33 protein-coding genes and 4 tRNA genes (1 of these 37 cut by a window edge) are annotated in these 42,833 nt (G+C 57.4%); 23 read left to right on the top strand and 14 right to left on the bottom strand.

Going from position 1 to position 42,833, the window contains the following annotated elements; genetic code table 11:
- Positions 1-291: 291 nt before the first annotated feature.
- Both MKI83_RS01005 and MKI83_RS01000 read right to left on the bottom strand, forming a co-directional pair.
- Positions 292-367: transfer RNA gene (locus MKI83_RS01005), tRNA-Asn, on the bottom strand.
- 56 nt (positions 368-423) lie between these two features.
- Complete coding sequence (locus MKI83_RS01000) at positions 424-1,623, bottom strand: amino acid aminotransferase (RefSeq protein WP_241582799.1); 1,200 nt, start codon at positions 1,621-1,623, stop codon at positions 424-426.
- A 177-nt stretch (positions 1,624-1,800) separates the two neighbouring features.
- Between MKI83_RS01000 and uvrB the strand changes: the two genes are divergently transcribed.
- The 6 genes from uvrB (at position 1,801) to MKI83_RS00970 (ending at position 6,146) form a co-directional block, all read left to right on the top strand.
- Positions 1,801-3,813 (top strand): excinuclease ABC subunit UvrB, encoded by a 2,013-nt coding sequence (uvrB, locus tag MKI83_RS00995; RefSeq protein ID WP_241582798.1) that lies wholly within the window; start codon positions 1,801-1,803, stop codon positions 3,811-3,813.
- Between the two features lie 79 nt (positions 3,814-3,892).
- Entirely contained in the window at positions 3,893-4,093 is a 201-nt protein-coding gene (locus tag MKI83_RS00990; protein WP_241582797.1) for a DUF3079 domain-containing protein, read from the top strand.
- A gap of 98 nt (positions 4,094-4,191) precedes the next feature.
- Positions 4,192-5,673, top strand: a complete 1,482-nt coding sequence (gltX, locus tag MKI83_RS00985; protein WP_241582796.1) for a glutamate--tRNA ligase — start codon at positions 4,192-4,194, stop codon at positions 5,671-5,673.
- A gap of 156 nt (positions 5,674-5,829) precedes the next feature.
- Positions 5,830-5,905: transfer RNA gene (locus MKI83_RS00980), tRNA-Ala, on the top strand.
- A 47-nt stretch (positions 5,906-5,952) separates the two neighbouring features.
- A tRNA-Glu gene (locus MKI83_RS00975) sits at positions 5,953-6,028 on the top strand.
- A 42-nt stretch (positions 6,029-6,070) separates the two neighbouring features.
- A tRNA-Ala gene (locus MKI83_RS00970) sits at positions 6,071-6,146 on the top strand.
- Between the two features lie 69 nt (positions 6,147-6,215).
- On the opposite strand, the gene MKI83_RS00965 is transcribed toward MKI83_RS00970, so the two are convergent.
- Genes MKI83_RS00965 through MKI83_RS00940 form a run of 6 tightly spaced genes read right to left on the bottom strand, consistent with a single transcriptional unit; the run spans position 6,216 to position 13,093 of the window.
- On the bottom strand, positions 6,216-7,883 hold the full coding sequence (locus MKI83_RS00965; protein WP_241582795.1) for a BatD family protein: 1,668 nt from the start codon (positions 7,881-7,883) through the stop codon (positions 6,216-6,218).
- Complete coding sequence (locus MKI83_RS00960; protein ID WP_442320096.1) at positions 7,880-9,694, bottom strand: VWA domain-containing protein; 1,815 nt, start codon at positions 9,692-9,694, stop codon at positions 7,880-7,882. The genes MKI83_RS00965 and MKI83_RS00960 overlap by 4 nt, the downstream gene beginning before the upstream one ends.
- Positions 9,694-10,695 (bottom strand): vWA domain-containing protein, encoded by a 1,002-nt coding sequence (locus MKI83_RS00955; protein ID WP_241582792.1) that lies wholly within the window; start codon positions 10,693-10,695, stop codon positions 9,694-9,696. The genes MKI83_RS00960 and MKI83_RS00955 overlap by 1 nt, the downstream gene beginning before the upstream one ends.
- Complete coding sequence (locus MKI83_RS00950; protein ID WP_241582791.1) at positions 10,688-11,188, bottom strand: DUF4381 domain-containing protein; 501 nt, start codon at positions 11,186-11,188, stop codon at positions 10,688-10,690. Before MKI83_RS00950 ends, MKI83_RS00955 begins: the two co-directional genes overlap by 8 nt.
- Positions 11,185-12,126, bottom strand: coding sequence for a DUF58 domain-containing protein (locus tag MKI83_RS00945; RefSeq protein ID WP_241582790.1), 942 nt, complete (start codon positions 12,124-12,126; stop codon positions 11,185-11,187). Before MKI83_RS00945 ends, MKI83_RS00950 begins: the two co-directional genes overlap by 4 nt.
- A gap of 7 nt (positions 12,127-12,133) precedes the next feature.
- Positions 12,134-13,093 carry an AAA family ATPase gene (locus MKI83_RS00940; protein WP_241582789.1) on the bottom strand — a complete coding sequence of 320 codons (960 nt, stop codon included), beginning with the start codon at positions 13,091-13,093 and terminating at the stop codon, positions 12,134-12,136.
- Positions 13,094-13,256: 163 nt separating this feature from the next.
- On the opposite strand from MKI83_RS00940, the gene MKI83_RS00935 reads away from it, so the two are divergent.
- The 3 genes from MKI83_RS00935 to MKI83_RS00925 all read left to right on the top strand — a co-directional run bounded on the left by MKI83_RS00935 (position 13,257) and on the right by MKI83_RS00925 (position 19,597).
- The gene (locus MKI83_RS00935; RefSeq protein ID WP_241583140.1) at positions 13,257-18,122 is read left to right on the top strand and encodes an NAD-glutamate dehydrogenase; all 4,866 of its coding nucleotides are present in this window, start codon (positions 13,257-13,259) and stop codon (positions 18,120-18,122) included.
- 101 nt (positions 18,123-18,223) lie between these two features.
- Positions 18,224-18,448, top strand: a complete 225-nt coding sequence (locus MKI83_RS00930) for a DUF2835 domain-containing protein (protein WP_241582788.1) — start codon at positions 18,224-18,226, stop codon at positions 18,446-18,448.
- 129 nt (positions 18,449-18,577) lie between these two features.
- On the top strand, positions 18,578-19,597 hold the full coding sequence (locus tag MKI83_RS00925) for a quinone-dependent dihydroorotate dehydrogenase (protein WP_241582786.1): 1,020 nt from the start codon (positions 18,578-18,580) through the stop codon (positions 19,595-19,597).
- A gap of 87 nt (positions 19,598-19,684) precedes the next feature.
- On the opposite strand, the gene rmf is transcribed toward MKI83_RS00925, so the two are convergent.
- Positions 19,685-19,903 carry a ribosome modulation factor gene (gene rmf / locus MKI83_RS00920; protein ID WP_241582785.1) on the bottom strand — a complete coding sequence of 73 codons (219 nt, stop codon included), beginning with the start codon at positions 19,901-19,903 and terminating at the stop codon, positions 19,685-19,687.
- Positions 19,904-20,217: 314 nt separating this feature from the next.
- Between rmf and rlmKL the strand changes: the two genes are divergently transcribed.
- Positions 20,218-22,386 carry a bifunctional 23S rRNA (guanine(2069)-N(7))-methyltransferase RlmK/23S rRNA (guanine(2445)-N(2))-methyltransferase RlmL gene (gene rlmKL, locus MKI83_RS00915; protein ID WP_241582784.1) on the top strand — a complete coding sequence of 723 codons (2,169 nt, stop codon included), beginning with the start codon at positions 20,218-20,220 and terminating at the stop codon, positions 22,384-22,386.
- 46 nt (positions 22,387-22,432) lie between these two features.
- Here the strand turns inward: rlmKL and dacB are convergent, their stop codons facing one another.
- A complete protein-coding gene (gene dacB, locus MKI83_RS00910) occupies positions 22,433-23,881 on the bottom strand; it encodes a D-alanyl-D-alanine carboxypeptidase/D-alanyl-D-alanine endopeptidase (RefSeq protein WP_370867319.1) in 1,449 nt (482 codons plus the stop codon).
- A 151-nt stretch (positions 23,882-24,032) separates the two neighbouring features.
- On the opposite strand from dacB, the gene MKI83_RS00905 reads away from it, so the two are divergent.
- Positions 24,033-26,330 carry a PAS domain S-box protein gene (locus tag MKI83_RS00905; RefSeq protein ID WP_241582782.1) on the top strand — a complete coding sequence of 766 codons (2,298 nt, stop codon included), beginning with the start codon at positions 24,033-24,035 and terminating at the stop codon, positions 26,328-26,330.
- Between the two features lie 2 nt (positions 26,331-26,332).
- The gene (locus MKI83_RS00900; RefSeq protein ID WP_241582780.1) at positions 26,333-26,803 is read left to right on the top strand and encodes a GGDEF domain-containing protein; all 471 of its coding nucleotides are present in this window, start codon (positions 26,333-26,335) and stop codon (positions 26,801-26,803) included.
- Between the two features lie 48 nt (positions 26,804-26,851).
- Here the strand turns inward: MKI83_RS00900 and MKI83_RS00895 are convergent, their stop codons facing one another.
- The 3 genes from MKI83_RS00895 to rloA are packed head-to-tail and all read right to left on the bottom strand — an operon-like array spanning position 26,852 to position 29,912.
- The gene (locus tag MKI83_RS00895) at positions 26,852-27,835 is read right to left on the bottom strand and encodes an alpha-L-glutamate ligase-like protein (protein ID WP_272492992.1); all 984 of its coding nucleotides are present in this window, start codon (positions 27,833-27,835) and stop codon (positions 26,852-26,854) included.
- Between the two features lie 3 nt (positions 27,836-27,838).
- Positions 27,839-29,368: an osmotic stress tolerance membrane protein RloB gene (rloB, locus tag MKI83_RS00890; RefSeq protein ID WP_241582777.1), complete on the bottom strand. Its 1,530-nt coding sequence runs from the start codon at positions 29,366-29,368 to the stop codon at positions 27,839-27,841.
- Positions 29,369-29,390: 22 nt separating this feature from the next.
- Entirely contained in the window at positions 29,391-29,912 is a 522-nt protein-coding gene (gene rloA / locus MKI83_RS00885; RefSeq protein WP_241582776.1) for a retropepsin-like aspartic peptidase RloA, read from the bottom strand.
- Between the two features lie 260 nt (positions 29,913-30,172).
- On the opposite strand from rloA, the gene MKI83_RS00880 reads away from it, so the two are divergent.
- The 6 genes from MKI83_RS00880 to prpF all read left to right on the top strand — a co-directional run bounded on the left by MKI83_RS00880 (position 30,173) and on the right by prpF (position 37,351).
- A complete protein-coding gene (locus tag MKI83_RS00880) occupies positions 30,173-30,883 on the top strand; it encodes a GntR family transcriptional regulator (protein WP_241582775.1) in 711 nt (236 codons plus the stop codon).
- Positions 30,880-31,770, top strand: coding sequence for a methylisocitrate lyase (gene prpB / locus MKI83_RS00875; protein ID WP_241582774.1), 891 nt, complete (start codon positions 30,880-30,882; stop codon positions 31,768-31,770). The genes MKI83_RS00880 and prpB overlap by 4 nt, the downstream gene beginning before the upstream one ends.
- Before the next feature lie 58 nt (positions 31,771-31,828).
- The gene (gene prpC, locus MKI83_RS00870; protein ID WP_241582773.1) at positions 31,829-32,956 is read left to right on the top strand and encodes a bifunctional 2-methylcitrate synthase/citrate synthase; all 1,128 of its coding nucleotides are present in this window, start codon (positions 31,829-31,831) and stop codon (positions 32,954-32,956) included.
- Positions 32,957-33,046: 90 nt separating this feature from the next.
- A complete protein-coding gene (gene acnD, locus MKI83_RS00865) occupies positions 33,047-35,647 on the top strand; it encodes a Fe/S-dependent 2-methylisocitrate dehydratase AcnD (RefSeq protein WP_241582772.1) in 2,601 nt (866 codons plus the stop codon).
- Positions 35,648-35,810: 163 nt separating this feature from the next.
- Entirely contained in the window at positions 35,811-36,155 is a 345-nt protein-coding gene (locus MKI83_RS00860; RefSeq protein ID WP_241582771.1) for an endonuclease domain-containing protein, read from the top strand.
- Positions 36,156-36,157: 2 nt separating this feature from the next.
- Positions 36,158-37,351: a 2-methylaconitate cis-trans isomerase PrpF gene (gene prpF / locus MKI83_RS00855; protein ID WP_241582770.1), complete on the top strand. Its 1,194-nt coding sequence runs from the start codon at positions 36,158-36,160 to the stop codon at positions 37,349-37,351.
- 63 nt (positions 37,352-37,414) lie between these two features.
- Here prpF and ppsR read toward each other — a convergent pair whose 3' ends face one another.
- Positions 37,415-38,233, bottom strand: coding sequence for a posphoenolpyruvate synthetase regulatory kinase/phosphorylase PpsR (gene ppsR / locus MKI83_RS00850; protein WP_241582769.1), 819 nt, complete (start codon positions 38,231-38,233; stop codon positions 37,415-37,417).
- Positions 38,234-38,401: 168 nt separating this feature from the next.
- Between ppsR and ppsA the strand changes: the two genes are divergently transcribed.
- The 5 genes from ppsA to MKI83_RS00825 form a co-directional block, all read left to right on the top strand.
- The gene (gene ppsA, locus MKI83_RS00845; RefSeq protein ID WP_241583137.1) at positions 38,402-40,771 is read left to right on the top strand and encodes a phosphoenolpyruvate synthase; all 2,370 of its coding nucleotides are present in this window, start codon (positions 38,402-38,404) and stop codon (positions 40,769-40,771) included.
- Between the two features lie 72 nt (positions 40,772-40,843).
- On the top strand, positions 40,844-41,812 hold the full coding sequence (locus tag MKI83_RS00840) for an alpha/beta fold hydrolase (RefSeq protein WP_241582768.1): 969 nt from the start codon (positions 40,844-40,846) through the stop codon (positions 41,810-41,812).
- A 2-nt stretch (positions 41,813-41,814) separates the two neighbouring features.
- The gene (locus tag MKI83_RS00835; protein WP_241582766.1) at positions 41,815-42,114 is read left to right on the top strand and encodes a Rieske (2Fe-2S) protein; all 300 of its coding nucleotides are present in this window, start codon (positions 41,815-41,817) and stop codon (positions 42,112-42,114) included.
- Between the two features lie 24 nt (positions 42,115-42,138).
- Positions 42,139-42,624: a ribonuclease E activity regulator RraA gene (gene rraA / locus MKI83_RS00830; protein ID WP_241582764.1), complete on the top strand. Its 486-nt coding sequence runs from the start codon at positions 42,139-42,141 to the stop codon at positions 42,622-42,624.
- Positions 42,625-42,631: 7 nt separating this feature from the next.
- Positions 42,632-42,833 carry the beginning of a zinc transporter ZntB gene (locus MKI83_RS00825; protein ID WP_241582762.1) on the top strand. 791 nt of this gene lie beyond the right edge of the window, so 202 of the gene's 993 nt are visible here — the first part of the coding sequence; the start codon lies at positions 42,632-42,634; its stop codon lies beyond the right edge, outside the window.

Below are 42,833 nucleotides of genomic sequence, written 5' to 3'. Positions count from 1 at the left end.
AGCCGAACGCACGTTAGTGCGGCCCCGCAGGGGTGAGGCCCGTTAGGGTCGAATCACCGGGGACCTTGGTCCCTGGGGCGAGTCCGGCACAAACTAAAAAGCCCCAGACTGGCGTCTGAGGCTTTCGAATTTGGCTCCGCGATCTGCGGCTCGACGGCGTTAGCCGAACGCACGTTAGTGCGGCCCCGCAGGGGTGAGGCCCGTTAGGGTCGAATCACCGGGGACCTTGGTCCCTGGGTCGAGTCCGGCACAAACTAAAAAGCCCCAGACTGACGCCTGAGGCTTTGAGTTTGGCTCCGCGACCTGGACTCGAACCAGGGACCCAATGATTAACAGTCATTTGCTCTACCGACTGAGCTATCGCGGAACAACGAAGCGCATCCTAATGATTTCTTTAACGAAGTCAACAGGTTGCGCGCGTTTTTAACTGATCACGTTGGCGATGGCTTTAACCACCGCGCCGATGTTGTTTTGGTTCAGCGCCGCCACACAAATGCGCCCAGTGCCGACGGCATAAATGCCGAATTCGTCTTTTAAGCGGTCGACTTGCGCGCTGCTTAGGCCCGAGTACGAGAACATGCCGTTCTGCCGGGCGACAAAGCTGAAGTCATGCTGCGGCGCGCTGGTGGCTAATTGCTGCACCATGGCTTCACGCATGCTGCGAATGCGCTGACGCATTTCGCCAAGTTCGCTTTCCCACAGGCTGCGTAGTTCAGGGCTTTGCAGTACCGTCGCAACGACGCTGGCGCCGTGAGTCGGCGGGTTGGAGTAGCTGGTGCGGATCACGCGCTTGAGTTGCGACAACACGCGGCCGGCTTCTTCCCCACTGCCGGTGACGATCGACAAAGCGCCGACACGCTCGCCGTACAGTGAGAACGACTTGGAGAATGAGCTGGCAATCAAAAACGGGAGGCCAGAGTCGGCGAATAAACGCACGGCATGCGCGTCTTCGTCAATGCCGGCACCAAAACCTTGATAGGCAATGTCGAGGAAGGGCAGGTGATTGCGCTCGCGAATCACCTCCAGCACTTGTTGCCATTGCTCAGCGTCTAAATCAACCCCGGTTGGGTTGTGACAGCAGGCGTGCAGCAGGACTACGGAGCCCGCCGGCAGCGCGCGCAGATCAGCCAGCATGCCGGGCAGGTCCACACCGTGCGAAGCGGCATCGTAATAACGGTAGCTTTGCACATCAAAGCCGGCGTTTTGGAAAATAGCCTGATGGTTCTCCCAGCTGGGGTTGCTGATGGCGACCACTTTGCCATTGAGCAGACGCTGGATGAATAACGCGCCAATGTTCAGTGCGCCAGTGCCGCCCAGCGCTTGTGCTGTCACCACGCGGCCTTCGGCCAGCAGGGCAGAGTCCGCCCCGAACAATAGTTCTTGCACGCTGCGGTCGTAAGCGGCGATGCCTTCAATGGGCAAATAGCCGCGTGGGCTCTTGGCCTCTAGGCGAGCTTTCTCTGCTTCGGCCACGGCTTTAAGCAGCGGAATTCGACCTTCCTCGGTGTAATACACGCCGACGCCCAAGTTAACCTTGGTGCTGCGTGGATCTGCGTTAAAGGCTTCGTTAAGGCCTAGGATGGGGTCGCGCGGTGCCATTTCGATGGCAGAGAACAGGCTCATGTTCGGACTCTATGCATCAGCAGGTGAGGAGTTGGCCGGCAGAAGCCGGAGTACAGGCGGGGCGTTATTATACCGGCACGAATACAGGCTGCCAGCGCCTCAATGCGGAAAACTACGCCTTTAGGCAGCTTTTTGTCGGCGTAGTAAGCTGTCTGAGATTTTTACACGGAATAACGTATGAGCAGTTTTACCCTGAAAACCCGTTTTGCCCCCGCTGGCGACCAGCCCAGTGCCATTGCCGGCTTAGTGGCGGGTCTCGAGTCGGGCTTATCACACCAAACCCTGCTGGGGGTGACTGGCTCGGGTAAAACCTACACCGTGGCCAATGTGATTGCGCAGATGCAGCGCCCGACGCTGGTGCTGGCGCACAACAAGACCTTGGCAGCGCAGCTATACGGCGAATTCAAAGAGTTCTTCCCGCACAACGCGGTGGAGTATTTCGTTTCGTATTACGACTACTACCAGCCCGAAGCCTACGTACCGTCATCCGATACCTTTATCGAAAAAGACGCCTCGATTAACGACCACATTGAGCAAATGCGCCTGTCGGCGACCAAGGCGCTGTTAGAGCGCCCCGATGCCATCATCGTGGCCACGGTGTCGTGTATTTATGGCTTGGGTGATCCGTCTTCTTATTTGCGGATGGTCCTGCACTTGGATCGGGGCGATAAGTTGGATCAGCGCGAGTTGCTGCGGCGTTTGGCGGAGCTGCAATACACGCGCAATGAGATGGAGTTTGCCCGCGCGACCTTCCGCGTGCGCGGCGATGTGATCGACGTATACCCAGCGGAGTCGGATTACGAAGCCATTCGCATCGAGTTATTTGACGACGAAATCGAGCAGCTCTCGGCCTTTGACCCGCTTACGGGCGAAGTGCTGCGCAAAATGCCGCGTTATACCTTGTACCCGAAAAGCCACTACGTGACCCCGCGCGAAAAGCTGCTGGAGGCCGTGGAAAAGATCAAAGTAGAGCTGGCCGAACGGCTAACGTGGCTGCGCGAACATGACAAGTTAGTCGAGGCGCAGCGCTTGGAGCAGCGCACGCGTTTTGATCTGGAAATGATCCTTGAGCTGGGCTACTGCAACGGGATCGAAAACTACTCGCGTTACCTTTCGGGGCGTGAGCCTGGCGATGCGCCGCCGACGTTGTACGACTATTTGCCGAGCAATGCGTTGTTGGTGATCGACGAGTCGCACGTCACCGTGCCGCAAATTGGTGCCATGTATAAAGGCGACCGTTCACGTAAAGAAACCTTGATCGAGTACGGCTTCCGCCTGCCGTCAGCGCTGGATAACCGGCCCATGCGTTTTGAAGAGTGGGAAAGCATCAGTCCGCAGGCGATTTTTGTCTCCGCCACACCAGGCCCGTATGAGGCGCAACACGCCGGCCAAGTGGTCGAGCAGGTGGTGCGTCCCACCGGTTTGGTTGATCCGCCGATTGAGGTGCGCCCCGCTAGCACGCAAGTGGATGACTTACTGTCAGAAATCCACAAAGCAGTGGCGGCAGGCGATCGTGTGCTGGTTACCACGCTGACCAAGCGCATGGCCGAGGATTTGACCGACTACCTGCTCGACCACTCCGTGAAGGTGCGCTACCTGCACTCAGACATCGATACGGTGGAGCGGGTTGAGATTATTCGCGATCTGCGTGCTGGCGTGTTTGATGTGTTGGTCGGCATCAACTTGCTGCGCGAAGGTTTAGACATGCCAGAAGTGGCCTTGGTGGCGATTCTGGACGCCGATAAAGAAGGCTTCTTGCGTAGTGAGCGCTCGTTGATCCAGACCATTGGTCGCGCGGCACGTAACCTCAACGGTCGCGCCATTTTGTACGGCGACAAGGTGACCGGCTCGATGCAGCGAGCCATCGATGAGACGCAGCGTCGCCGTGACAAGCAGCTGGCGTTTAATGCCGAGCACAACATCACCCCGCGCGGGGTGACGAAAGCGGTGGCGGATATTCTTGAAGGCGCCACGGTGCCAGGCTCGAAGAGCAAGCGCCGCGAGCGTAATAAAGCCGCGGAAAGCGCTGCGCAATACGCCGCCATGCCAAGAACTGTGGATGAGCTGGCCAAGCGCATTCATGAGCTGGAAGAGCAGATGTTCAAACTCGCCCGTGATCTGGAGTTTGAAAAAGCGGCGGCGCTGCGTGATGAAATACAGAAACTGCGCGAACGCCTGCGAGATATCTAAACGCGCCTTGCTTGGGATCAATAAATCCGGCAAGGCAGGTGGCTAAGCTCGTCGTTTATCTTAACGACGAGTCTTGATCATGGCTAAGCGCTTTCCGGATAAGCCCGCTCACCCTGAGCGAATCTGTTGGGGCTGCGATCAATATTGCCCATCGCACGACATGGCCTGCGGCAACGGCGCTTCGCGTACGCAACACCCGATTGAGGTGTTGGGCGAGTCATGGCGCGAGCAATTAGATAACACCTCGTCAGGTCTTGAAGGCGACGCCTCTAATCAATGAGGCGTGCTTGCCGGCACGACAGACGTCGTGCGGCTGGAGCCACGGGCGCTTGGGCTGCTACCATCACGGCCTGATTTCAGCTCGGTTTGAGAAACGCCATGACCACCGTTCGTACCCGTATTGCTCCATCACCCACTGGCGATCCACACGTGGGCACCGCGTATATCGCTTTGTTCAACTTGTGTTTTGCGCGTCAGCACGGCGGCCAGTTCATTCTGCGAATTGAAGACACCGATCAGGTGCGCTCCAGCCGCGAGTCCGAGCAGCAGATTTACGACGCGCTGCGTTGGTTGGGTATCGAGTGGGATGAAGGCCCAGACGTTGGTGGTCCGCACGGTCCGTACCGTCAGAGCGAGCGGCGCGAGATCTATAAAAAGTACTCCGATGAGTTGGTCGCTAAAGGCCACGCTTTCCCGTGCTTCTGTTCCGCCGAGCGCTTGGATGAAGTGCGTGCCCAGCAAATGGCCAATAAAGAAACGCCGCGTTACGACGGCCATTGCCAGCACTTGTCAGCGCAAGACGCGCAGCAGCGTGTGGCGGCGGGCGAGTCGCATGTCATCCGCATGAAGGTGCCGACGGAAGGCGTGTGCGAAGTGCCTGATATGCTGCGTGGCACGGTCGAAATTCCGTGGGACCGCATGGACATGCAAGTGCTGATGAAGGCCGATGGCCTGCCGACGTACTTCTTGGCCAACGTGGTGGACGATCACTTGATGGGTATCACCCACGTGTTGCGTGGCGAAGAATGGCTACCCTCGGCGCCTAAGTTGATCAAGCTGTACGAATACTTTGGTTGGGAACAGCCGGCGCTGTGTTACATGCCGCTGTTGCGTAATCCGGATAAGAGCAAGCTCTCCAAGCGCAAAAACCCCACCAGTGTGACCTTCTATGAGCGGATGGGTTACCTGCCTGAAGCCATGCTCAACTATTTGGGCCGCATGGGTTGGTCGATGCCCGATGAGCGTGAGCAGTTCACCTTGGCGGAGATGATCGAACACTTCGATATCCAGCGGGTGTCGTTGGGTGGGCCGATCTTTGACGTAGAAAAACTGTCGTGGTTGAACGGTCTTTGGTTGCGGGCGTTGAGCCCAGAGCAATTTGCCGCCGCTGCGGTGAAGTGGGCCTTGAATCCGCAGTACTTGATGCCGGTAGTGCCTTTGGTGCAGCAGCGCGTGGAGACGTTTAGCCAACTGCCGCAGCTGGCTGGGTTCTTCTTGGCCGGTGGGGTGTCGCCGGCGCCGGAACTGTTCCAGCACAAAAAGCTGTCTGCCGATGAAGTGCGTTTGGTGTTGCAGCTGGTGCTGTGGAAGCTTGAGGCATTGCGTCAGTGGAACAAAGACAACATCACCGCAGTGATCAACGCGGTGGCCGCGCATTTAGAAATCAAGCTGCGCGACATCATGCCGCTGATCTTTCCTGCGATCACAGGGCAAAGCAGCTCGGTGTCAGTGCTGGATGCCATGGAAATGCTCGGGCCTGATTTGAGCCGCTTCCGTCTGCGCCAAGCCTTAGAGGTGTTGGGTGGTGTGTCGAAGAAAGAAAACAAAGAGTGGGAGAAGCGTTTAGTCAGCATTGCCTAAGCCGGTCTCTCTCTGACTTAAAGCCCGCCGCTTTGCTGCGGGCTTTTTGTTTTTGGCTTAAGTATTTGTTCTTGCGCGGCTTTTTTTTGCCTTGCGGGCTAAAAGTTTATTGACAGCCTAGGGGGGCGCTCTTAATATTCGCCCCGTCCTTGAGATGGGGCTATAGCTCAGCTGGGAGAGCGCTTGCATGGCATGCAAGAGGTCGACGGTTCGATCCCGTCTAGCTCCACCAATTTCCAGCAAGTCGTTGAAGGTTTGACGGCTTGCACGAAGGTTTACGTCCCCTTCGTCTAGTGGCCTAGGACACCGCCCTTTCACGGCGGTAACAGGGGTTCGAGTCCCCTAGGGGACGCCATTTAAAGCAACTCACCCACGGGTTGCGCAGCGCAAGCTGTATGGGGCTATAGCTCAGCTGGGAGAGCGCTTGCATGGCATGCAAGAGGTCGACGGTTCGATCCCGTCTAGCTCCACCAACACCAAAAGGGCCTGTCGCAAGACAGGCCCTTTTGTTTTGTTGTCGATTAAAAATGGCTGGCTTGCGATTAGCTGGCGCGTGGGTACAGCGGCGGCAGCGCGCTGTCGCTATTGTCGAGCGGCTTTTCGGCGCTGGGCAGGCTGCGTACCGCCTCATACAGATTTTGCCCTTGCCAGTGCTGGCCGCTTTCGCTGTACAGCGCATTATTCAGCGCATCCAGTGCTTGCGCTAAAGGCTCATGGCGAGCCGCCATCTGCGCCAAGGTCTCGGTTTTGCTGCGTGCCCATGCATCCAGCGCTTGACGGCTTTGTTGTGGGTCATTGCTTTGGCAAGTGCGCTTGAGTTCATCCAATAGGGTGCGCGTGCTTGGGCCGCTGGCAACCACTTTGACACTCTGATTGAGTTTGCGGCCGTGCAGCCACAGCGCGGCAAAAATCAACGTGCTTAGCAGCAGCAGGCCACTGGCCAGTTGCCAAGGCCACAACAGTACCGCTGGCTGGCGGCTGGTCGGCAGGCTAGGTGTGACTTGCGGCGTGACGCCTTGGGGGGCTTTAACCTGCAATGTGCGACCTGGCAACTCGCTGACTTCAAGCCGGTCTAGACGGGTATTCCACCACGTCACTTTGACCGCTGGCAGGCTGTAGTCGCCCGCTTGTAGAGGCACTAAGGCTTCGCTTTCTTGTCGTGTGGCTTGCAGGCCGTCGTCGTTCAGGGCTTGGCTGGACTGCGGTTGATCGGCATAGCGGCGCACGCCATCCACTTCTGGGCTGCGCAGGCTAGGTAGCTGGGTGGCGCTGACGCCATCGGCCTTGATTTGCAGGTTGCGCGTTAAGGATTCGCCCAGTGGCAGGCTGCTGTCGCCATGCGACCACTGCTGGCTCAGGCTTAATGAGGCCGCTGGTAGCCACGGCTCACCTTGCGGGTAGTTTTCTGGCTTGGGTAAGACGCTGAGCGGGATTTTCGGTGAGCGCACTTGTACGCGCTTACCGGGCCGGCTGCCAAAGCCTAAGAAACTCTGCTGCTCGCGATCGACCATGGTCGCAGTAAAGGCCTGTGCGGGAATGGTCAGCTTGCCGCTTTCCAGCGGAAACAGGGCGTAGCGCACTTCAATCACACCGTGGCGAATGCCGTTGATGGTGGTTTCGTAGGTGCGCGGCTGGCCGAGCATCTCGACCCGCGCTTGCTCCATCTCTAACGGGCTTAAGCTGCTGTCGTTAAACAGTGATACCGAGTGAAAAATTCGCAGGGTCAGAATGGTTTGCGCCTGCAAGTACACCGACTCTTGCGATAGCTGCGCGTCGATAAATACCGGCGCTACGCGGTTGGCTTCAGGCTCTGGACGCTGGCTGGCATCCAGCACTTCAATCTGGATCGCTTGGCTGCTGTGGTTGCCTAAGCGCAATGGCGGAATGGTCAGCTTGCCGGTGTTGCGGGCTTGCAGGCTGACCAGCCATTGCGTGCTGGTAGAGGTGCTTTGATTGTCGCTACTCAGGCGTTTTACCTGGCGGGTGCCGAGGATGATGAAGTCGTGCTTCAGGGGTTCCCAGTCGGGCTGGCTGAAGCTGTTGTCGTCGGTCTCGAGGGTCAGCTCAATGCTTTCGCCGCTATAAAGGGTGACACGGTCAACGCTGGCGGTGAGCGCCCAGGCCGGCAGGCTCAACACTGAGCCCAGCAACAAGGTCAGTCGCAAGCCAAGTAGCAATAGCCCTTGCTGAACATGCAGGGGAAACATCATGGCTGGGACTCCTGTTGTTGCTGATACCAGAACTTGCGTTTGAGCAGCTCACTGGGCTCGTCTGGGATTTGCTTGAGCCACAGCTCAAGTGCGGCCTCGCGCTCAAAGTCGGGCAGCGCCTCAATCCCAGCCTGACCGATGCCGGCGACGGGGTCAGGCGTGGCGGTAGTGTCTTCAGTGTTTTGCTCGCGGCCAGCGACATCGGGCTTTATCTGGGCACTCTCGCCACTAGGGCTTGCGCTCAGGGCGTTGCTGGGCTCAGCGCTGCCGGCTGTGCCGGCGCTGGGCTCGCCGAGCTGACCCGCTTGCCCGTTACCGGCTGGCTGACTGCTGGGGTTGTCCGCGTTGCTAGCGGTTTGACCTTGAGTGGGGCGGGCTTGATCGTTGCTGGTTTGCCCTTGCTGGCCGTCTTGTTGTGTTGGCTCGCCATTTTGCCCGTTGTTTTGTGCGTTTTGCTCGGCTTGCTGTTGTTCGAGCAAGGCTTCAACGAGTGCACGGTTAGTGGCCGCTTGCGTGAGGCCAGGATCAAGATCGAGGGCCTCGTCGTAAGCGTCGAGGGCGCTGCTGAGCTCACCCGCTTGGGCTAAGGCGTTGCCGCGGTTGTAATCGGCGCTGGCACCGTCTTGTTGCGCCCACAATTTGGCCGCCGCTGCGTAGTCGCCGGCTTGGTAGAGCGCTTCGGCACGCCACGCAGGGTGTTGGAAGCGTTCTGCCGCGGCGGCGGCTTGCTCTTGCTCGAGCAGTTGTTGGCCTTGTTGATCGGCGCGAAGCCACAGGTCATCCCAGGTCAGGGCGTAGCTATTGCTGGGCCACGGCAGGGTGAGCACGCACAGGGCGAGCAGCCAGCCGCGACGGGCGCTAAACGCGGCCAGTAATACCAAGGGGATCAGCAGCCAATAGCCTTGATCGTGCCATTGGTTTAAGCGTTGTTGTTGACTGCGTTGATAGCCTTGCTGGCGGCGGTCGAGGCCCAGTTGGCGAATATCTTGGTCATCCAAGCTGGCATTGCTGTAAGCGCCGCCGAGATTAGCTGCGTGCAGGCTTAAGCGGGTGATATCACGGCGTGGCAGTACGATGCGGCCGGCGTTGTCTTTGAGTAGGGTGCCGTTATTCAGTGTCACGGGGGCGCCTTCGTCGCTGCCAAAACCAATCACGCTAAGGCGGCCATCCAGCGTGTCACGCTGGGCGAGCAAGGCTTGCTCGGCTTCGTCACTGAACTCACTGGTGAGCAGCAGTACCCGGCCATTGGCACGGCCGCCTTGTTCGAGCAATTTTAAGGCGCGCTCAACGCCTAAGTCGGCACGACTGCCTTGCAGCGGCATGATGCTGGGTTGTACTGCGTCGAGCAGGTTGCGCGTGGTGACTAGGTCATCCGACAGCGGCACCAAGGTGTGACTGCTGCCGGCATACACCACAATGCCGGTCAGGGCGTCGTCGCGGCTTTCTAAAATATCCAGCACTTTGCGTTTGGCGTGCGCTAGGCGGTTTGGTGTCAGGTCGCTGGCGAGCATAGTTTGGCTGGTGTCGAGGACGATCACTAACGCGTCGCTGCTGCGGTAGCTAGGTTGCTCCAGTTTGACCCAGCTGGGGCCGGTTAACGCAAGTAGGCAGACCAGCCAGCCAAGACCGAGTAATACTTTGGGGAAGCGACTAGGGCGCTGGTCGCGGCCGGCCAACAGCCAAGGGTGTAGTGCCGCTGGCAGCAAACTTTGCCACTGCCCAAGGCGTTTGGCGTGGCGCCACTGGTACCACCAAATGATCGCAACGGGTAGCAGCAGAAGCAGCAAGTAAGGGCGCTCTAAGTGCGGCATCAGCGCCATCTCCGCGGGAGTAATAAACGCGCATTGTCAGGGCGCGCCAGCCATAGGCTGCCGAGCAATACCAATAGCAGGGGGATGAAGTACAAAGCTTGCACAGGGCGGACTTGATTGGCTTTTTGGTTGACCGGCTCGAGCTGATCCAACGTTTGCGCGATAGCTTCTAGCTCTTGGCTGTTGCGGGCGCGGAAATACTCGCCGCCGGTGAGTTCGGCGATTTGTTGCAGGGTCGGCTCATCCAAGTCGATACCGGGTTGGATGCCGAGCATGCCCAGCAGCGGAGACTCGCTGGCGTCGCTGCCAATACCAATGGTGTACACGCGAATGCCTTCATCACGCGCTAGCCGTGCGGCGGTCATGGGCATCACTTGGCCTGCGGTATTGGCGCCATCGGTGATCAGCACCATTACGCGCGCTTGGGCAGGGCGCAGTCGTAAGCGTTTGATGCCGAGGCCAATGGCGTCACCGATGGCGGTATCGCCGCCGGCAATGCCGATCAGGCTTTCCTCCAGCCAGGTGCTGACGGTGTTGCGGTCAAACGTGAGCGGTGCCTGTAAATAGGCTTGTGAGCCAAACAAGATCAGGCCGACGCGATCACCGACACGGCTTTCAATGAAGGGGCTAAACAGCGCTTTGACTAAACTCAGGCGGGACACTTCTTGATCTTGCCAGCGCATGTCGGTGTGCTGCATGGAGCCGGACACGTCCACCGCGAGCAACAAGTCGCGGCCCGAAGCGCTTAAGGGCAAAGGTGAGCCTACCCACTCGGGGCGCGCTAAGGCCAATAACAGCAAGAGCCATAACGAAGCCGGTAGCATTTGGCGTCGCCACGGCGGAAGCGGGCGCAAGGCGCGGCGTTGGCTGAGTTGCTCCAGCTCGCTCATAAAGCTGATTTGTAGCGCCGCCTCATCGCCACGCGCCGGCGGTAGCCATTGGCGTATGAGCCATGGCAGGGGCAACAGTAAAAAGGCCCACGGCCACGCCAGCTCAAACATGTTGGCGAATCCAAGTGTCGACCGCTTGGCGCAAGCGGTTGCTGGTGGCTAGGGGTAAATGCACTTCAGGACGGTACTGCCCCTCAACCAGCACCATAAAGCGCGATAAGCCGGCGGCGGTGCAGCGGCCGTCTAAGAACAGTAGCCAGGTGCGACCAGACAGGGTCTGGCACTGCGCCTCTGGGTAGCGGACTAAGCACACGCGCTTTAACAGTTGGTTGAGGGCTTGCAGCCACGGCCCAGCACTGGTGCTTTCATCGGGCAGTGGTAGTTGTTGCAGCTCGCGCAGGGCGGCCAGTTGCAAGGCATCTAAGGGCTGTCCGACTTTTTTTGCACGCGGTCGCAGTTTTTTAGGCCGCTTACGCCACGCCCATACGGCTAGCCAAGGCAGGCAGGCAAGCAATAGGGCCAGTGCCCACCAGCCGGGCGCCGGTGGCCACCAGAGAATCTCGGGCGGCGGTAGATTGCCCTGTAGCTGCTCAAGCGCGGTCATTGGCGACCACTCAAGGGTTGCAGGTGTTGGATCAGCTGGCTTAAGCCGTTTTGCCGCGTGTCGAGGTTGAGCAGCGGCACTGCGAGGCGCTGGCTAAGGCTGGCCCAGCGCTGCAAGCGTTTGTCAGCGAGCTGTTGATAGCCTTGCTGCAGTGAGGGCAGGTCAGTATCTAAACGTAGCTCCCGACCATTTTGACCGAAGCGTAAACGCCCTGTTTGCGGCAGTTGATGGTCCAGAGGATCGGCTAGTGGCAACAGGACTAAGTCGTTATGACGGGCGAGCAGGCTTAACTGCGCTTCGGACTGGTCGCCCAACGCGCGCTCATCGCAGATCACGAAAATCAAACTGCCGGGGCGCAGTACTTCGCGACAGCGGCGCAGGGCGATGGTAAACGGCTCGGCGCCCGGCGCCCATTGCTCGCTAGACAGCAGCTGATTGGCGTGGCTTAGCCGGTTGAGAAATTGCAATAGGCTTTGTTTGCGTCGCCGGGGGCGCACCTCGTGCCATTCACGATCACTAAATACCAAGCCGCCAACACGATCGTTGTGCGCCAGCGCCGCCCAGCCAATCAAGCTCGCTAATTCGGCAGCCAGTACTGACTTTAGGCGTTCGCCTGAGCCAAAAAAGGTGCGGCGGCTTTGCTCGACCAAAATAAACACGGGGCGTTCGCGTTCTTCGTGGTACAGCTTGGTGTGCGGCTCTTGCGTGCGTGCGGTGACGCGCCAGTCAATCGAGCGCACGTCATCGCCGGGTAGATACGCGCGCACCTGATCGAAGTCCACCCCGCGACCACGCAGCCGAGAGTGGTGTAAACCAATCAAAGGGCTGCGCCGGCTGGGCGTGGAAAACAGTTGGAACTCGCGAATGTGATGCCGCAACGCCACCAGCTCATTTAAGCTGACGCGAATGCCGGGCAGGGGGGTTAAACCCAGACTCATGCCAACCTCAGGCTACGGGAACCACATCCAGCAAGCGCTGGATGACCCGATCTTGGTCAATGCCCGCGGCTTCGGCCTCAAACGACAGAATCAAGCGATGGCGCAACACGTCGGCCAGTACCGCTTGGATGTCTTCGGGGCTGACAAACTCACGCCCAGCCAACCATGCATGGGCACGTGAGCAGCGGTCTAGCGCGATTGAGCCACGCGGGCTGGCGCCGTAGCTGAGCCATTCGGCCAGTTCGCTATCAAAGCGCGCGGGAGTGCGGGTGGCCACGATCAGCTGCACGAGGTATTCCTCCACCGCATCGGCCATGTACATCCCCAATACCTCGCGGCGGGCGATAAAAATGGCTTCTTGGCTGACCGGTTGCGGCGGTGGTGCTTCACCATTGAGGGCTTCGCCGCGCGCCAATTGCAGGATGCGCCGTTCAACCTGGGCATCGGGAAAGCCGATACGCACATGCATCAAAAAACGATCCAGCTGCGCCTCTGGTAGCGGGTAGGTACCTTCTTGCTCGATCGGGTTTTGCGTGGCCATAACCATAAACAGCGGCGGCAGGGCGTAGGTTTCCATGCCGACACTGATCTGGCGTTCGCCCATGGCCTCCAGCAGCGCGGATTGCACCTTGGCTGGCGCACGGTTGATCTCATCGGCCAACACAAGGTTGTGGAAGATAGGGCCGCGCTGAAACTGAAAGCTGCCGGTCTCTGGCCGGAAGATCTCCGTGCCGGTGATATCCGCCGGTAGTAGGTCCGGGGTGAACTGAATGCGGTGGAATTCTGCGTCTAAACCATCGGCCAATTCTTTGATGGCGCGGGTCTTGGCAAGCCCCGGCGCACCTTCGACCAGCAAATGGCCGTCGGCCAACATGCTGATCAGCAAGCGCTCTACTAAGCGCTCTTGGCCGATGATTTGACTTGAAAGAAATTGTCGCAGCGACACAAGCGCTTCACGGTGATCCATCAGTAAGCTCAACCTTATGGTGACCGGCTGGTCGTATCGATTTGTTATTAGCCGGCGTCACTTTAAAGCATCTCTGCCAGCTTCGACTAATCTTGCTTGCAGAAGCTCGCTTTCGTCACACGAAAGAACAATGAATGAACCAGACCAATGGAGTGACCCCAGCATGGCGTTCTTCACCGCGGCCAGCAAAACCGATTTTCAGCACCAACTGCAGTCGGCGCTCGCACAGCACCTTAGCGACACCGATTTACCAAAAGTAAGCCGTTTCGCCGAGCATTTCTTCGGCATCATCTCGTTGGAGGAGTTGGCCCAGCGCCGCTTCGCCGACTTAGTCGGCAGCACCGTTTCGTCGTGGCAGTTTGTCGAGCAGTTCGACGGCAGCAAGCCCAAGGTGCGGGTGTTTAACCCTGACTACGAGAAGCACGGCTGGCAGTCCACGCATACCGTGGTTGAGGTACTGCAGCGTGATATGCCGTTCTTGGTTGACTCGGTACGCATGGAGCTGACCCAGCAAGGCTACAACTTGCACACCCTGCAAAATTCGGTGTGGCAGGTCGAGCGCAATGCCAAGGGCGTTATCACTAACCTCAATGCGCCCGGCGTGAGCAGCAAAGGCAGCCACGGTGAAGCGATTATTCATATTGAAATCGACCGCTGCGCCACCACGGCTGAATTGCGTGGGCTAGAGAAGTCCTTGCATGCTGCGCTGGCCGACGTTGAGTTGGCCGTGGTCGATTTCACCGCGATGAAAGCCAAAGTTGCCGAGCAAATTGCTTGGCTGGGCAAGGCCAAACTGCCCGTTGATAAAACGGAGCGTGAAGAGGCCAAACAGTTTTTAGAGTGGCTGGCCAATGATCACTTCACCTTCCTAGGCTATGAAGAGTTCACCCTGCAAAACAGCAAAGACGGCAGCGCCACCGTGCAGTACGACGCCAAAGCCTCGCTGGGCCTCAGCAAGTCGATGCGCGCCAACTTAAAACCGGCGGATGCGGCGGTGAACAGTGCGGCGGTAGCTTATTTGCGCGAGCCGTACTTGCTGAGTTTTGCCAAGGCGGCCACGCAATCCAAAGTGCATCGCCCGACATACCCTGACTATGTGTCGATCCGCGAACTCAACGCTAAAGGCGAAGTGGTTAAAGAGTGCCGCTTCATGGGCTTGTACACCTCGATGGTGTACAGCATCAGCGTGAAAGATATCCCGTACATCCGCCAGAAAGTGGAAGCGGTGAAGGACAAGTGCAGTTTTGATCGCAGCTCGCACCTGGGCAAAGAAATGAGTCAGGTGCTTGAAGTGTTGCCGCGCGATGATTTGTTCCAAACGCCGGTCGATGAGCTGTTCAACACCTGCTTGAGCATTGTGCAAATACAAGAGCGCCATAAGGTGCGCCTGTTCTTGCGCAAAGACCCCTACAGCCGCTTTGCCTACTGCTTGGTTTATGTGCCGCGCGATATGTACTCCACGGAAATTCGCGTGCGTATTCAGCAAGTGCTGATGGAGCGTTTAGAAGCGCTGGATTGCGAGTTCTGGACCTTCTTCTCCGAGTCGGTGCTGGCGCGCGTGCAATTTATCCTGCGTCTGGATCCGGAAAAGGCCAAGGCGGTAGATATCGCGCAGCTCGAGCGTGAAGTCGTCCAGGCTTGCCGCAGTTGGCAGGATGACTTTGTCGGTTTGACCGTCGAGAACTTTGGTGAGGCACGCGGTACCGAGTTGTTGGCGGAGTTCCCCAAAGGCTTCCCCGCCGGTTATCGCGAGCGCTTCATGCCGCACTCGGCCGTGGTGGACATGCGCCATCTGATGTCGCTGGGTGAAGATACGCCGCTGGTCATGAGTTTCTATCAGCCGCTGCAGCAAGGCGATAACTTGCTGCACTGTAAGCTCTACCACGCTGACACCCCGCTGCAACTGTCGGACGTGTTGCCGATTCTGGAAAACCTTGGCCTGCGAGTGGTGGGGGAGTTTCCATACCGCTTACGTCGTGCCGATGGCAAAGAGTATTGGATTCACGACTTCGCCTTTAATAAGCCACAAGGCGTGGATGTCGATATCCAAGCGCTCAATAGCGTGTACCAAGACGCTTTCATCAATATCAGCAGCGGTCAGGCTGAAAACGATGGCTTCAACCGCTTGGTGTTGATGGCGGGTATGCCGTGGCGCGACATCGCGTTGCTGCGTGCTTATGCGCGTTATCTAAAGCAGATTCGCTTGGGCTTCGATCTGGCCTATATCGCCAATACCTTGGTGAATCACGTCGATATTGCGCGTGAATTGGTGCGCCTGTTCAGAACGCGCTTCTATCTGGCGCGCAAGCTCAGCAAAAAAGACATGGCTGAGAAGCAAGACAAACTTGAACAAGCCATTTTGGACGCGCTGGATAACGTCGCGGTGCTTAACGAAGACCGCATCCTGCGTCGTTACATGGACTTGATCAAAGCCACCCAGCGCACCAACTTCTACCAAACCCAAGCCAACGGCGAGCCCAAGCGCTACTTCAGCTTTAAGTTCACGCCGCGGGAGATTCCGGATATTCCGCGTCCGGTACCGATGTTTGAAATTTTCGTCTACAGCCCTCGTGTGGAAGGGGTGCACCTGCGCGGTGGCAAGGTTGCGCGCGGTGGCTTGCGTTGGTCAGACCGTGAGGAAGATTACCGCACCGAGGTGCTGGGCTTGGTGAAAGCGCAGCAAGTGAAGAACGCGGTTATCGTGCCGGTTGGGGCCAAAGGCGGCTTTATCCCCCGGCGTTTGCCGGTGGGGGGCACGCGTGATGAGATTCAAGCAGAGGCGATTGCCTGCTACCGCATCTTTATCTCAGGCCTGCTGGATATCACCGACAACCTCAAAGAAGGTGGCTTGATCCCGCCACCGAATGTGGTGCGTCATGATCCGGATGATCCGTACTTGGTGGTGGCCGCTGACAAGGGCACCGCGACGTTCTCCGATATCGCCAACGGCATCGCTAAGGATTACGGCTTCTGGTTAGGCGATGCGTTTGCCTCTGGTGGCTCGGCCGGTTACGACCACAAGGGCATGGGTATTACGGCCAAAGGCGCATGGGTTGGTGTGCAGCGCCACTTCCGTGAGAAGGGCCTTGATGTGCAGAAAGACACCGTCACGGTGATCGGTATCGGTGACATGGCCGGTGACGTGTTCGGCAACGGCATGTTGCTGTCGGACAAGCTCGCCGTAGTGGCGGCCTTCAACCATATGCACATCTTTATTGACCCTAACCCGGACGTAGCCAAGAGCTTTGCCGAGCGTAAGCGCTTGTTCGACTTGCCGCGTTCTAGCTGGGCAGACTACGAAGCCAAACTGATCTCCCAAGGCGGCGGCATCTTTGAGCGTGCGCTAAAGAGCATTGCCATCACCCCAGAAATGAAGGCGCGCTTTGATATCAAGGCTGACAAGCTCAACCCAACCGAGTTGATGCATGCCTTGCTGAAAGCGCCGGTGGATCTGATTTGGAACGGTGGTATCGGCACCTACGTAAAAGCCAGCAGCGAAAGCCACACCGACGTGGGCGACAAAGCCAACGATGGTTTGCGCGTTAACGGTAACGAGCTACGCGCCAAAGTCGTGGGTGAGGGCGGTAACTTGGGCATGACCCAGCTGGGGCGTGTCGAGTTCGGCCTGAAGGGCGGCGCGGCAAACACCGACTTTATCGATAATGCCGGTGGCGTGGACTGCTCTGACCATGAGGTCAATATCAAAATTCTGCTCAACGAAGTGTTAGCCGCTGGCGACATGACCGAGAAGCAGCGCAACACCTTGCTGGCCAAAATGACCGATGACGTCGGGCAGTTGGTGCTGGGCAACAACTACAAACAAACACAGGCATTGTCGCTGGCGCAGCGCGGCGCACTGGGGCGTTTGGGTGAGTACCGCCGGCTGATGAATGCGCTAGAGAGCGCCGGCAAGCTGGACCGTGGTTTGGAGTTTTTGCCAACCGATGAGGCGTTGAATGAGCGCACCGCGCAAGGCAAGGGGCTGACCCGTGCCGAGCTGTCGGTGCTGATCTCTTACAGCAAGATCGACCTTAAGGAAGAATTGCTCAAATCCAGCGTGCCGGACGATGACTATCTGGCGATGGAGATGAAAACGGCCTTCCCCGAGCAGTTGGTGAAGAAGTTTGCCGAGGTGTTACCGCGTCATCGACTCAAGCGCGAGATCGTCTCGACGCAAATCGCCAATGACTTGGTTAACCACATGGGCATAACCTTCGTGCAGCGCCTGAAGGAGTCCACCGGTGCTGATGCGGCGCAAGTCGCGAAGGCCTACGTGGTCGCTCGCGAGGTGTTCAACCTGCATGGCTGGTGGGCAGCGATCGAAGCGCTGGATTATCAAATGCCGGCCGATTTGCAATTGGCGTTGATGGAAGAACTCATGCGCTTGGGCCGTCGTGCCACGCGCTGGTTCTTGCGTAATCGTCGGGCTGAACTGGATGCCGCCAAGGACGTGGCTTACTTTGCACCGCGCATTGCTGAGTTGTCGGGTCGTCTTGATCAATTGCTCGGCGGCGCGGCGAAAAAGGATTGGGCCAAGCGCTTTGACCGTTACACCCAGTCCGGCGTGCCAGAGGATGTGGCGCGTGTGGTTGCCGGTACCGGACATCTGTACACCTTGTTGCCCATCATCGAAGCCGGTGAGGCCAGTGGCCAGACGCCAGAGCGCGTAGCGCATGTTTACTACAAGGTCGGTGATGAGTTGGATCTGGACTGGTACGGCCTACAAATCAATGACCTGAAAGTGGAAAACAACTGGCAGGCATTGGCGCGGGAAGCGTACCGGGATGACTTGGACTGGCAACAACGCGCAATCGCGGTGTCGGTGCTGATGCAAGTGGGCACCAGCGATAACCTGGACAAGCCGTTTGATGATTGGCTTGAGCAGCAAAAACCGTTGGTCAAGCGCTGGCGCAGCATGCTTAGCGAGCTGCGTGGTGCCGCCACCGAGGATTACGCCATGTATGCCGTCGCCAATCGTGAGTTGTTAGATTTGGCGCAAAGCGGCCAGCACGGGGTGTGTATCCCTTAGCCGTAACGCTTCATTGCCTCGATAAAAAACGCCGGCCTAATCAGTCGGCGTTTTTTATACTGCTGACAATCCAGTGCTTAAACAGGAACCGTAGCCGCGCTATGCCACGCCTTACATTACGCATCGATGTCAGTGCAGACGCTTTCGCTGCCTATTACCGTGGCGCGGCCAGCCGCGTAGTGGTCACCGCGGCAGATGGTCGGCGCATCAGTTTGCCGGCTAATCTGCTGAGGCCGTATCTACGCGCCGACGGCGTGCATGGCCGCTTTGAGTTGGAGTACCACGACAGCGGTAAATTGATTGCCCTAAAAGCCTTGGCAGGCTAAATCGACCCTTGCCTTGCAGACTCGGCGCCGCACAATGCTGGCCACAAAGTGTTAATCCATCCCGTTGTGGATTAGAGCCGCGCCGCGGGCCTGCGTATAATGCCGGCGTCGTTTAATAGGAGCCCCACCATGTACGCCATTGCCCGTGAACTGTTGTTCAAACTAACGCCTGAGACTGCTCACGAGCTGACCATTGATATGCTGGGCGTTGGCGGCCGCTTAGGCTTACCCGGTTTGTTGTTCAACACGCCGCAACAGCCGACGCAGGTGATGGGGCTTACCTTCGCCAACCCAGTAGGCCTTGCGGCAGGGTTAGATAAGAACGGGGATGCCATTGATGGTTTAAGCCAGCTAGGTTTCGGCTTTGTTGAGATTGGCACCATCACGCCGCGTCCGCAGCCCGGTAATCCTAAGCCGCGTTTGTTCCGCTTGCCCGAAGCGCAAGCCGTGATCAATCGCATGGGCTTTAACAACAAGGGCGTGGACTACTTGGTGGCGCGGGTAGAAAAAGCCCGCCGCGCAGGCGTGTTGGGCATCAATATTGGCAAGAACTTCGACACGCCGGTCGAGCGCGCCAATGATGACTATCTGTTGTGCTTGGACAAGGTCTACACCCATGCCGACTACGTCACCGCGAATATTTCATCGCCCAACACCCCGGGTTTGCGCACGCTGCAATTTGGTGACCAGCTAAAAAGTTTGTTGGATGCCTTGGCTGAGCGGCGTGAAGCATTGACCCAGCAACACGGTAAGCGTGTACCGCTGGCGATCAAGATTGCCCCCGACATGAACGATGAAGAAACCGCCTTAGTGGCTGCAACCATTGAGCAGGCCGGCATGGATGCGGTAATCGCCACCAACACCACGATTGGTCGTGAAGGGGTTGAAGGGCTGCCTTACGCCGATGAAGCCGGTGGCTTGTCGGGGGCTCCAGTGCGCGAAAAGTCGTTGGCGCGGGTTAAAGCGTTGGCTGAGGCACTTAGCGGACGCTTGCCGATTATCGGAGTCGGGGGAATCACCGAAGGCAAGCACGCGGCCGATTTGATCGCCGCGGGTGCGTCTTTAGTGCAGGTCTATTCAGGCTTTATTTACCGCGGTCCGGCGTTGATACGCGAGTCGGTCGATGCGATTGCGGCACTGAAAAAGTAGTAGGCAATAAAAGGGGCTCTCTAAGAGCCCCAGGGCTTGCGCCCGACGCCCGAGTGGGGCGTTCTGGAAGATTTTAAAACAGCATTGTTAACCTACGGCGTGCACCGCATTGAGTCGGTGCACTGCTGAAGCACCCGTCAAGCCGTCCCAGTTATCGCTTCGCCCCTCGCGCCAGCCGTTCATCCAGGCTTGCCGACTGTTATTGCCCTGATCAAATGGGCAGAGTTCTTTGGATTTCCCCTGTAAACCGTGTTGATAGCCACGCACAAAAGCTCGCTCCTGTGGATCGCGCTTGAGTCTCTTCATAGAGTTGCATCCTCTTATCATGTCTACGCGGTGTAGCTGGTATCCTTGTCGACCTGATGCATCAGGTCGATTGAGCATCGGCTGTCTGTTGTTGTCTATGCTCAATCAGGCTGTGGCCTACAGCCTTGATCGCCTAAGCGACTTGTTTATAGGTTTAACGAAGAAAACAGGCGCTGTGAATGAACCTTTTGTCATAAAGGGTTCATTTTTATCTGCTTAGGGCATAACTGGGCCGTCTCAAGCCTAAAATAGGCGACTTTTCCGAATCTCAGGCGCTGACCGTTGGTCAGGCCGCAGCGTATGACGTGGTACACATGCAAGACACCTTCGATTTGTATCTCACCTGTCCCAAGGGGCTGGAACAACTGTTGGAAGCCGAGGCGACCGAGTTGGGCTTGACCTCGCCGCAAGGCCGCCTCTCTGGGCTGGCGGGGCAGGGCAGCATGGAGGTCGCGTACCGGCTGTGCTTGTGGTCGCGTCTGGCTAACCGTGTGCTATTGGTGCTCAAGCGCTTTGCGGTCAGCGATGCGCAAGATATGTACTTGCAGTTGTGCGAGATGCCCTGGGAAGACCACGTTGATGCTGGCGGCAGTATTGCGGTGGAGTTCACCGGCGGCGGCAGTGGTATCGATAACACGCACTTTGGCGCGCTCAAGGTGAAGGATGCGATTGTCGATCGCTTTCGCGCGAAAGCAGGCAAGCGCCCATCGGTGAACAAGTTGCAGCCGGATATGCGTATCCATGTGCACCTGGAGCGTGGCCAGGCCACGGTATCGCTCGATCTTTCCGGCAATAGCCTGCATCAACGGGGCTACCGCTTGCAGCAAGGCGGTGCGCCGCTGAAGGAAAATCTCGCCGCCGCTGTGCTGATTCGCAGTAATTGGCCGGCTTTGGCGCGCGAGGGTAAAGCCCTAACCGACCCTATGTGTGGTTCGGGCACTTTCTTGATTGAAGCGGCGATGATGGCCACTGACATGGCGCCGAACTTGCGACGTACACATTGGGGCTTTTCTGGCTGGCTTGGCCACGTGCCGGCCCTGTGGCAGCGCCTGTTGGCCGAGGCGCAAGAGCGTGCAGAGGTAGGGCGGCAGCAAACGCCATTGTGGATCCGTGGCTACGAAGCCGATCCGCGTTTGATCAATCCCGCGCGCGCCAATATTGAACGCGCCGGTTTGGCGGATTGGATCAAGGTCTATCAGGGTGAGTTGGCAAGCTTCGCGCCCAATCCGGATAAAGGCCAAGGCGGCTTGGTGATTTGTAATCCGCCCTACGGCGAGCGCTTGGGTGATACCGCCAGCTTGGTCTACTTGTATCAACACTTGGGCGAGCGTTTGCGGGCCAGTTGTGAAGGCTGGCAGGCGGCGATCTTCACCGGTGCGCCAGAGCTGTGTAAGCGCATGGGGATTCGCAGTCACAAGCAGTACGCGCTGTTTAACGGTGCGCTGCCGTGCAAGCTGGTGCTGATGAATATCGAGCCGGAGCGCTTCGTGCTTGAGCGCAAAGAGCACAATGGCGCTGAAGTCACCACGAATGCCGCGGCTTTAAGCGAAGGCGCGCAGATGTTTGCCAATCGGTTGAAGAAGAACCTGCGCACACTCGGCAAATGGGCCAAGCGTGAGCAAATCAGCTGCTACCGCGTGTATGACGCGGATATGCCTGAATACGCTTTGGCGGTGGATATCTACGGCGATCAAATCCATGTGCAGGAATACGCCGCGCCCAGCAGTGTGGATGAAGCCAAGGCGCAGCAGCGCTTAACTGATGCGTTGACGGCCATTCCGTCCACCTTGGGCGTTAGTCCAAAACAGGTGCACATGAAGCGCCGTCAACGGCAAAGCGGCAAGCGCCAGTATGAGAAACAAGCCAGCGAAGGTGAGTTTTTTGAAGTGCGTGAAGGGCAAGCGCGCGTACTGGTCAACTTGACCGATTATTTAGATACCGGTTTGTTTCTTGATCACCGGCCTTTGCGTTTGCGCATAGCGCGTGAGGCAGCCGGCAAGCAGTTCTTGAACTTGTTTTGCTACACGGCCACGGCCACGGTGCATGCGGCTGTGGGCGGCGCGCGCAATACCACCAGCGTGGATTTGTCGGGCACCTATCTTGATTGGGCGCGGCGCAATTTGTCGCTCAATGGTTTTTCCGATAAGCACAAGCTAGTGCAAAGCGATGTGCTGGTCTTCTTAGAGCAAGATCGCGGCGCCTACGATGTGATCTTTATTGATCCGCCGACCTTTTCTAACTCCAAGCGCATGCAAGGGGTGTTTGATGTGCAGCGTGACCATACCCGCTTGTTAGAGCTGGCGATGGCGCGATTAGCACCGGGCGGCGTGCTGTATTTCTCCAATAACTTCCGCAAGTTTCAGTTGGATCAAGCTTTGTGCGAGCGTTTCCAGATCGAAGAAATCAGCCAACAAACTTTGGATGAGGACTTTAAGCGCAACAGCAAGATTCACCGTGCGTGGAGTGTGCGTCACAAGGCCTGAGGTTAAACCGAACTGGCGCAGCGTTCGGCTGCGCCAGTCACAGGCCTTACTGCCCTTGACGGTGCACTTCCTCTAAGACCTGATCGAGAATCTGGCTGGCACCCCATGGGCGCGGGTGGTTGATGATCGCGACCACCGCCCAAGTATGGTGCTTGGCGTCACGGGTAAAGCCGGCTAAAGCACGCACATTGTTCAGTGAGCCGGTTTTCATGTGGGCTTGGCCTTCTACCGCCGTGCCACGTAGACGCCGACGCATGGTGCCATCCATGCCGGCCAACGGCAGTGAGGCGATGAATTCGGCGGCATACGGGCTTTGCCAAGCAGCTTGCAGCATGTTGGCCATTTGCCGAGCGCTGATTCGCTCGATGCGCGACAAGCCACTGCCGTTTTCCATCACCAATGCATTGGGGCTGATCTGTTTATTGCGCAGCCATTGTTGAATTACTCGTGCAGCGGCTGCGCCATCGTGACTATCACTGGCTTGGCGATATTGCGCGCCAATGCCGTAAAACAGTTGGCGCGCCATGGTGTTATTGCTGAGTTTGTTGATGTCGCGAATGGTGCTCACCACATCGTCAGACTGACTAAAAGCCAGCAACTGTGCACCCGCCGGCACGGTGGCGATTTGTCCATTGTCACCACTGATACTGCCGCCGAGCTCTTGCCACAAGCTGCGCACCAGCGCGCTGGTGTAGCTGGCGTGATCCAGCAGTGACACGTAGTGCTGAGACAAACAGCCATTGGGCAAGCTGCCGACTACACGAATGCGCGCTTGCGAGCCTTGATCTTGGCTCTCAAAGCGCAGCGCCGGCCAGCGCGGACAGCTGCTGGCGGGTTTGACCTGTACTTGGTTTTCTAGCTGTACGTTGCCCAGTGGTGGTTCGAGGGTGACGTAGCTCTGACCGCTGCGCGTGCGCACATCAACGCGAAGGCTCTTAAAGTTGACCAGCAAGCTATCGGCATCGACCAAGAAGGGGCGGCTGGGGTCATTGCCGTCATCGCGAAACGATTGCTGCTCGTTGGGGCGCAAATGGCTGCTGTCCAGCAGTAAGCGGCCGTTGACGTGTTTCACGCCACTGGCGCGTAAGTCGCGCAGTAACATCCACACGCGCTCTTGGGTGAGCTTGGGGTCGCCACCCAGCTGCAGGATTAGGTCGCCATTAAGCGTACTGCCGTCTAGATTGCCGGTGGTGAGTAAGCGGGTGGGCCAGCGATAGGTGGGGCCGAGTAGCTCCAGCGCGGCGAAGGTGGTGACCAGCTTCATCGTTGAGGCCGGGTTTAGCGGCTGATCAGCGCCAATAAAGCGCGCTTGGCCTGGGCCATCTAACGGTATAACCGCAAGGGCGAGCGCATCAGCGGGCAGCTTGTGTTGCTGCATGGCGCGCACCAGCTTGGGGGAGAATTGCGCCAAAGAATTAGCGTGTGCTGGTAAGTTGGCCAGCAGAGAAAAGCATAAGGGTGCTAATAAATAAGTGCGAAGCGTGCGCTTGAACATGAGGATGGCCGAGTTGTGCAATACCGCGCATTCTACGGGCGTTGGTGTGCCGCGCAAGGGCGGCTGTCACTGGTAACTCAGTGCTTGCCTGCTTATGCTTTAGCGCATAATGGCCTTTAGCCGTCGTGGTGTGTTTAAGAGGTGTCAGCGCTTGAAAGAACGCGTCGTTAAGTTGTTACAGCGCTGGGGCTTAAGCGTAGTGGTGTTGCTGCTCGGAGCGCTGTTGACGCTCGTCGCTATGCGTTACCTTCAACTTAAAGATCAGCAGCAGTTACAAAATCGCTTGCAGCTCATTGGCGGCGAGCGCATGGCGCTGATTCTTACGCAAATGCATGCACTGACTAGCGAGATGGACAGCTTGCAGCGCTTTTATGCCTACAGCGATGATATCTCGCGCGGTGAGTTTGAAGGGTATACCGCCTCGGGCTTGTCCCTTGTGCAAGGTATGGCGTGGTTGCCGCGCGTGGTGCAAGAGCAGCGTGCTGCCCATGAAGCCTTGCAGCAGGCTGATGGTTTAGAGGGCTATAAGATCCTCGATTTGGGTGAGGACGATCTTTGGCGGCCCGCCAGTTCTGCGCCTGAGTACTTCCCCATTGCTTATCTCGCCTCGCTCCAGCCTGTTGGCGCGGCGCTGGGGTTTAACTTGTTTTCACATCCTACGCCACGTGCACTGTTGGAGCGGGCAACCGATACCGGCCAGCCGGTATTGAGCGATGACCTACCGCTGGTGGGGATCGATTCAGCGATCAGTACACAGCTGTTGATTAGCCCTGTCTTCACTGAGGCAGGCGCTACGGCGCCACAACACTTACGGCGTAGCCAGTTGAAAGGCTTTTTGTTGGTGAGTTTTTCTTTACAGCGCACGGTAGAGCGTTTGCTGGGGACTACCTCATTTAACGGTTTGCTGCTATCGATCAAAGACACGCAACAAAGCCCCGATCAGCGTTTGGCTAACTTTCCCCTAGCGGATGAGCCAACCGTCAAGGCTTTGGGGGGCGTGGTTAAAACCATCACGGTGGCAGATCGTGAGTTGGAGATCTGTATTGAGGCGTTGCCAGCTTTTGTGGCGGCCTATCGAGATGAGCGACTCGATGGTTTGCCTTGGCTAGGTGGCAGCCTAACCTTGTTGGTCGCTGTGTTGGTGTGGGTGCTAACCAACCAGCGTGAAACCGCGATGGGGTTGGTGAGAGCTCGCACTGCGCTGCTAGAACAGCGCGGTCGTGAAGTGGCTAATTTGGAAGCGCGCTGGCGTGTGGCTTTGGATAGCGCCGGTGATGGCATTTGGGAGTGGGATCTCGAGCAGCATATTTTGTCGTTCTGTGATCGTTACTTAGAGCGCCTAGGCTATACCGCCGGCGAGTTTGGCACTCGTGAGGACGAATGGCTGGCGCGGGTGCACGAAGAAGATCGCGACGACTGTCAGCACGCCGTGCGTCGCCACGTGCGCGGTGAAACGCCGCTCTTAAGCATGGAATACCGTCTGCGTAACCAAGCAGGAGACTACATGTGGGTGCTCGACCGTGGCCAAGTGATGGTCAGGGATGAACACGGCCGTGCGCTGCGCATGATGGGCACGCAGACCGATATTCACACCTTAAAAAACGCCCAAGCCCATGCGATTGAGGCCCAGCGCTATTTGCAATCGGTTCTGGATGCGGCGACCGAAGTGGCCATCGTGGCGACCGATATTAACGGCAAGATCACACTGTTTAATGCCGGAGCCCAATTTTTATACGGCTATCGCGCTGAAGAGGTGGTTGGGCGTGAAACCCCCTTATTGCTGCACGATCCTCTGCAAATTAAAGCGCTGAGCGAAGAACTTGAGCGTAATGGCCTAGGGCACTATCAAGGTTTTGCTGTGCTGGTGGCGCAGGCGCGTTTAGGTGAAACAGATACGCGTGATTGGCGCATGCGGCATAAAAATGGCCAGTGGCGGGAAGTGAGCTTGCGCATTACGCCTATCCGCAATGCGCAAGGCGGCTTAGAAGGCTTTTTGGGTATCGCCGTGGATGTGACTGAGCGGCGAGAAGCGATCCGCCAGCTCAAAGTCAATGATGAGCGTTTGCGCAAATTGGCCTCGCAAGTGCCGGGCGCGCTATTTCAATATCAGATGGCGATCGATGGCAGTACCTCGTTTAGCTTTCTGAGTGAGGGTGTCTACAAGCTATTTGATCTATCCGAGTCGGTTAGCGAGGTTAATGCCTCGCGAGTTTTTGCTTTATTGCATGAGGATGACCGCGAGCGTGTGCAGACCACGATCCGTTTGTGTTACGAGCAGCGCAGCAGCAATTGGCACAATGAATTTCGGATCAAGACGCTCAAGGGTGAAGTGCGCTGGTTGCGCGGTGAGGCAACAACAGAGGCCAAGCCCGATGGGCGCTTTGTTTGGTATGGCTACTTAAGCGATGTCAGTTTGCAGAAAAAACTGGAGGCGAGCTGCGCCGGCTAACCGTGACCGACCCGCTCACGCAGGCTTACAACCGACGCTTCTTCGATGAGCAAGGCCGTCAAGAAGTGCATCGCGCTGAACGCTACGGCACGCCGTTATCGCTATTGATGTGGGATATTGATCACTTCAAGGCGATTAATGATCGCTACGGCCACGAGTGGGGTGATCGGGTGTTGCAGCAGTTTGTACAGAGCTTTACTGGGCGATTACGGCAATCCGATTATTTGTGCCGTATTGGCGGCGAGGAGTTTGCGATTTTGCTACCGCAATCGGATCTTGAGGCTGCCCGGCAGTTGGCTGAAAGCCTGTTGCAACTGTGCGAAGAGCAGCGCTTGCCGCGCGTTGGGAAAGTAACCGCCAGCTTTGCGGTGGTGGCCTGGCAAGCGGGTGAAAGCTTGGCGCAAACGGTTAATCGGGCTGACGCTTTGTTGTATCAAGCAAAAGCCGAAGGGCGTGCTTGCGTGCGCGGCTAAAACGACAACGCCGCAGTTAAGCGGCGTTGAGGTGTTTTGGTAAAGCGCTTATTCGGCTTGCGTGATATGCCCGAAGTGCTCCTGAGCAAAGCGCATGCGCTCTTCAGGCGTTTCGGTGATGCCTTTCTTAGCAAGCTCTGCCAAGTGCGCCTCGACGATGTTGGCGCGCGTGGTAAGGCCGGCATCGTTGGCAATCTGGATGTTCAAGCCAGGACGGGCGTTGAGTTCCAGAATCAACGGGCCTTTGTCTTGGTCAAGCACCATGTCGACACCGATGTAGCCCAAGCCGCACAGCTCATAACAGCCGGCGGCGAGCTTCATAAAGCCGTCCCAGTCAGGCAGTTGCACGCCAGAGACTTCCGTTGCGGTGTCGGGGTGTTTGGTGATCTTGTTGTTCAGCCACGTGCCCTTGAGTGTCAGGCCAGTGGCTAAATCAACGCCGACCCCAATCGCGCCTTGGTGCAAGTTGGCTTTGCCGCCGGATTGGCGAGTCGGTAGGCGCAGCATGGCCATGACGGGATAACCCATCAGCACAATGATGCGAATGTCCGGCACGCCTTCGTAGCTGATGCTTTTGAAGATCGGGTCAGGGGTGACGCGATATTCGATCAGCACCCGGTCACGATGCCCACCGAGCGAGTACAGGCCTGAAAGGATGCTGGATATATGATGCTCCAGCTCCTCATGGCCGATGATTTTGCCTGACACAGATTTGTAGCGCCCTTCGTAGCGGTCGGCAATCACGATGATGCCGTCGCCGCCGGCGCCTTGCGCCGGCTTGATCACGAAGTCTTTATGGTTGGCCAGAATCTCGCCAAGCTTTTGCGCTTCTTTTTCCGTTTCAATAATGCCGTACAGCTCAGGCACATGAATGCCTGCGGCAATAGCACGCTCTTTGGTGAGGATTTTGTCATCCACCACCGGGTAGAGGTCACGGCGATTGAGCTTGAGCACGAAGTCAGCATTACGCCGATTGATGCCCATGATCCCTTTGGCCGAAAGCTCTTTCCACGTTTTAATCAGGTTCAGCATGGCTTAGCTGTCCTTGAGCATGGCTTTGAAGCGGAACAGCTCGGTCAGGCGGTAGCCGCGGTAGCGACCCATGGCCAGCATGAAGCCTACCAAAATCAGCAGTACCGCTGGGAAGGTGAAGACGAAGTACACCAGCTCAGGAATGGTCATCAGCATATGCGCTAGCGAAGCCGCAATGATGGTGCCCACCGCAACCTTAAAGGTCTGCGTGCCGCCACGTTCTTCCCAAGTGATCGACAGACGCTCAATGGTCATGGTCAAAATCACCATCGGGAACAAGGCGATGGCCAAGCCGCGCTCAAGGCCTAATTTGTGGCTGAACAGGCTGATTACAGCAATGATCACCACAACAAAAGTCAGGACGATCGATAGGCGAGGCAGCATTTGTAGCTTGAGGTGCTCAAGGTAGGAGCGCAGCGACAAGCCCAATGCGGTGATAAAGGTGAACAGGATGATGCCGAAGCCAACTTGTGTTTCGCGGAAGGCGAGGGCGATCAGTACTGGGGTGAAAGTCCCCAACGTCTGAATGCCGATCAGGTTGCGCAGAATCAGAATCACCAGCACGCCGATCGGGATCATGATCATGATCTTGTAGGTCTGCTGAGTAGACAGCGGCAGGCCGTACAGCGAGTACTCAAGGAACGAGGCCTCGGCTTTCTCATCCGACATCTTGGCCACGCGAATGGCGTTCAGTTGGTTGCTGTTTAGGCTGAACGTCACCTTGGCGTTTTTGCCGCCTTCAAGGCTGACTAACTCGTTTGCACCAAACCACCAAATCAGGCGGTCGGCTGGCAGGCCTTGTTGGCCGCTTTCTGGGTTGAAGTACAGCCATTTTTCACCGTTGAAACTACGCAGCCACAGCTCGGGCTCTTGGCTGTTGATTTCTACCAGCTTGATGGTGCGCACTTGCTCCATCGGGATGCGAGCCAGCGACAGCAGCAGATCAATGACTTGGACCTTGCGTTCGATACTTTTATCGCCGCCAAGCAGCAGCGCGACGTTATCGTCACCGGCGCGGTTTACCCGGCGGATGGTTTCGCGCACGAAGGTTTCAATGTCCGCAGAGTGCTGGCGAATTGGCGACAGCAGGGCTTCGGCGGCAATTTTCTCGGCGCCTTCAACGGGAAGCGGTGCGCGTTCAATCGAGCCTTTGGCTTCTGGGGTGTCAGAGCCATACCGCTTAGACAGCACTAAGCGGTAGTACAGTGTCTGGTTGCCTTTGGCGCGACGTGCGGACCACGTCAGGCTGCGGTTGCCATTGTCGCGCTGCACGCTTACGCCGTAGTTGTTCGAGATAAAGCTCTCGTTCAGGCTGACGTAATTTTCGGTCATGGGCGGCACGAACATGTTGACCTTAACCGGCTTGCCCGTTTGGGCTTGGAACTCGACTTTGGTGTCGACAGTCCACAGGTTGTCGGTCGCGTCTTCGGTGACCGGGATGCCGATCACAAAGATTTGGTAGGCCGTAATCGCTAGTCCTAAAGAGACCAGCAGGGCCACCAGGAATTTCAGATGCGTATTGGCAGAGCGCATGGCGTGTTTTTCTCGGCTCGTTTTAGTTATGTGCTACGCAGGCGGGTTTGCCGGCGGAGTATTTCAGACTCGGGTCAATCAGTGCGTCAAAGTTCTTCAGAGCTTCTGAACCAATTAACAACGGGTATTGAAAGGTGGAGCGGTCAGTCAGGTTCACTTCAATCAAGCGAACTTGGCCACCCATACACATGTCCAGTTCAATCACGGGACGTGCTGTGTACGTTTTGGCGTCTTCTTCGGGATCATAGTCGCCGGCCCGACGCTTAATTTTGCTGATGCGCGCTAGAGGCAATTCAATCGGATGCTCGTGTGCATCATCGATGGCCAAATAAAAGCGCACCCACGACTCGCCATCCCGCTTAAACCGCTCAATGTCCGTGGCGCTCAGCGAGGCGGTTTTGGCCCCAGTATCGAGCTTTGCGGCAACAAGCAGGTCAAGGTTGGGCAAGCCAACGTATTCATTTAGGCCGTAAATGGTTTTCTCTGCGGCAGCCAACGGCGCGGCAAGACAAAAGCAGAGAAGAGCAGAGGCAGCGCGTCTCATGTGTCCTTGATTTCGTGAAAAGTGGAGTGGGTGGGCACTGCGTAAAGCTGCAGTTAACAGCTTTGCCAACGACCCAAAACGCTTTGATAGTAGCACGCGACCGCTATTTTCAACAGGCAGGGCAAGGTTTGCATGGATTAACAGGGGGGTGTGGCGAGACTAAAGTCGGTGGCTATTTGTCGACAATCTTTGTTTTTAAAGCTTGTGCGCAGGGTTGTTTGGCGTTAATTTTTGCATATTGTCGACAATCTGGTGCTGCCGTGACAGATGCTTTAGATAACTCCGCGACACTGGCTGAGCAAGTTTTTCAGCGTATTCAAGACGCCATTGTTAAAGGTGAGCTGGCGCCGGGCAGTAAAGTGTCTGAGCCCGAGTTGTCGCGCCATTACGGCGTGAGCCGTGGGCCGCTGCGTGAGGCCATGCGTCGCCTTGAGGGGCGTAAGCTTTTGGTGCGCACGCCGCATGCCGGCGCCCGTGTGGTGTCGCTCAGTGCGCAAGAGTTGGTTGAGTTGTACGAAGTGCGCCAAGCCCTAGAAGGCATGGCCTGTCGCATGGCCGCCGAGCGTATGAGCCGCGCGGAGGTGGATGAGTTACGCCGCGTTTTAGAAGCCCACGAGCGCAGTGAAGAGCTGCAAAGCGGCGTGGCCTATTACCAGCAAGAAGGCGATTTTGACTTTCATTACCGCATCATTCGCGGCAGCGGTAATCAGATGCTGACCGATTTGCTCTGCGGCGAGCTGTATCACTTGGTGCGCATGTACCGCTATCGCTTCTCCAGCACGCCTAATCGTCCGCGTCAGGCGTTTGCTGAACACCATCGCATTCTAGACGCCATCGCCGATCGCGATGGCGAACTGGCTGAACTGCTGATGCGTCGCCATATCCGCGGCTCGCAGCGCAACGTAGAACACCGCTTAGCCGAGCAGCTAGACGCTGTGCCGGCCGCACGTAAATCGAGGACCAAAGCATGAGCCAAGTGACTGCCGGGCAGCGCTTTCGTAACGCCCTAGCCAATAACAAGCCGCTGCAAATTGTCGGCACCATCAATGCTTACAGCGCCATGATGGCCACGCGCGTGGGCCATCAAGCGATTTACTTGTCCGGCGGTGGTGTGGCCAATGCCTCTTACGGTTTGCCGGATTTAGGCATGACCAGCATGAACGACGTGCTGGAAGACGTGCGCCGCATCAGCGCTGCCGTGGAAACCCCCTTGCTGGTGGATATCGATACCGGCTGGGGCGGCGCGTTTAACATCGCCCGCACCGTGAAAGAAATGATTCGTGCCGGCGCTGCGGCGGTGCATATCGAAGACCAAGTAGCGCAAAAGCGCTGCGGCCATCGCCCGAATAAAGAAATTGTCAGCCAAGAAGAAATGGTCGACCGGGTGAAGGCGGCGGTAGACGCTAAAACCGATGACAGTTTCTTCATCATCGCGCGCACCGACGCCTTCCAAAAAGATGGCCTCGAAGCCGCCGTTGAGCGCGCGCGGGCCTGTTTAGAAGCCGGTGCCGACGGTATTTTTGCCGAAGCGGTGCACACCCTTGAAGACTACAAAGCCTTTGCCGATGGCATCGGTGGGGCGCATTTGTTGGCCAATATCACCGAGTTCGGCGCCACGCCGCTGTTTAACAAACAAGAACTCGGCGAGCACGGTGCCAGCATGGTGCTGTATCCGCTGTCGGCATTTCGTGCCATGAACAAGGCGGCGCTGACGGTGTACGAAAGCATTCTGGCTAAGGGCGACCAAAAAGACGTCATCGACCTGATGCAGACCCGGATGGAGCTGTACGACTTCCTTGATTACCACAGCTTTGAGCAGAAGCTCGACGCGTTGTTTGCCCAAGGCAAAAACAAGTAACCACTAATACTGACACGGCGGGCACGACCCGCCGGCACAACGAATGATGAGGTGAACCATGGCAGAAGCGAAAAAACTATCCGGCGCCGGCCTGCGCGGTCAGTCAGCCGGCGCAACCGCGCTATGTACCGTCGGTAAGACCGGCTCGGGCCTGACGTATCGCGGCTATGACATTCACGAGCTGGCACAAAAAGTTAGCTTTGAAGAAGTCGCCCACTTGCTGCTGAAGGGCGAGCTGCCCACGCAAACGGAGTTGGCGGCTTATGTCGCTAAGCTGAAAAACCTGCGAGCGTTGCCGGTGGCGTTAAAAGAAGTCTTGGAGCGCATTCCTGCTGACGCGCACCCGATGGACGTGATGCGCGCCGGTATTGCCGTGCTCGGCACGTTGGAAACCGAACACAGCTTTGCTGAGCAGGGCGATCAGGCCGACCGTTTGTTGGCGATTCTGCCGTCGATCATCTGCTACTGGTATCGCTTCAGTCACGATGGCGTACGCATTGAAACTGCGCTGGATGACGACAGCACAGGCTCACACTTCCTGCACATGCTGCGTGGCGAAAAGCCCAGCGAGTTGCATGCCAAGGTGATGAACGTATCGCTGATTTTGTACGCTGAGCACGAGTTCAACGCCTCAACCTTCACCGCGCGGGTGTGTGCTTCGACCTTGTCGGACATCCATAGCTGCGTCACCGGCGCTATCGGCTCGCTGCGTGGTCCGCTGCACGGCGGTGCCAACGAAGCGGCGATGGACATGATCCAGCAGTGGTCGTCAGCCGATCAGGCCGAGCAAGAAATCCTCGGCATGTTGGCGCGTAAAGACAAAATCATGGGTTTTGGTCACGCCATTTACAGCGAGTCAGACCCACGTAACGGCATCATCAAACAGTGGTCAGAAAAGCTAGCGCAAGACGTCGGCGACACCGTGCTGTACCCCGTCTCTGTGCGTTGTGAAGAGGTGATGTGGCGCGAGAAGAAGCTGTTCTGTAATGCGGACTTTTTCCATGCCAGCGCTTATCACTTCATGGGGATTCCGACCAAGTTGTTCACCCCGATCTTTGTCTGCTCGCGGGTGACCGGCTGGTGCGCGCATGTGTTCGAGCAGCGCGGCAATAACCGCATTATTCGCCCAAGCGCTGACTACATCGGCCCTGATGCGCGCGCTGTGCCGGATATTACGGCCCGCTAAGCTGCGCCCGAGCGCCAGCCATGCTGGCCGCTCGGTATTACCGCTGGCTCGACCCAATGCCTGATTTTGATGCCCGATTTGAGAGTGACCATGAATAGCCAATACCGCAAAAACCTGCCGGACACCGTGCTGGATTACTTCGATACCCGCGAAGCCGTCGAAGCGATTCGCTCCGGCGCTTATGACACCCTGCCGTACACCTCGCGCGTTTTGGCTGAGCAGTTAGTGCGTCGCTGCGAACCGGCACAACTGACCGATGCGCTTAAGCAAATTGTCGAGCGTAAGCGCGACTTGGATTTTCCGTGGTATCCGGCGCGCGTGGTGTGTCACGACATTCTCGGGCAGACCGCGCTGGTCGATTTGGCCGGCCTGCGCGATGCGATTGCCGAGAAAGGCGGCGACCCGTCGCAGGTCAACCCAGTGGTGCCGACTCAGTTGATCGTCGACCACTCGCTGGCGGTGGAATGCGGCGGTTTTGACCCGGATGCCTTCAGTAAAAACCGCGCGATTGAAGAGCGCCGCAACGAAGATCGCTTCCACTTTATTGAGTGGACCAAAACCGCGTTCAAAAACGTCGATGTGATCCCGGCCGGCAACGGCATCATGCATCAGATCAATCTGGAGAAAATGTCGCCGGTGATTCAGGTGCGTGAAGGCGTGGCCTTCCCCGATACCTGTGTCGGCACGGACAGCCACACTCCGCACGTGGATGCCTTGGGCGTGATCTCCGTCGGTGTGGGTGGTTTAGAAGCCGAAACCGTGATGCTCGGTCGCGCCTCGATGATGCGTTTGCCTGATATCGTCGGTGTCGAACTCACCGGCAAGCGTCAGCCTGGCATTACCGCCACCGACATCGTGCTGGCGTTGACCGAATACCTGCGTAAAGAACGCGTAGTCGGTGCCTATCTGGAATTCTTCGGTGCGGGCGTCAGCGGTTTGACCATTGGCGACCGCGCCACTATCTCCAACATGACGCCTGAGTACGGTGCGACCGCGGCGATGTTTGCCATCGACGGGCAAACCATTGATTACCTCAAACTGACAGGGCGCGAGCCGCAGCAAGTGGCGTTGGTCGAGCACTACGCCAAGGTCGCTGGCTTCTGGGGTGATGACTTAGGCAAGGTCGAGTACGAGCGTGTTCTGCGTTTCGACTTGTCGAGCGTCGGGCGTAATATTGCAGGCCCGTCTAATCCGCATGCCCGTGTAGCCACGCGTGATTTGGCTGCCAAAGGCATTGCCGGTGACTTGGCCGCGGCCCGCGCGCAAGAGGCCGAGGGTCTGATGCCGGATGGCGCGGTGATCATCGCCGCCATCACCAGCTGCACCAATACCAGTAATCCACGCAACGTGGTGGCTGCGGGCCTGTTGGCGCGCAACGCCAATAAGCTTGGTTTGCTCCGCAAACCGTGGGTGAAGTCGTCTTTTGCCCCGGGTTCGAAAGTCGCTGAACTGTATTTGAAAGAAGCCGGTTTGCTACCGGAGCTGGAACAGCTCGGTTTCGGCATTGTCGCGTTTGCCTGCACCACCTGTAACGGCATGAGTGGCGCGCTGGACCCTAAAATCCAGCAAGAAATCATCGAGCGTGATTTGTATTCCACCGCCGTGCTATCGGGTAACCGCAACTTCGACGGGCGCATTCACCCGTATGCCAAGCAAGCGTTTTTAGCCTCGCCGCCACTGGTGGTGGCTTATGCGATTGCCGGCACCATGCGTTTTGATATCGAAAACGACGTGCTCGGCGTGGCCGATGGCCAAGAGATCCGCCTCAAAGATATCTGGCCAAGCGATGAAGAAATCGACGCGATTGTCGGCGCACACGTTAAGCCTGAGCAGTTCCGCGAAATCTATATCCCGATGTTTGATCTGGGCACCATCGAGCCAGCCAAGAGCCCGCTGTACGACTGGCGTGAGATGAGTACCTATATTCGTCGTCCGCCCTATTGGGAAGGCGCGCTGGCCGGTGAGCGCAGCCTCAAAGGCATGCGTCCGCTGGCGGTGCTGGGCGACAACATCACCACGGATCACTTGTCACCGTCGAATGCGATTTTGGCCAGCTCCGCCGCCGGCGAATATTTGGCGAAAATGGGCCTGCCGGAGGAGGACTTCAACTCCTACGCGACCCACCGTGGCGACCACCTCACGGCGCAGCGCGCCACCTTCGCTAACCCCAAGTTGCTTAACGAAATGGTGCGCAACGCCGATGGCAGCGTGCAGCAAGGCTCGCTGGCGCGCATCGAGCCGGAAGGCAATGTGGTGCGCATGTGGGAGGCGATTGAAACCTACATGAACCGCAAACAGCCGCTGATCATTGTTGCCGGTGCCGATTACGGCCAAGGCAGCTCGCGTGATTGGGCGGCCAAAGGGGTGCGCTTAGCCGGTGTGGAGGCGATCGCTGCCGAAGGCTTTGAACGTATCCATCGCACCAACTTGATCGGCATGGGCGTGCTGCCGCTGCAGTTTAAGTCGGGTACCAACCGCGAAACCTTAGGGCTTGATGGCACTGAAACGTATGACGTTAGTGGTGAGCGTAAACCCGGTGCTGAGCTGACGTTGAGCGTGCATCGCGCTAACGGCGAAACGCTGACCGTGCCGATGATCTGCCGTTTGGACACTGCCGAAGAAGTGTCGATTTATGAAGCTGGCGGCGTGCTGCAACGCTTCGCACAGGACTTTTTAGACGGCAAGGCGTAAGGCGGGCCCTCACCCCAACCCCTCTCCCTCAGGAGAGGGGCTTATCGGCGTCACCAAGTTGTTCGGTGATTTTTTGGGGCAGATAGTTCAATAGGGCTTCTTTCATTCCCTCTCCCTCTGGGAGAGGGTTAGGGTGAGGGAAAAATAATCTACGAGGTGCGCTATGGATAGCCACTCTTTTGCCCGCCATCTGCGCCAGCGGATGACCGAGGCCGAACGCTGTTTGTGGTTACACCTGCGTGATCGACGTTTGCAGGGCTATAAGTTTCGCCGGCAGCATCCGCTAGGGTCTTATGTCTTGGATTTTGTCTGCCTAGAGGCGCGCTTGGTGGTCGAGGCCGATGGCGGTCAACATCAGGCCAACCATCACGATAGCCAGCGAGATGCGTGGTTGCAGGCCAATGGCTTTGTGGTTCTGCGGTTTTGGAATAACGATATTTTGAGCAACACCCAAGGCGTGCTGGCGGTGCTATCGCAAACCCTGCAAGCCCGCTGTGAGGAGAAATAAGCATGAGCTTTGCGGCACAAATCAAAATCCCCGCTACCTATATGCGCGGTGGCACCAGTAAAGGCGTGTTCTTTCGCCTGCAAGACCTACCCGCCAGTGCGCAAGTGCCGGGTGAAGCGCGCGACCGTTTGTTTATGCGCGTGATTGGTAGTCCTGACCCGTATGCCAAGCACACCGACGGTATGGGCGGGGCGACGTCCTCGACCTCCAAGTGCGTGATCTTGAGCAAAAGCAGCCAGCCGGATCACGATGTCGATTACTTGTATGGTCAAGTGTCGATCGACAGCGCGTTTGTCGACTGGAGCGGCAACTGCGGCAATCTGTCCACGGCGGCTGGGGCCTTTGCCATTCATGCAGGCTTGGTAGATGCCGCGCGGATTCCGCAAAACGGTGTCTGCGTGGTGCGCATTTGGCAGGCCAATATCCACAAAACCATCATCGCCCATGTGCCGATCCGTGATGGCGAAGTGCAAGAAACCGGCGATTTTGAGCTGGACGGCGTCACCTTTCCCGCGGCGGAAATCGTGCTGGAATTTCTTGATCCGGCCGAAGAGGGCGATGGTGAGGACGGCGGTTCGATGTTCCCAACCGGCAATCTGGTGGATCAGCTCGACGTGCCGGGCATCGGTGTATTGCCTGCGACTATGATCACTGCCGGTATCCCAACGGTCTTTGTGAATGCGGCGGATATTGGCTATCAAGGCACCGAGTTGCAGGAGTCAATCAACGGCGATCCGCAGGCTTTGGCACGCTTAGAGGCGATTCGTGTTGCCGGCGCTCTGCGCATGGGGCTGATCAAAACAGCCGACGAGGCCATCAAGCGTCAGCACACGCCAAAGATTGCTTTTGTCAGTGCGCCGCAAACTTATCAGGCCTCCAGTGGCAAAACCGTTGAGGCGGCCGAGGTTGATCTGTTGGTGCGGGCGCTGTCGATGGGCAAGCTGCACCACGCCATGATGGGCACTTGTGCGGTGGCCATTGGCACGGCGGCAGCGGTGCCCGGCACCTTGGTTAATCAGGCGGCCGGCGGCGGTGATCGTCAGGCGGTGCGTTTCGGTCATCCATCGGGCACCTTGCGCGTCGGCGCCGAAGCGGTGCAGGTTGACGGTCAGTGGACGGTGACCAAAGCCATTATGAGCCGCAGTGCGCGAATCCTGATGGAAGGCGCGGTGCGTGTGCCAGGCGATAGTTTTTAATCGTGCAATAGCAAAAAGGGCTGCTCTTTCGGGCAGCCCTTTTTATCGCGGTGGCGCGGTGGTTTATTTCAGGCGGCGTTCAACGCCCATTTCCACCAAGATTTTCGCGGCGATTTCTTCAACCGAAAAATGCGTTGAATTGATAAACGGGATGTTTTCGCGGCGGAACATGGCTTCTACTTCGCGCACTTCAAAGTCGCATTGATCGAAGCTGGCGTAGCGGCTATTGGGTTTGCGCTCGTTGCGGATGGCGTTAAGGCGATCGGCATCGATGGTCAGGCCGAAGATCTTGTGCTTGTAAGGCTTGAGGCTCGCTGGTAGCTGCAAGCGCTCCATGTCTTCTTCGGTCAGCGGGTAGTTGGCGGCGCGAATACCGTATTGCAGCGCCATGTACAGACAGGTTGGCGTTTTACCGCAGCGTGAAACACCGACCAGAATCAGGTCGGCTTTGTCATAAAAGTGTGTGCGGGCGCCGTCGTCGTTATCCATGGCGAAGTGCACGGCATCGATGCGCTCTTTATAACCGGCGTTGTTCTCAATCGAGTGCGACTTGCCGACGGAGTAGCTGGACTCCGTGCCTAGCTCTGCTTCTAGCGGCGATAAGAAGGTGGCGAAGATGTCCACCATAAAGCCGTGTGACTCGGCGATAACTTGGCGGATTTCTTTATTGACCACCGTGTCGAAGATGATCGGTCGAGCACCATCTTGCTCGGCAGCACGGTTGATTTGCTCAACAATGGCGCGGGCTTTTTCCGGTGTATCGATGTACGGACGGGTCAGTTTATCGAAGCGTGTGCTTTCAAACTGGGCCAGTAACGATTGACCTAAACCTTCGGCAGTAATGCCGGTGCCGTCTGAAATAAAGAATGCTGTGCGTTTCATGGGCCTTGGGCCTTAAGACAAAAAGGAAACTCGGCTATCATAGGCGGCGCTTTTACCAGCGCCATGTAGCGAATGGGCGGCATTGTTACTTATTTCGTCGCCCCAGGCCACATTCACCCACAGGTCGTGCCGGACCTGTTTCATCCAGACCCTAGGGGAGAGATCACCTTGGCAGAGTACGTAGTGTCCCTCGATAAGCTTGGTGTGCATGATGTAGAGCATGTCGGCGGCAAAAATGCATCACTGGGCGAGATGATCAGCAATCTTGCTAATGCTGGCGTTTCGGTGCCTGGTGGTTTTGCTACCACGGCTCAGGCTTATCGCGACTTCTTGGAACAGAGCGGTCTGAACGCGCGCATCAATGAAGTGCTTGATGCGCTGGATGTGGATGACATTGCCGCGCTAACCAAAGCCGGTGCGCAAATTCGCCAATGGGTGATGGATGCGCCGTTGCCTGCGCGTCTGGATCAAGAGATTCGCCAAGCCTTTGCCGCATTGGCCGGTGATAACGCCAATTTGGCGGTGGCGGTACGCTCGTCGGCAACGGCGGAAGACTTGCCCGATGCCTCCTTTGCCGGTCAGCAAGAAACCTTCCTGAATATCTGTGGTGTGGATAACGTCATCCATGCGGCAAAAGAAGTGTTTGCTTCTTTATTTAACGATCGCGCCATTGCTTACCGCGTACACCAAGGCTTTGACCACAAACTGGTCGCCTTGTCGGCCGGTGTGCAAAAGATGGTGCGCTCGGAAACGGGCACCGCCGGCGTAATGTTCACGCTGGATACCGAATCAGGCTTTCGTGACGTGGTGTTCATCACCTCGGCTTATGGCTTGGGTGAAACCGTGGTGCAGGGTGCGGTTAACCCTGACGAGTTCTATGTGCACAAGCACACGCTAAACGAAGGTCGCCCGGCTATTTTGCGCCGCAACCTGGGCAGCAAAGCGATCAAGATGGTTTACGGCGATGAAGCCAAAGCCGGTAAGTCGGTCAAAGTTGTGGATGTTGAGAAAGCCGAACGCGCGCGTTTCTCCATCACCGATGCTGAAGTTGAAGAACTGGCCAAGCAAGCACTGATCATCGAGCAACACTACGGTCGCCCGATGGACATCGAGTGGGCTAAAGACGGTGATGACGGCAAGCTGTACGTGGTGCAAGCGCGCCCCGAAACAGTGAAAAGTCGCGCCAGCGCCAGTGTGATGGAGCGCTACCTGCTCAAGGAAAAAGGCAAGGTCTTGGTTGAAGGCCGTGCCATCGGCCAGCGCATTGGCGCCGGCAAGGTCAAGGTTATTCACGACTTGGCCGAGATGGACAAAATTCAGCCCGGCGATGTGTTGGTGTCGGATATGACCGACCCCGATTGGGAGCCGATCATGAAGCGCGCCAGCGCCATCGTCACTAACCGTGGCGGTCGTACTTGTCACGCGGCGATTATCGCTCGTGAGTTGGGGATTCCCGCCGTGGTTGGCTGTGGCAACGCCACTGAACTGCTGAAGGATGGCCAAGCCGTCACCGTATCGTGCGCCGAAGGCGATACCGGCATGATCTACGAAGGCGAGCTGAACTTTGAGCTGCGCACCGACTCGGTCGATGCCATGCCCGAGCTGCCGTTTAAGATCATGATGAACGTCGGTAACCCCGATCGTGCCTTTGACTTTGCCCAGCTGCCCAACGAAGGCATTGGTCTGGCGCGCTTGGAATTCATCATCAATCGCATGATTGGCGTGCACCCCAAAGCGTTGCTGAACTTCAATAGCATTCCGCAAGACGTCAAAGACAGCGTGGAGCGCCGCATGGCCGGCTACGCCTCGCCAGTCGACTTCTACGTAGAGAAGCTGGTTGAAGGCATCAGCACCTTGGCCGCTGCGTTCTGGCCGAAGAAAGTGATCGTGCGCCTGTCTGACTTTAAGTCCAACGAATACGCCAACTTGATTGGCGGTAAGCTGTACGAGCCCGAAGAAGAAAACCCCATGCTGGGCTTCCGTGGTGCGTCGCGTTATATCAGCGAAACCTTCCGTGACTGCTTTGAGCTTGAGTGCCGTGCGCTGAAAAAAGTGCGCAACGACATGGGCCTGACCAACGTCGAAATCATGGTGCCGTTCGTGCGCACCTTGGGTGAGGCGGAGCAGGTGGTGGAGTTGTTGGCTACCAATGGCTTGCAGCGTGGCGACAACGGTCTGCGCGTAATCATGATGTGCGAACTGCCGTCGAACGCCTTACTGGCCGAAGAGTTCTTGGAATTCTTTGATGGTTTCTCGATTGGCTCTAACGACCTAACACAGCTTACGCTGGGCTTGGATCGTGACTCCGGTATTGTCGCGCACCTGTTTGATGAGCGTAATCCGGCGGTGAAAAAGCTGTTGGCCAACGCCATCTCAGCCTGTAACAAGGCTGGGAAATACGTCGGTATTTGCGGTCAAGGCCCGTCCGATCATCCTGATCTGGCCAAGTGGCTGATGGAGCAGGGTATCGATACGGTGTCGTTAAACCCTGATTCGGTGATGGAGACTTGGTTCTTCCTGGCCGGTCAGAAAGTTTAACGCGCCATAGTGTGCAGGCGGCTTGGCCGCCTGCAACGCTTCATTTTTGTCCTAACGGTTTGAGCCTCTGGCATGCAAAGTAGTAGTGCCCTGTTCCCTGTGACCTTGGCCAGCGCCGAGTTGTGCGCGGGCCTCAATGAAGACGTTTATCGCTTAAAGCCGGGCAATAGCCCCGACCCCAGCGTGACGTTGGCGGTCACGCGCCTGCAGCAAAGCAGCGGCGGTGTGCCGGTGGTCTTGCTGCATGGCAGTTTTTCCAATCGACGCTTTTGGTGCTCGCCGCGTGGCATCGGTTTGGGGGCTGAACTGGCGCGTGCTGGGTTCGATGTGTGGATTCCCGAGATGCGCGGCCATGGTTTGTCACCGCGTAATCAGGCCTATGACCACAACACTGTGGCCGACTATGCGCGTTATGACTTGCCGTCTATTGCAGCATTTGTCATGGAACAAAGTGGCGGGCAACGGCCGCACTGGATTGGCCACTCCTTGGGCGGCACAACCCTTGCTGCAGCGTTGGGCGGCGCTTATCTCACTGAGCATGAAATGGCCAGCGTGGTGCTGTTTGGCACACAGGTGAGTCGCGTGTACTGGCCGATTAAAATTCCGCCGCTGGCATGGGGTGGGCGTTTTGTGCTTAAACGCATGGGCTTGCTGCCGGGGCGGCGCTTAAAGCGCGGCCCCGAAGACGAGCCTTTAGGGCTGGGCCTTGAAGCGATTCGCTGGCATCAGCTGTTTGGGCGTTTTGGTGATGCGGATAAAGATTGGTGGTTTGGTTTAACCCAAGCCAAAGTGCCGATGTTAGCGTTTGCCGGTGAGGGCGATCATCAAGATCCGGCCTGGTGCTGCCGCAAGCTAGCGGCGCAGTACGGTGCATCACCGCGTTACTTTTTAAACTTAGGTGCGCAGACAGGGTTTAGTCATAACTTTGGCCATGTCGACATGTTGATTAGTCGTGCCGCGCAAGAGGAAGTTTGGCCTTTGGTGCAAGCCTGGCTTACCACGGGCGAGTGCGCGCACCCTAGCGTCGAGCGGCTGGACTAGCCATGTTTGTCGCACTCGAGCGCCTAATTAACCTTGAAGAAGGCTATCGACAGGTGTTTCGGGTGGCAGGGCGCGAGCTGCTGCTGATGGTTGTGGAACAACAGCCGTTACTGATCGATAACCGTTGTCCGCACATTGGCGCGCCATTAGCGAATGCCAGTCTGCAGGCCAACACACTGTGCTGTGCGCGGCATGGCGTGCGCTTTGATTTGCAGTCGGGTCAGGCGTTAGATGGGCAATGTCCCGCCCTGACCTTTTACCGCGTGGTTTATGAAGGCGATCGCCTAGGCGTCGACCTGTAATCTTCTCTGCTAAGGAGCAATAGCATGCAATACGTAACCCCTGATCTGTGCGATGCCTACCCTGACGTACAAGTGGTAGAGCCCATGTTTGGCAACTTTGGCGGTCGTGATTCGTTTGGCGGTCAGATTGTCACCGTTAAGTGCTTTGAAGATAACTCCATCGTTAAAGAGCAGGTCGATCAAGACGGTCGTGGCAAGGTCATGGTGGTGGATGGCGGTGGCTCGCTGCGTCGCGCACTGCTCGGCGACATGCTGGCGGAAAAAGCCGCGAAGAATGGCTGGGAAGGCATCATCGTCTACGGCTGTATCCGCGATGTTGACGTGATCGGGCAAACCGACTTGGGCGTGCAAGCGTTGGCGACCCACCCGATGAAAACCGACAAGCGTGGCATTGGTGACCTGAACGTTGCCGTGACCTTCGGCGGTGTGACCTTCAAGCCAGGTGAATACGTGTATGCCGATAATAACGGCGTGATCGTTTCGCCTACCGCGCTGAGCATGCCGGAGTAATACGGCGATGGTCGATGCGCCGCAAGCAACGGGGTTGATTTTTGGTGGCGTGCTGGATGGACGCGGCGGCTTTGCCAGCCAGTTGGATGACTTGCCTACGCAGCAGCCTACCCAAGCACTCACCCAGCCGTTATGGCTGCACCTCGAGCGCACCCATGCTGCGGCGCAACAGTGGTTGCACACTGAAAGCGGTTTAACCCCGTTTGTGT

It is taken from the genome of Atopomonas sediminilitoris (assembly GCF_022601735.1).
In the GTDB taxonomy this organism is placed as follows: domain Bacteria; phylum Pseudomonadota; class Gammaproteobacteria; order Pseudomonadales; family Pseudomonadaceae; genus Atopomonas; species Atopomonas sediminilitoris.
This window is presented reverse-complemented; position numbering and strand designations above follow the sequence as displayed.

Bases quoted from the DNA above. Each gene is read 5' to 3' on its own strand.
- gltX (WP_241582796.1), top strand. From the start codon at position 4,192: ATGACCACCGTTCGTACCCGTATTGCTCCATCACCCACTGGCGATCCA.
- rloB (WP_241582777.1), bottom strand. From the start codon at position 29,368: ATGCGCTCTGCCAATACGCATCTGAAATTCCTGGTGGCCCTGCTGGTC.
- prpC (WP_241582773.1), top strand. From the start codon at position 31,829: ATGGCAGAAGCGAAAAAACTATCCGGCGCCGGCCTGCGCGGTCAGTCA.
- MKI83_RS00955 (WP_241582792.1), bottom strand. From the start codon at position 10,695: ATGTTTGAGCTGGCGTGGCCGTGGGCCTTTTTACTGTTGCCCCTGCCA.
- MKI83_RS00990 (WP_241582797.1), top strand. From the start codon at position 3,893: ATGGCTAAGCGCTTTCCGGATAAGCCCGCTCACCCTGAGCGAATCTGT.
- MKI83_RS00930 (WP_241582788.1), top strand. From the start codon at position 18,224: ATGCCACGCCTTACATTACGCATCGATGTCAGTGCAGACGCTTTCGCT.
- MKI83_RS00935 (WP_241583140.1), top strand. From the start codon at position 13,257: ATGGCGTTCTTCACCGCGGCCAGCAAAACCGATTTTCAGCACCAACTG.
- rmf (WP_241582785.1), bottom strand. From the start codon at position 19,903: ATGAAGAGACTCAAGCGCGATCCACAGGAGCGAGCTTTTGTGCGTGGC.
- MKI83_RS00950 (WP_241582791.1), bottom strand. From the start codon at position 11,188: ATGACCGCGCTTGAGCAGCTACAGGGCAATCTACCGCCGCCCGAGATT.
- MKI83_RS00940 (WP_241582789.1), bottom strand. From the start codon at position 13,093: ATGGATCACCGTGAAGCGCTTGTGTCGCTGCGACAATTTCTTTCAAGT.
- rlmKL (WP_241582784.1), top strand. From the start codon at position 20,218: ATGCAAGACACCTTCGATTTGTATCTCACCTGTCCCAAGGGGCTGGAA.
- MKI83_RS00965 (WP_241582795.1), bottom strand. From the start codon at position 7,883: ATGATGTTTCCCCTGCATGTTCAGCAAGGGCTATTGCTACTTGGCTTG.
- dacB (WP_370867319.1), bottom strand. From the start codon at position 23,881: ATGTTCAAGCGCACGCTTCGCACTTATTTATTAGCACCCTTATGCTTT.
- MKI83_RS00960 (WP_442320096.1), bottom strand. From the start codon at position 9,694: ATGCCGCACTTAGAGCGCCCTTACTTGCTGCTTCTGCTGCTACCCGTT.
- MKI83_RS00835 (WP_241582766.1), top strand. From the start codon at position 41,815: ATGTTTGTCGCACTCGAGCGCCTAATTAACCTTGAAGAAGGCTATCGA.
- prpB (WP_241582774.1), top strand. From the start codon at position 30,880: ATGAGCCAAGTGACTGCCGGGCAGCGCTTTCGTAACGCCCTAGCCAAT.
- MKI83_RS00945 (WP_241582790.1), bottom strand. From the start codon at position 12,126: ATGAGTCTGGGTTTAACCCCCCTGCCCGGCATTCGCGTCAGCTTAAAT.
- MKI83_RS00895 (WP_272492992.1), bottom strand. From the start codon at position 27,835: ATGCTGAACCTGATTAAAACGTGGAAAGAGCTTTCGGCCAAAGGGATC.
- ppsR (WP_241582769.1), bottom strand. From the start codon at position 38,233: ATGAAACGCACAGCATTCTTTATTTCAGACGGCACCGGCATTACTGCC.
- rraA (WP_241582764.1), top strand. From the start codon at position 42,139: ATGCAATACGTAACCCCTGATCTGTGCGATGCCTACCCTGACGTACAA.
- MKI83_RS00840 (WP_241582768.1), top strand. From the start codon at position 40,844: ATGCAAAGTAGTAGTGCCCTGTTCCCTGTGACCTTGGCCAGCGCCGAG.
- prpF (WP_241582770.1), top strand. From the start codon at position 36,158: ATGAGCTTTGCGGCACAAATCAAAATCCCCGCTACCTATATGCGCGGT.
- rloA (WP_241582776.1), bottom strand. From the start codon at position 29,912: ATGAGACGCGCTGCCTCTGCTCTTCTCTGCTTTTGTCTTGCCGCGCCG.
- MKI83_RS01000 (WP_241582799.1), bottom strand. From the start codon at position 1,623: ATGAGCCTGTTCTCTGCCATCGAAATGGCACCGCGCGACCCCATCCTA.
- MKI83_RS00925 (WP_241582786.1), top strand. From the start codon at position 18,578: ATGTACGCCATTGCCCGTGAACTGTTGTTCAAACTAACGCCTGAGACT.
- MKI83_RS00860 (WP_241582771.1), top strand. From the start codon at position 35,811: ATGGATAGCCACTCTTTTGCCCGCCATCTGCGCCAGCGGATGACCGAG.
- uvrB (WP_241582798.1), top strand. From the start codon at position 1,801: ATGAGCAGTTTTACCCTGAAAACCCGTTTTGCCCCCGCTGGCGACCAG.
- acnD (WP_241582772.1), top strand. From the start codon at position 33,047: ATGAATAGCCAATACCGCAAAAACCTGCCGGACACCGTGCTGGATTAC.